This is a genomic window from Lysinibacillus sp. NPDC093210, assembly GCF_044753985.1.
Lineage (GTDB): Bacteria > Bacillota > Bacilli > Bacillales_A > Planococcaceae > Lysinibacillus.
The window spans coordinates 32,266-89,936 of the sequence record NZ_JBIVOE010000001.1; the positions used below are offsets into that span (position 1 = coordinate 32,266).

Below are 57,671 nucleotides of genomic sequence, written 5' to 3' on the forward strand. Positions count from 1 at the left end.
CTTCCGCGGAATTACTCCTCCCTTTCGCGGAATTCTACTTTCCTTCCGCGGAATTACTCCCTGCTTTCGCGGAATCTTTCCTTCCTTCCGCGGAATTACTCCCTGCTTTCGCGGAATCTTTCCTTCCTTCCGCGGAATTCTACCTCCCTTTCGCGGAATCTTTCCTTCCTTCCGCGGAATTACTCCTCCCTTTCGCGGAATTCTACTTTCCTTCCGCGGAATTACTCCCTGCTTTCGCGGAATCTTTCCTTCCTTCCGCGGAATTCTACCTTCCTTACGTAGATAATTAAATGCATACAATAATCTCATTTTTAACAGAATTTGGTGTATGATTTAGTTATCATTTATTGTCTATCTATCAATCTGATAAAATCGGAGGATGTCGTATGAAAAATAGGAAAAGCTGGTTTCGAATGTGGAAAATACTTTCCTTTGCGTTTTCCATGTTTCTTCAAGTTTATTGGTATCGTTTTCGAAAAAAATCAGATACACAATGGGAATTGTTATGGGAAAAGCTTGGTCGACAATTTCGCCAAACACTATTTGAGCTTGAAGGCGTGTTAATTAAAGTTGGGCAACTTTTAAGTATTCGCGAGGATTTACTGCCAAAAAGTTTTATCAGTCAAATACAGGATTTAGTTGATCAAGTACCTCCCTCTCCTTGGGAGGACATTCAATGTGTATTGGAAAAAGAATGGGGAAAACCGATAGATAATGTACTTCTTTCCATCGAAACAACAGCAGTAGCTTCAGCCTCAATTGGAGAGGTTTATCGTGGAAAGCTAAAAGACGGCACAAATGTTGCAATCAAAGTACAACGTCCATCCATCCCATCAATTATGCGAATTGATTTTCGTTCATTAGCTATTATTATTTGGTTTGCGCAATATTTTGCACCTATCCCAAAAGAGTTTATCAATTTTAGAATGCTCTTTAATGAACTCAAATCTGTTATAGGAAGAGAATTGGATTTCAAAAAAGAGTTAGCTACAATGAAGCATTTCAGAGAACGCTTTGAATCCATCCAAAAGCTTACGATTCCTACTGCTTATCCTGATATGAGCACTTCTCAAGTATTGGTAATGGAGTGGATAGATGGTGCTAGAATAACGGATAGCGTATTTTTATCAACAAATCAAATTGATAAAGAAGCTTTATCTAAGCGGTTAATGCACGTTTTCTTGCCTCAATGGTTAGAGGCAGGCATTTTTCATGCAGATCCTCATGCTGGAAATGTTTTGGTGAAGGCTGATGGTACGATTGTACTTCTTGATTTTGGTATGGTAGGGGAAATTTCAAGAAAGGATGCAGCTAATTTTCAAAATTTAATGCAAGCCATTTTTCTAAAAAATTATGCTCAAGCAGCAGAGACGTTAAAGAATTTAGGTTTTTTACTACCAGGAGCAGATTTGAAAATTATTGAAAACTTACTTAAGGAAGTACTACTACTGGATGTAAGTAAGATAAAAGAAATGGACTTATTTGCCGTCAAAAAAGAAATGAACGACATTATCAAACTTCTGCCAATACAAATACCTACTCGATTTATTTTTTTAGGACGCTCATTTGTGACAATTGAAGGTATTTTGCTAACCATTAATCCTGATAAAGAAATGTTAGATATTATTAAACCAGTATTTTCTGATTGGGTAAAACATGGAAGCTCAAATAATTGGAAGTCCATTTTACAATGGCTCAATGCGTTACCAATATTTAAAATTTTTCATTCTTTGCAAGATCTTGTAGAAACGCCACAACGTATATTAATCCAAAAGGAAACGTTACAGCACAGAGACTTTGTCTTTTCCATCTATGAAAATCAAAAAAGGCATATTTTTATTTTAAGCATACTTGCATTCGTTGGGATTTTTTGCGGATTATATTTACAATGGGCAATATTATATAAAACATCAGCTCTGTTATTGTCTCTATCTATTCTTTTTTATATTGTGAGCAGTTGGAAACAAAGAAATTGGTTAAAACGTATGAATAAAAATCGTATTTGAATAACGTCCGCCTCCTTTGATTTAGGGGGCATTTTTTTATTTCTGTGTATGCATTCTTAACGTATTCTCCCTGTATACCAATAGTTCTATATTCTTTCCATGTCTCATAAATTGACTAAAATACAGATTAAGGAGAACTGTGAATATGCATGTTGTTCATTTTTATGAAAATAAGTCTTCGATTTTAAATCAGTTATTAATTCGTATTCCTACAGTGGACGAAAACATCCAACTAAAAGGACGTAAGGCTAAGGTAATCGATGTTATTCAAATCGATGAGCGCCAGTATCATGTTAATGTGTTGTTTGAAAAAATTCCGAAAAAACAACCTTTAACAAGAGATTTAGGGAAGAAAAAAAGATAGTTTCTTCCCTATTTCCATGGGTGAATAAGTTTATTAACAGACAAAACGGGAAAATTATATTATCTATACCAATCACAGTGCGATTTATTCTCATTCAATATAATTTATTGAGCAGAAAGATTGACTTTATAATTGATAACAATTATCATTATCATATAGATTATTTCTTTTCTCTATTTTTGTTTATTTCAGAATCCCCCCTTATTTTTTGAAATAAACATGCATTAAACGGATATTCTTACATCAGACTAAGAATATCCGTTTTTTCATTACATAAATCGAAGGAGCTGTTCTAAATGGATTATCGTATCGAAAAAGACACTATGGGTGAAATCAAAGTACCTGCCAATAAAATATGGGGTGCGCAAACTCAACGCAGTAAGGAAAATTTCCAAATCGGCACTGAGCACATGCCTATTGAACTTATTCAAGCAATGGCTATTTTAAAGAAAAGTGCAGCACTTGCGAACAATAAATTAGGGAAACTTTCAGATATTAAAGCCAATGCTATTGTGCAAGCGGCAGATGAAATTTTAAACGGACAATGGGATGATCAGTTCCCACTTGTTGTATGGCAAACAGGTAGTGGTACACAATCCAATATGAATGTAAACGAAGTTATTGCGCATCGTGCAAATCAAATTTTACAGGATGCTGGTGAATCTGACCGCATTCATCCAAACGATGATGTCAATAAATCACAAAGCTCCAACGATACATTCCCGACAGCGTTGCATATTGCAGCAGTACTAAAAGTAGAAGATTATTTACTGCCTCGCCTTCGCTTATTAAAAGCTACGTTCGATGAAAAGGCTGAAAAATTTAAAGATATTATTAAAATCGGACGTACTCATTTACAAGATGCTACGCCGCTGACTTTAGGTCAAGAAATAAGTGGTTGGTCCGCAATGTTAGGCAAATCTGAGCAAATGATTAAACATAATGTAGAATACATGAAAGAACTTGCAATTGGTGGAACAGCTGTAGGTACTGGCATTAACGCACATCCCGAATTTGGCGACCGTGTAGCAGTTGAAATTAGCGAGCTAACTGGGAAACAATTCACATCTGCAGCTAACAAGTTTCATGCACTAACAAGTCATGACGAAGCTGTCGTGGCACATGGAGCATTAAAGGCACTCGCTGCGGACTTAATGAAAATCGCCAATGACGTTCGTTGGTTAGCAAGTGGGCCTCGTTCTGGTATCGGTGAAATTACTATTCCAGAAAACGAACCCGGCTCATCCATTATGCCAGGTAAAGTGAATCCAACTCAAAGTGAAGCGATGACAATGGTCGTGACGCAAGTCGTTGGAAATGATGCAACGATTGCATTTGCCGCTTCCCAAGGGAATTTTGAACTTAACGTCTTTAAACCAGTCATCATTTATAATTTCTTACAATCAACTCGCCTACTGGCTGATACGATGAAATCATTTAATGATAACTGTGCTATTGGTATCGAACCAAACATTGAAGTGCTTGATCATAACTTGCAAAACTCCTTAATGCTAGTAACTGCATTAAATCCTTATATTGGGTATGAAAATGCAGCTAAAATTGCGAAGAAAGCACATAAAGAAGGCACTACATTAAAAGAAGCTGCCATTGCTTCTGGCTTGTTAACAGAAGAACAATTTAATGAATATGTTGACCCAGCAACGATGATTTATCCAAACGCATAATGATATAAGTGCAGGGGAAATTTAAGCGAACTGCACATAAGAAAAAGCCTTGATATTACAATCAAGGCTTTTTCCTTTGTCTAAAAATCCTAATTAATCCTCTAACGTCGCTTTTTCAACTACATGGCTTTGAGGAACGAAAAATGTTCTATAAAGCTCTGGTTCTGCAGCAAACTTCACTGCGTAATAGTTGCCAATTTTAAAACCTGCACTTTTTAAAACAGTTCCTGCCTTCAATTGACCCGCAATTCTTTGATAGTAATCGTTATTATTAATGAGATACGGTTTAATATGCTGCACTGTATCCTTTGTAACAGTAAATAATGTATCCGTATTAACAGGTAGAGGTTCTATTAATTGAATGTCAGTTGGATCGATTTTTCTCTTTTCAATACCGCCACCTACAAAACTTAAATCATAAGTATTAACAAGTTCTCCTTGTTCAATTTTAAAATTTCCCCATATATTTAAATATGTGTAATAGGAATGTGCATGTGTTCCCAAACTATCACTCTCTATGTAGAATGAGTAAAACGGTTTATCTCTATTGATCCACATATAAGCGGGATGATTATAAAACTGTACACGCTGTTCAAATGGAATTGCCATAAAAACGGTTAAATCGGATGCTTGAACACGATAACCAGAGCTCATCCAATAATATGTTTGACGATTGTATTTTTCGATATTATATACGCGGAAGTAGTTTCCCTTTTTGACTAACATCGATTCAAACTGTCCATTCGCATTTTTCTTGTACACTTTCACATCTTTTGAAAACGTCATTTTCCCTGTTTGCCCTTTGACTATTTCTGCCCCATCAAACATTACTTTCGCTTCTGATTTCGTTGGATTTACTCCCGCTAATACAACTGCTGCTAATAACACGATAAAAAACTTTCTCACAATGTTCCTCCTATTCGACCTTATGTTAGAATACTATTTCCCTATTTATCATTCCAGGCAATTATAGAATGCACAATCATAAAAAGAAAAAGCCACATCTAAGTATGATGTGACTTGCTATGTAATTTTAAAAAGAATAATGGCTGTGTAAACACTATGCTTATCATAAAAAGTATACGTAGAAAATTTAATGTCTATAAAATCGCCTTCTGGTAAATCATATAAAAATCTATTAATCATGTTTTCAAGCGTATCTTTATCTCTCGCCTCAAGTATATTCGTTCTTAATCGTGCCATTTTTATCACCTCACTCCGTTCATCATACAATAGATGGATACATTTTCCAATGTTATAAATTTAATAGAAGTGGAAGGAAAGTAAAGAGTCTTCCTATTTTATTGTAGTCAGGCTCTTTACTCATCTAAACTATTGTTGCAACTCTATTTTTCGTTTTTGTTTAAGCGAATTCCAAATTTTTATGGATGCTGCGAATACTAAAATTAGTGATACTATGACAAACACAAGACCAACTGTGTAATTATGAAGACTACCTCCCATAAAACTATATAATATTCTTAATGGGGTACTCGCTATAATGATAGTAAAAATGTAGGTTGAAAATTTTATCCCTACGGATGCGGATAAAAAACAGATTATGTCCGCTGGTGCTATCGGACAAATAACGCCTATTGCTAGAAATTTGTAATTGTAGGTTTCTAATAAATCATTCAATTCGGGGTACCGATTTTCTAAATATTTATTGATTTTATTTCCAGCGTAACGTCTTGAGAATATATAAACGATTGTTTCACTCAATACAATGCCTACTGTAGATAACATTAAAGCTTCCATTGGCTGAAAACAAACGCCACCCAAAATCATTAAAGTTGTACCTGGGATAAAAAATATAAACCTGATTAGCCATAAACCAATAAACAATAAGTATGCATTATTTTTATTACCAGAAATAAAATCCTTTAGTGTATTCATATCGAGTGACAGTAAATCAAAATGCTTTAATATATAAGCGAATAAGATCCAAATAACGATTATGGTTAATTTCTTTCTCATTTCTTCCTCACCTCAACACTTCACTAAACACATAATAAGAAATAAAAATTAAGAAAAACACCTTGAAATCATTAAGGATTCTTAAGATGACCAATATAAATACTTATGTCAATGTATGATAAATAGCGTTGCACAGTGATTATTGAAAATGTTACAAAATAAAAAAGAGATGTATCGATACGCACATCTCTAGATTCTTCCATTAAATGATTATTTATATAAAGGCAGTTCAACAATAAACGTTATCCACCTCTCCTTGTATTCCGCACCTATATCCCCATTATGAAGCTCAATGATTCTTTTTGAAATGGAAAGTCCAAGACCAGTCCCTTGTGCGTCTATTCTTGCTTTATCCCCCCTAAAAAACCGGTCAAACATTTTATTTACATCGTCCATTGGAGGATTTTCCATTTTATTTGATACTTTTAAAACGGCGGTATTACTTTCCGCTTTAAGGGATACCTGTATCATAGAAGGTTTTTGGCTGTATTTTATCGCATTTATTAAAAGGTTTTCATATACACGAACGATTTTTTCAATATCGATTAAAACAGGTATGTCTTCCTCAGTTATCGAATTTTTGACACTCAATTGTTGTTCTTCAAATATTGGAATATACTCTCCAACGATTTGCTGCAGTAAGCTCGCTAAGTCAACGTTACTCATATTTAACATCGCATCCGTACCTGATAAACGGGTAAATTCAAACAGCTCATCAATTAAGTGTTTTAATCTTTGTGATTTTGAATAAATAGTTTCGAAGTATTCATGCAGTTGTCCTTCATTTTTATATTGACCTACTTTTATTAAATTCAAATAGCCAATAATTGATGTCAATGGTGTCCGTAAATCATGGGATATATTTGTAATAAGCTCGTTTTTTTCTTTTTCTAATTGTCTTTCATGTATAAATTTATTTTCTAACTCTTTAGACATATAATTAATGTTCTGTGCTAGCTGAGATAGTTCATCCTTACCTTTAATATCAATTGTTTGCCCTAGTTTTCCACTTGCAATATGTTGAACGGTATCGGAGATTAATTTCAAATACATAATTTTTTTCCGTACTAGCAATATGAAAATAACAACAAAAGTTATTATAGCTAGAGAAAACCAAAGAATAAAGGCCACACTTGCTTGCAAAATACTAAATTCATTAGGGTTAATTATCATGCTAATGAAACTAAGTATAGGGCGAGAGATAATGCTCATAAAAAAAATAGCACCAAATAAACTGATTACAATCATAACAAGGAGCTGGATAGATAGTTTATTGCTAAACTTGATATTTCTCATATTTTATATCCTACTCCCCAAATCGTCTTAATGTATATTGGATGCTTTGGGTCTTCCTCTATTTTGTCTCTAATTTTTGTAATGTGTACCATCACTGTATTATCTGATTTAAAAAAGTCATTCTTCCAAACAGCCTCATAAATTTTTGCAACACTTAAGACAATTCCTTTGTTTCGAGCTAGAAGTTCTAAAATATCAAACTCTTTTGGCGTTAATCTAATTTCTTTGCTTTGTACCCTAACCTGGCGTGTATCTGTATTAATCGTTAAATCCCCTATCTCAAGTACACTTTTTTCGAAAGTTGTATCAGGATTATATTTTTTATATCTTCTTAATTGAGATTTTACTCTAGCTATTAACTCTAATGGATTAAATGGTTTTGATAAATAATCATCGGCACCAGCAGCAAGACCTTTAATTTTATCCATATCCTCTGATTTTGCTGAAAGCATAATGATAGGCATACTTCGTTCTTCCCTAATCTTCAAGCATGCTTCTATACCATCCATTTTCGGCATCATAATATCTAAAATAATAAGATCAAACTCATTTTTTTCGAGCATTTTTAACGCTCCAACAGCATCTTCTGCCTTTTCTGTATGCATACCTTCATTTTCTAAATATACGGATATAAGATTTCTTATCGCTTTATCATCATCTACAATTAATATTCTTGACATCATCAAGTTCCTCCGTTTGTTTTTTTGGAACCGAACAGCTAAAAATGTAGGCAGGTGGCCAATTTCTATATTCTCTTGTTATATCTAATTTTGAAAAAAACTGTTTAATGAATGCCTTTTTTAATTTTGTATATTGGAATGTAATGAATACGCCATTATTTTTTATGATTTTTGTGGTGTTTAATAAAATCTCATATGATATCTTGTTAGACAAACTAGAAAAAGGGAGCCCAGATATAACATAATCGACACAAGGAATATTGAACTCCATCAAATATTGTTCAATATTTTCTGCTGATCCACATTGAATGTATATGTTATCTTTTCCTTTATATCGTTCTTTAAGCAAAGAACAAAATTTTATGTTATTTTCCACTAATAAAATAACGGTCTTAGAATTTCTTTTTTTAAGCAATTTTTCTGTAAACACGCCTGTACCTGGACCATATTCGACAATAAATCTCGCTTCTTTAAAATCAATTTTTTCAATCATTTTATCTCCAAGGAAACTTGAACTTGGAAAAATGGCTCCAATTTCTTTGGGATTCACGATAAATTGATATAAGAAAGAAAGGTTTTTCATACATATTCACCTCATTAGTTTGAATTGATAATGATACTTTAAAATTCAAACCTTAAGAGGACATGTTAAAAATTCTTAAGAATCCTTAAGTTATTTTAATTCAAATAAAAAAACAGATTTAGAAATCTCTTATCTTCTAAAACCGTTTTTTAGTGAAATTTGTTTACTTACTTTATCCAATTAATCGGTTTCCAATCTTCTTCTATCCATTTTGAATTTGGTACTTCGTATGGTGCTGTCGCTAATAACTTGTCCTGTTGCCATATGGCTGCTTTAGAGCGAATCATTTCATCAAGTAATAGCTGGACAAATTCCTTAGGTTCTAAACGGAAAGAGTGTACGGCAAAATCATGAAACCAGACACAGCCAAGTAGATACTGTGGAATTTCCTTGCTCGTTAATCCATTTTTCAGCATCAGTGTAAACGAAAAAATTCGCTTACATGCGTGCCAAGCCATTTTTTCAGGAGCTATCATCCACTTTTCAAGTCGTTCTCTTGCTTTGTCTATCATTAGTAATGGATCTTCAATTGCTCGTCCATGGCCAGGATAGGCTATTTTTATTGGCAATTTAGCAAGTCGCTCTAAACTTTCGTATGAACGTCTTATACTATTTGTACCTTCACGAAAAATATTCAACCAACCAACATCATTATATTGAAACAAATCACCACAAATTAATATCTGTTGCTGTTGTTCATATAAAGCTATATGCCCTAATGTATGTCCTGGTGTATGTAAAACCTTAAGAGCACTATTTCCTGTAATAATTTCTTGTTCATCTATTAGTGACATATTGTTCTACAGGTTGATCTAAATATTGGGAACCACACGACTCTAAATCACATTGATTCACCATTTCCCCCTCCCAAAGATGTGCAGCAATCGGTAGGTCATAACGCTGTTGAAAATAATGATTTCCCCCAACATGATCACTATGATAATGTGTATTAATGATACTATTTAATTGCTTTGGGAAAATCCCAGCATCGGATAAAATTTTCTCAGCTTGGAGTACATCACTGCCAAAGCCTGTATCAACTAAAAAGGTTTGATCATCTTGAATAACAATACTATTGGCACTTGGAAACGGACGTTCAAAAAACATAATATTTGCAGTTTTCATATGTTAGCCCCCACTTCTATATTTTTATAGAATAATGCCAGCAAAGCTCCCCTTTAATACCTCTTTGTTGAGTTGATTTATGCAAGAAAATGTTGCCCGAATCGCCTGGCGATTTTTTTCATCTAGTTCAAATTGTTCGATTATGACATCACACCGAATGGTATCACCACTAAAAACGGGACGTAAAAACTCGAAATTCATTGTACGGGCTAATACGTTAAAGTCACCACCTACTTTTGTTGGTAGCGTTGCTGTCAAAAGTCCCTGCACAACAAAACGACCTTGTTCATCTGGTGTAATATGATGAACCCCCTTATCTTTTGATACCTTTGTAAATAATTCAACATCCTCCATTGTAAACGTACGTTCAAATGTAATCTTTTCACCTACTTGAACTGTCATCATCTCCCCCCTCTATATAAACCAAATTGTAGACTGAATGTTAAAATAATTCAATTTTTCAAACTATTATTTTTAGAGTAATAATCAAGATAAGATCTTAGAGTGTTAACTTTTTACAATAAAAGCAGCCACCTTTTACCATTTGAAAGGGCAATTTGGTGGCTGAACGAAATTTTTTAATAAAATTTGAGAGTAGTCAGTTGTTATTTCTTGTTTTCTAAAAAAAATGAAATTCTTTCTTTCGTAATCCAATCATTCAAATGATCATCACTTCTTTTTACTAATCGATTGACGAGTACATCATGCCAAATATAATCTTCTAAAAAGTTAATATGAAAGGCATCATCAGTAAAAAAAGCTAAATCTTTGCGAAAAGGTGATGGGCCATAAATCATTTCATTTCCATCAACAGCGATAATAAACCAATGGGCAGTTGTTTGTGCTTTTATATAGTTTGTTGTTCGATGTTGGTCTACAGTAGCTATTGGGTTATCTACATTTATTGTAATGCCATGAATAGGCACTTTTTTCCCGATTTCCTCTAGGTCCTCGCGTAAAAAATTATAGACGTCATCCCACATTGAAATTAGTACTTTTTCTTTCGCTCGTTTTAACATCGCAGTACAAAAGCTAAGAATTGTTTCCTTATCTCGAATGATTAATATTTGATTATCTTCTTCTTTTTCTTTTTGTTCTAAAACTTTTAATTGATCCGTAATGGACGTAAAATTGGATTGCCATTGCTGCTCTGTTTTTTGTATAAAAATAGAAATTGGTATCGCTGAATAGGTTGTTTGGTCAGGTGTCTCTTCCTTCATAACTAGTCCTTTTTCCACCAATTGATTGAGCGTATCATATATACGTGCTCTTGGAACTTTAGAATCTTTACTCACTTGATATGCCGTCACATTATTATTTTGTACAAGCGCTATGTATGCTTTTGCTTCATATTCTGTATAACCTAATTGCTTCAATTGGGAAATTAACTCCATCATCCATTACCTCCATTTGTTTCATTATAGTAAATTTATTCATCTAATTGCGAATGAAAATAGTCTTTACTTATAAATTTATTTTAGTTACTATTACGGTAGTAACTAAAATGAAAAGAGTGACAATATGATATTTGATTTAGATCCACAAGTTTTAACTATCCTTATATTACTTGGCTTTCTAGCTGCATTTATTGATTCTGTTGTTGGAGGTGGAGGTTTAATAGCACTACCAGCTCTTTTATTTGTAGGTTTAAATCCAACAACTGCTGTTGCCACTAATAAACTCGCAGGAACGATGGGGTCATTAACTTCTGTTATTTCTTTTTATCGTTCTGGAAAGCTCGATTTCCGATCTGTCATAAAGTATTTCCCACTAGCATTTATTGGGTCTCTTATCGGAGCATGGACCGTTACATTAATTAGTCCAGATAAATTAAAACCTTTAATGCTCATAATGCTTGCTGCAGTGGGCATTTACACGATTTTTAAAAAGGATTGGGGTGGCAGCACTACAATAAAAAAAATGTCACCAGTTCGGATTTTCGGATTAATCTTTTTACTATTAGCGATTGGCTTTTATGATGGGTTTTTAGGTCCAGGTACAGGTTCCTTTTTTATTTTTACTTTTTTAATGCTTGGCTTAGATTTTTTAAAGGCGGCTGGAAATGCAAAGTTTTTAAATTTGGGCAGTAATATGGCGGCACTTCTTATGTTTGTCTATTTAGACGAAGTTCATTATATATATGGATTTATTATGGGGATTGCTCAAATTTTTGGCGCTATTGTGGGGACACAGTTTGCAATTAAAAAGGGCAGTACCTTTGTGCGGAAATTGTTCATAATTGTCACAATGACCCTTCTTTTAAAAAACACCTATGACTATTTTTTCAGTTAAAGTGCCAGTCACCAAAACAATTCTGAATGTTCATATAGTAAGAACCCCCTCCAAAAACATTGGAGGGGGTTTTGATATGTTATTGCATTAATTCTTCGAAAAATTCGACAGGTACATATGTTTTTGTTGGTTCTAATAAAGCAGGTGCTACCTCAAAGTGACGAAGTGCTTTATTGTAGCCATATGCTTTTTCACCACGTGTAATTGTATAAGATAATGCGCCTTTTGAAATAATTGCGCCAGTTCCTGTTGATTCTACTTTAAAGCCAAGTTCTTCAGCAATTAATCGTAAAGGTACCATAGTTGTACCATTAATATCATAGAAATCATTTTTAATAATTTCTTGAACTGCTGAATTAGAAGAAGCTTCCTCTCCTACTTCACCTTGTTCTTCAGCTGTAGCATCTAACACGATTACTTTTGTTGGCGGTGTTTGTGCTGGGATACTTCTTGTTGTAATTGTATAGAACACAAGTAAATGTTGTTCTGCTAAATCTTTAGCTGATACTTCTTTACCTGATTGGCTTTGGACTACTGTTTCTTCCCCAACGTTTAATTTTAGACTATTATCCGTATTCACTAGATCTTTATTGAAAAAGTCAACAGTCACACTGCCCATTTCCTTCGACTCTACAATGATAACTTCAGGGTTATATTGTGGTGGATAGATCATCAGCATTGGCTTATTTGCGTACGTATAAGCCGTTACTTTATCTCCTTTTTGAAGCTTTACTTCTTTCCCTGTATTATCAAAAATAAGTGTATCCTTATTTACAACAAATACGTTCGTATTTTCTCCATCTTTCGTTGTATAATAAGTCGCATTGTCACGTTCTTCCACATTCTCAATAGTTCCAGCTACTTTTATAAAAATCGGCTGCACTTGTGGGCTTTGTTCATCTTGTTGGGTAGCATTTGTCACAACTGCTTCTCCTCCGTTTGCTGATGCTGTTGGAGCGATTGCCACACTCCCTAGTAATAATGCTGTCATTGCAAATGGTACGACCTTAGTCATTTTCATAAAAAATACATCTCCTTCATTTCACGAATTCAATGAAGTAGTCGATTTCAAAAGAAAAAGGTTACATTATTGCCAAATTATTTTCACATTCCTCGAAAAGTAGAATATTTATGATATAACGAGCTAGAATACAAAGGACAATCTATTTAATATTCGTTGTAAAAAATATTGTTGCTCATTTTGCTTTGATCTTATTTCTAATGCCACATCGGGATGATCCGTAATTACACCCGAGACATTTTTCTCAATAAACTCTTGTAATGAACGATCTTTGTTTAATGTCCAAACAAATAGATCCATATGTTGTGCTTTTAGTTCAGAAATTAAATTCTCATTCACCCACGATTCTTCTAATGCAATAAAATCCACCTTTAAATCATCGATCGGTCCAATATTAAGCGCATAAACAATTCCTACCCGCAAATTTGGTGTTAAATTCTTTAACTGTGTCATCAATTGTGAATCTGAGGACTGTACATAGTACGTATCCAGCACCTTATAGGCTCGTAACTTTTCTACTAATCGAGGCAATAAGTCTTCCCTTTCTTTACCGTGTACCTTTAGTTCAATAAGCAATGTAACATCAAGGGCTTTTGCGATTTCTATAAAATCATCTAAAGATGAAATTTTATCGGTTAAACCATTTTCATAAATGGTGATTGTTTTTAAATCACTTAGTGTCATATTTGCGATAACTCCATTTTTACCAGCTAAGCGCCTTAATGTACGATCATGAAAAACGACAAATTCCCCATCTACTGTTTGCTGAATATCTAGTTCAATTATATCTGCACCTGCATTGGCCGCACTAACAAGTCCACTAATGGTGTTTTCTACGTTGCCTGCTGTGTATCCTCGATGTGCAATAATTTTTGTATCTGGTGCGTAAACACTTTTTTCTAACGAATCAATATTCATGATGCTTAAAATTGAAAAAACAACACAAAGCAGTAGTGGCAAAGTGTTATAGCGTTTGCTTTTACGAGAATATCTTGGCATTGCCAAATTACGGTTATTATAAGTAATAGCAACCATTACTTGCGAAAACATTGCTTGCAACAAACTAAATAACGCAACAAAGACCATTTCTAAAAACGCAAGTGTTAGCCCTGCCGTTACAAGCGCTGAACTCGGCACATTTCGCTCCAAGAAAAACAGAGGTAATGTACTGACAACTGTAATAGCTAATAAAAGAAATAAATGAACTGTTAAAATCATTGCCAGTAACACGAGTAACTCAATCAAACCTCGTCTGGAAAAACGCCAGCTTTGTAGAAATGACTGACGAATAGATATTTTCGGCTGTATTGTAAAAATTGGTAATGTCAACATACTTCGTATACCTACTATAACTAAGATACTGGCTATCACTGTATAAAGTACCCTTCCTAAACGTGTACTCATTATTTCATTTGTAATAAAGTGAGGTAATGTAATCCCTTGCGTTAATGTTAAAGGAAGCATAAATGAAGCTAAAGGCAACAATAGGGCAATATAAATGATTAAATAAATGACTTGCAGGCTAAAAAAATAGACAAGCTTACGATTTAATTGCTGCCACATTGTAAGAAATCGATAACGGATACCCCTTTGCTGATTAAAAGCCATGATAAATAAAAAACCCATCTCATAATAAATAAATAGCAAGACAACCAGTACTAAAAGAAGCATCATAGCTAGGACAAAGGGGTGCATAAGAAAGCTTTGAATATTTTGTTCAGTAATGTGGGTGTAGCCCGTTACATTTAGCATTAGCTTCAAAACGACGGTAGACACCGGTATTACTAATAAAAACTGAAATACACGAATCATAATGAAGACTCGGATATAGTCCATACGAAACGTATAAATGTTATAGATGGCTTGTCGCATAATTTGACGTGCTTTTTGCATTACCTCACCCCTGTCGCATACTAACCGTTACTAGCCGTTTCACGCTATTTCTTCTTATAACGTATGATAATTTTTGCATTTCAAGTTATCTTTCAAATAGAAAATGTTATCAATTACGCCTCGATATGGTTGCGTGCAGATTTTTTGAGCTGCTCGAAACGCTCATGTAAGTATTCATCCCACCTTATAGAAGTTGCGGAATTCTGCTTAGGCAAGTTAAACGCAAGAAATTGTCACGAATATGAGATAAATGTTAGAGGGGTACAGGTATTATTTTTTGAAACCTTTTGTTAGCCGATTCAGTAAATAAAGAATTACAACTAATTAGAAGGAGGAATTTAGATGCAGTTCTACATTGGCGATATTATTAGTACTATTTTTATTCTTGTCGTTTTGGGCGCTATGTTTTTCTTTCTGATAAAGATGATTAAGATTGGAAAGTCTACCCCTCTACCGCTTCCTCCAGAAACGCTTCAACAACAAATAAATGAACTTACGACACGCGTTAAACAATTGGAGAGACAAGTGCAAGATCTATCAGAAAGACGATAGATTAATCGCTTTTAGTCATTTGAAACATTTTGGTTACTAAAAAAATCGTTGTGAGGCTAAGCCTCACAACGATTTTTTGTATTTTCATATACGATACGACCATCCACAACTGTATAGGCAACTTGAATATGTGGTACTTTTTCTATATCTACCTCAAATATATCATCTTCGAATACGGTGAAATCAGCACTAAATCCTTCTTTTATCTTGCCTCTCGTATGCTGCTGAGCAATTATTTCAGCAGAGCCTACTGTATAGAGTCGCACAGCATCGAAGCGCGATATTTTCTCCTGTGGACCAAAACCATCGTGGCTTTCACCAAAATTTCGTCTTGTCACTGCAGCATAAATGCCATATAAAGGATTCGGTACTTCAATCGGTGCATCACTACCACCTGCTACAATTAGTCCGCGGTCTAGAAGTGATTTTAATGGATGTAGGCCTTGTGAGCGTTTCTCGCCTAACTTTACAAGCTCTGCTAAATACTCTCCTTGCACAAACTGTGGTTGCATATCTACAGCTATCGGTAATGCTGCTAACTTGTCTAAAATAGCCTCGTCAACTAAACTGCAATGAATTAATCGGTCTATTTGCCCCTCACGAGGTGGGAATGCTGCGAAAACATCTAAGATGATGTCAATTGCTAAATCACCAATTGCATGAACAGCAACTGTTTGTCCATAGCGACGTGCAAGTTGTACATACTGCTCTAATTGTGCAGTTGAATGAACAAGTATGCCATTATTGTTTGGGTCGTCACAATATGGTTCACGTAAAGCTGCCGTACGCCCGCCGAAAGCCCCATCGACAAATATTTTCATTGCGCCAAATTGTACATATGATGTTGCTTGCTCGTTTAACATAGCAACTTCCTCAAAAACTGTATGGTGTTGTAATAAGTGCACTTTAAATGATTTTTGAGTATCAACTATTTTTCGATAAGCATTTATCGGTTGACTAGGAGGTCCGAAATAGCTTAAATCTTCCGAATGACCTCCTACTAAGCCGTAAGATTGAAGCGATGCTACGGACTTTTGAAGAGCTTCTTCAATATATTCAGGCGTATAATACGGCATATGGTTAACAATTAAATATAATGCAGTATCTTTTAAAACACCTGTTAATTGACCATTTTTCTTATCAATAATGCCACCTTCTGGTGATGGTGTATCATTTGTAATTCCAGCAAATGCAAGTGCCTTAGAATTAGCTAAAATTAAATGATGGCAACTACGTTTAATGATCAGATGGGCTTCACCAAGTGCATCGAGCTCCGACAAAGTGGGGAAAATTGGCTCTGTATAGCCTGTTTCATTCATGCCAATAGCAACAACCCATTGCTCTGCAGAAGCGCCTTGCATACGGTCACGAATAATATTTAACAATTCTTCCTTACTAGTTACGTTCGAAACATCAATATGCATTAATTTTTCGCCATAGCCAATAATATGTAAATGACTATCAACAAATCCTGGGTACATCACATTTCCTTTTAAATCTCGGACCGTTGTAGCTTGAGGTAATAAGCTATCAGCGGAGCCAACCGCCAAAATTTGTCCATCTTTTTCAAGAACTGCTTCAACTGTTTCGCCCGCTCGTTCCATCGTATAAATTGTTCCACCTGTCCAAAGTGTTGCCATCAATTTTCTCCCCCTATGCTATTGCTTCGATTAAATGCGCACTTTCTAATCGTCGACGTACAATGACACCAAGCCAAGCAGCAAGGACTGCCTTCAATACGCCAACAACAATAAATGGAACAGCTCCCCCCATAAATGCTGAAGTCCATGTTAAATCAGCAACAACTTTTAACCAAACTGTACCAAACGCCAATGTCACTACCATACCGATAATGTTAGCGATGATTGCTTGTACAAAGGTAATGCCAAATTTATTTAAGTATAAACCCATTAACACAGCCGCCGCAAGGAAGCCTACAATATATCCCCCTGTTGGTCCTATGACGATACCATATCCTCCTGACATACCACTAAATACTGGAAGACCTGCTGTGCCAAGTAAAATATATACAAGTACAGATAATGTACCAAGTCTTGTACCTAAAATCGTGACAACTAAGCCAACTGCTAAAGTTTGACCTGTAATTGGAATGAGTGGTAGCGGAATCGTGACCTGTGCAAGAACTGCGATAATAGCCGCTCCGAACGCCGCTAACACATAATTGTAAGTACTACTTTTCTTCAAACGAAAATCCCCCTTTTGTTAACCTACTTTTAAAATAAGTTAACAAAAAGATAATGCAAATAAAAACAGTTGTCAATCGAATTTGACAAATTACTATAAAAAGAGACTTTTAATTTTACCAGAGGGGCTCATTAGTGGGATCTTCCTCTTGTAATTTTACTATATCAGGTAGTAATAAATAATGATAAATTACGCTACTTGCGATAAAAAATACGATACCGATAAAGAAATGATCAAATGCTTGGTTCAAAAAGACGATAAATGGTATTGGCAGATTAAGTATGGCAGATAATTGTACCGACTTTTTTGTACGATATTGCTTTTTTCTACAATGTGGACATTCCATTTGCCCATTTTTCCAATACAATTTTCGAACTTGCTTAGCAGTCCAAATTTCTCCACATTCAATACATACAGGCAAGCCATATCCTTTTTTATGCAAAATACGCTTAATAATTAATGCTATACTTACAAAAATGCTAATGAGGAGCAATCCTTTCACCCAATCAAGCTCTAATAACGTCCAAAGGCTCCATCTCTCTGTTTCTTGCTGTAAGGCTGCGCCTTGCAAAGGTCTAGTGCGTGGTTCTGTTTTTGGTGATACAAGTACACTAAAGCCAATAGCAAGCAGTGTAAACGTCGCCAGCACGATTCGATACTGCAGTTGGCTACTGCTTCTATGTTTACTTTTAGCTCTTACTTTTTGTGCAATCCGTTGCTTTTTTTCCTCCGAGAGCTTGACATGCTGTAGCTCATGTAACACGTTTTCTTTAAATTGATTCATAGCGTAGCACCTCCCAGTCATAGTCAGCGATTACTGTTGCTAGCTGCTTTCTTGCTCGTTGTAATCTCGTACGCACAGTTGCCTCAGGACAATGTACAAGCTTCGCAATGTCTACTGTTGTCATTTCCTCAAAATAATAAAGAATCAAAACCTCTCTATATTGTACGGACAAAGTAAATAAAGCTTCTACTAGCTCCTGTTTAGTCGATTTAGCGAGCATTTCTTTTTCTGGCGTAACGGTCGTTGAACGTCCAGATATTTTCTCAAACAGCGACAGCCGTTTACTTTTCCAACTACGTAAATAGTCGTGACTGCGATTGACCGTCATTTTGACCAAATATGTACGTAATGATGATTCTTGTCGAAACTGCTGTTGCTTTTGATAAAAGGCAATAAACACATCTTGGACAATATCCTCTGCTGTTGCTTCATTCTTTACATATAAGTAGGCAACCTTCAGTAGATAATCCCCGTGCTCTGCAATAATTTCTTCAATTTCCATTGCTGCCTCACCTTCTTTCTAAACTACTGACGTAAGCCAATTTATTTCCGATTCATTTTATATAAATTTTTTTCTAATACTTGCAAGCTAGTCCAACAACTACAAAAATCCGCTCCCTTTACACGAACAACACTATACCTTACGCTTGCTGGTGAGGTATTGCATTGTTCAATGTTCTACATAAAGGTCACGGATACTTACTTAATCATTTAAAGGACGTTCAATAAGTTACCTTTTTATTACTTTATTTACTATTTCCCACATTACAATATTGGTTATAGAGCGTAATTTGGTTACGTCCATTTCGTTTTGATGTATAAAGTGCACTATCAGCATAATGAATTAATTGCTCGACGCTTGTAATGTGAGCATCCTCATTCGTGCTAACACCTATACTAAATTCCAATTGCACAATATCATCATTTACAGTCAATACAAGTGAGGTTAATGTATTGTATAGATTTTGCGCTATTATGGAGATGGATTCTTCCTCTCTTAAATGGATGAGAACAATAAATTCATCACCACCAAAGCGAGCAACAATTGATTTGTACGGCTGAAAAAACTGTTGCAATGTGGTGGCTGTCATTGTTAACGCGTCATCTCCAAATAAATGACCATTTGAATCATTAATGGATTTAAAATGATCTAAATCAATCATGAGTAAAGCTAATTTCTGACCATTTGTTGCACTTTCCACCATTGCTTTTGCATGTTCATCAAAATAGCGACGATTATATATATTTGTAAGTGGGTCAATGTAGGAAGTTCTTTCAAGATGCTTCTTTTGATTGTTATATTCCATTTCGAATAATACTTGGGTATAATTCTCTCTTTGCATCTCTAATAATATATTAATATATTCCTTTTGAACGGCACTTAAAATAATTTTATTTCCTTGCTCTTCAATAAGCTTAACTAATGAATTGTAGATGGTTTGTAACAAAGATAAATCATTATTTTGCAATGCGTAGTGCTTCGATTTTTGGTACATATCAATCGCTTCGCCGATATATCCTTGTTTTTCAAATAGTAATGCTTGGGCATTGAACACCTCTAATTGCGCCTTATTATAGGGAGGGTCCTTAACCATCATTAGTAACTCCTTTATTAGAACATCCGCTTCATCATATTCCTTCAGCCAAATATGCGCAGTAGCTAAATTTGTCTTAGAGTGTATAATACTTTTATAGGGCTCATCATGTTTCGTTTCAAATTCATTGGCATAATACAAACTCTTTAATGCAAGTCTCTTTGCCTTTGCATATTTACCGAGTTCAATTTCTAAACCACTCAAATTATTATAGATTTTCCCCATGCTTTCTATATGTTGTATACGCTCTGCAATTTCTAGGCCTTTCATTAATAGCTCTTCCGCTTTTTTTAAATGTCCAAATGTTCCCCAGTAAATGGAGGCTAGAGAATAATATTGAATGATGTCAATATCATTACCATATAAAAAAGTCAGTTCTCGGTATTTATCTAATAAATTGATGGATATTTGGAGATCCCCTACTTGAAAATAGCTAATACAGCTGTAACGTAATAAATGCATTGCTTTATCATACAATGCAAGTGCATTGGCACTTTCAATAGCGGCACTACTTAACTCGATATATTCTAAATAGCGATTCGCACTATATAATTCATCTAGCGTAATCCATAGTTCTTCAAATTCTTGTAAATCCATACCGCACCCTCCTTTTTCAACCCCTACTCCCTTAATACTACATTCGCTTATAAAATATTACAATTCTTTATCCTTATTTATTTTCCAATTAATGAGTAATTTAACCTAAAGTATAGTAATATTTACGGTGAGAGCTATAACTTGATGCTGAAACCATCATGCGATGTAGCTTCAAAGCATCACAAAGGCTTCAAGAGGTACATTCTTAATGCCTATTTTTCTATTGTTTGAAGTGGAGGACAGCAACTAAGTGCCAGGCACTCAAACAATTTTGACTTTTTATCGTACTGCTAGAAGGGTTATCCGAAAAATCAAAATAAGCCGCAACAATACGCGCATGGCGATGGTTGCGGCTTACGGTTTACTGAGCGGAAAGCATAGAGGATTTTTACGTTTTTCATACTACCTACAAGTGCCAGGCACTCAAACAATTAACTGATGGTGCTTTAAAAGAGAAATGTTGCTATTCTTCAATTTTTAATAACGCTTTTAATTGGTCAGCTCTTTCTTGGCTAAGTTGTATTTCACCGTATTCTGGCGCTTGTAGCCAAAGTGAATGGCCATAGCCGTCCCAAATGTCCACTCGAACTTCATCTAAAACAAAGGAATATTTTGGTGGTCTCTCAATGTTTTTTTCTTTTACTCTCCAAGTTATTTGTTGAAGAAATTGTTTAACTTCATCCGTATTTTCAGGGCTAAGTTTTTTTGTAACAGTAGGCTCCATAATTTCTATTGCATCTACTAGGCCAAAACGTTTTACTGATCCACTCTCATCTGTCGAGCCTCCTCCTACTGACTGAACACCTACATAATCTCCTTTTTGCAAGGAAATATTACCGATGAGTGGGTACCATGTAGCGTTTTGATATTTTTCAACAATTTGTTCCTGCGTCAGATTGACAATATCCTCTGGAACAGCCCCTTCAACAAGTAAAAAGGCATTGTCTTGGATTGCAACTACAGTCCCAATATGATGAGAACCTTGACGAATATTTGAATAATATTTTAACCCTAATTCCTTCTGAAAGGCCTTTGCCTGTTCTGAAAAATGTGCATTAAAGTAGTTAAGCGCCTCTCGCGTAGCTATGTCCTTCACAATAAAACTAGGAAATGTAGGATACTTTTCCATGTAAAATGCTTTTAGCTTTTCCTCTGCTACCATCATTGGTAACATCGGCTCAATATACTTTGTAAAGTAGCCTTTTAATCCTTGTTTTTCAAAAAGCTTGGCATATTCAGGTGATTCCTGAAGCATTTGCAACTCCTCGAAGCGCTTTTTTCCTTCTGCCTCACGTTCCTCTTTTGTACTTTCGATACCAAGAGACTGCGCAAAATAATAGGAGGCTACACGTTTTTCATAGCGCTCATATGCCTCTTCCTTATTAGATTCTCTATCTGGATTAAAAGAAATGATTTTTAAAATATCTTCATAATAGGCGAGCTGGGTCTGATTAAATAATGGTGCCGACTGTTTTTTATCGCCATCTACAAGCTGTATGACGAATGCTACTAAACATAGCGTAACAATGGTAGCTATTGCTCTAAAGCGCATGGACTTTTTAGGTTTAACTTCTTGCCGCTGTAAAACACGTTGTTTAACACGTTCTTTACTCGGTAACATATCCCCTGCCATTTTAATCAGCTCTTTTTTTACGTCATTCATGTAGTAACACCTCCCATTCCTCCCCTAAATGTGGCTTTAATGCTTCACGTGCCCTTTTTAGTCTTGTTTTGACGGTATTTTCAGGTATCGCAAGCATTTGAGAAATTTCTGCAATCTTCATTTCTTCATAATAATAAAGTAGAATCGGTTCTCTATATGCTAGCGGAAGGTTTAGTATTGCGGCTCCAATTAGTGACCTTTCCTCCGCTTCAATTAATGCATCTCGCTGTCTTTTTGCTTGTGTTAGAAATAATTTTTCTTGTAAAATACATTTTTTATAATGCCAGCTTTTTAAATAATCTTTACATTTATTAATCGTCAGCGTCGATAAATAAGCACGGAGCTGTCCACGTTCCTCATATGCATGCTCTGAAAATTTGATAAACACTTCTTGTATAATATCTTCTGCTACATGTCGATTTTTAACGTAAAAATAAGCGAGACGAAGCAAGTGCTCTGCATGATCATCGATAATTCTTTCAAGAATGCCGTCCACCTCCTCCTCTTACACTATAAACGATTACCAATCGACGTCCGTTTCACATTATGTAATTTTTTTAAATTAATGCATAAAAAAAGAGAAAATCCACTTTATTTCAATAGTGGATTTTCTTATACTTAAATAAATCGTTTAACGAGCGTTTCGTATACCCCAACCATGAGCAAGCCGCCAAAGACAGGAATCAGTGAACTGAAGCTAAAATAAAATCCTTCAGCATCGTACTGTCCTAAAAATCGGAACGCAAGCCATGATATATTATATGTCTCACCAACTCCATATAAAAAACCAGTAGTAAATAAAAACAGGGCGAAGCATTTAATAAATTTTTCCTTATGCATACCGTTCACCTCACTGAACAATGGTCATTTCCTCCGCATATGCTAGTATTTCTTCCTTTGTCAATTCGGGATTTTCTGTAATGATGCTGTATTCGTAGCCATTCTCAGACCAACTAATAACAAAGAGTTCCCCTAAATCCATATATGTCCCTTTTTCTCCTCGTACTTGTATATCTTCTTCATTCGCAAGATTACCACCAAACGTTTCATAATTACTAACAACTTTAAAAACAGAGACTGAAAATGCAGGTTGCTCATCTTTTTCATATTCGAAAGAAAATTCTGGACGTTCTTCTACTTTCATATCTAGTATCGTTGATAGGGTCAACCCATTTTCTTCAGGTAGTAGTAAAAAATCACCAAGCTGTTTTTTCACCTCATCTAATGTCGTAGGTGCTGTCTGATCTAACGTATCAATTTGTTCGACTGTTGCACCCTTTGGAATTTCAAAGGCAAACAATGCATCATCTATTTTCTTATTAACTTCAAGCTTCGTATATTCTTGTTGCGTCACATTGCCTGCATTCGTCGTGATTGTTTTTAACGTCAACCATGTTTTTTTATCGATCCACACTTCAATGTCGCCTAGTAACGTATTCTTTTTTTTAGCTTTCGCCGTAATATGATAAGCATCTCTACCAGCAATTTTTTCTTCACCCGCTATTGAAATATCATGGGAGTCCTTTACAATGTTTAATAATACTTGGGCACTGTCTTTTGCCGATTTCCCCATTAATTCTTCTAGTTCTCCATTTTCAAATGTCATAATCGAAGCTTTATTTTCTTTTTTATTAAAAGTAGTAATCTGCTTACCATCATTGACTGCGATTACATGATCATCCTCGACTGTCATTTCAATTCGACGCTTACCATCCTTCATCCATTCTTTTACTGTAGCGACCCCAGCTTCATCTATATCCATAGTATATTCACCATAATAGCTTTCTAGCTCTTTTGTTTCCTGTAATGCTTGATCTATTATCTCCTGTGGCGAATAGGATGCTTCTGAATTGCAGCCAACTAAACTCATGGTCAGCAGTGCAATCATTCCTCCTACACATAATGTTTGTTTCAAGTTCATTGTTCATCTACTCCTTTGTATAGAGGTAGCCAGCAGAGCACTGCTGTACCAACACCTTGTTGTGATACCATATTTACAGTTCCACCGTGTTTTTCAATAATTTGTTTCGCTATGCTAAGACCAAGTCCTGTTCCTCGTTGTCCTGTCTTTGTTCTAGCGTTATCTGATTGATACAGTGGTTCAAATAATTGATTGATTTCTTGTTCACATACGCCAGCCCCACTGTTTTGCACAACTAAATACATTCCTTTCTTTTGGGTAAGCGCTGCATTGACAAAATCAAAACCCCAGTCAAGTTTACGATTACTAATGGCTGCTAAACCAATAGTAGTGCCCGATGTTCCAAAGTGTGTCGCATTGCTCATTAAGTTATCAATCACCCGTTGCATTTGTGAAGGATGGACAGCATATACTCCCTCTACTTCACATAACGTACGCAGCGAAAATCCTTTGCTTTGACAAAGTGGTTCATATTCCGAAAGCGCCATATCAAAAAACTCCTGCCCCTCTACTTGAACAAGTGATACATCATAGCTTGTAGATTGAAGCAATGTATACATAAGTAAATCCTCTAGCATTTCCTTCATATCCACTGCCTTAGATAAAATAACCGCACGATATTCCTCCTTCATCTGAGAAGAGAGTAAAGGGTTTTGTAAGCTTTCTGCATATGCTTGAATTGACGTTAATGGTGTTTTTAAATCATGTGAGATACTGGCAATCATCAGCTCCTTATGTTGCTGTTCTTCTTTTAAATGAGCACGTGCTGTTTCAATTTCACTTTGCATACTTAGGAAAGTGTTCGCAAGCTCCCCTATTTCATCTTTTCTTGTTGCAATAGCAGATTCTACATGTTTTCCTTTACCAAAGGCATGCATTTGTTGCATTAGCTTTTGTAATGGCCGATTCAATTTACGGTTAAGCAACAGAATTACAGTCGTATAAATTGCTAGAAATAATGTAATGATGCTAGCAATAACAAGCCATGAACGGCTCTCTACACCTTGAACCCAGTCCTTCCTCACTAATTGGATTTCATAAATCCCAACTAAATCCCCTTTTTGATAAATTGGTTCTTTGTATGTAAATGCATTATATTTTTGCTGTAATTCATACAAGTTTTTCATTATGATTTCTCTTGAAACAAACCCAGAGTTCAAAGGATTAGAAGAATAATAAACAAAACCAGATTTAGCGTACAGCGTAATAGCAAGTTGATCACTCGTCAGTACTTTCACCTGTTGCAAATCAGCATTTTTTGTATACAATGCTGGATCGTTAAGAACAGATTTTACACGATTTAGTTCAGTCCATTTTTCCATATACTCTGCAAAGCTTTTATCATGGTAATATGCATTAATCCACATGAATAAACCATATGCCCCGCCAATTGGTACAATCATGACAATGAAAAACATGATGAGAAGCCAAGATTTAATTTTCATAACGGATCTCCAATGAAGCGGTAGCCCTTGCCCCAAACTGTTTGAATATAACGTGGGGTTTTAACAGGATCCTGTAGTTTTTCTCGTAGTGCTTTAATATGGACTGTTACTGTATGTGTTTCATCAACGCTTGCTTGCTGCCAAATATGCTGATATAGTTCTTCTTTAGAAAATGTTTGACCAGGATTTTTTGCCAGTAGTTTTAACAGTGCAAACTCCTTATGTGTTAAGGTTAGTTCTTTATTTTGAAGTGTCGTTATTTCTTTTTGCCAATCAATTGTTAAACCAAAAGCAAATGTAGCAACATGTTCCGTAACTTCTATTTTCTTATAGCGTTGCCAACGACGAAGATGTGAGGCAACACGTGCCTTTAATTCTGCCAAACTAAAAGGTTTCGCTAAGTAATCATCAGCACCTTGTAAACCCTCAACCTTATCAGCTTCGTCTTTACGAGCGCTCATCATTAGTATTGGTACATCACTTTCCCAACGAATATTTTGGCAAACGGTAAGTCCGTCCATTTCAGGTAGCATCCAATCGACTAATACTAAATCAAATGGTTGTGCTTGAAAATCTGCTAGCCCCTCTAAACCTGTTGTAGCCCACGTGACTACATATCCTTCTTGTACTAGCGTATCTTTAACTATGCGTCCTATTGCGGGATCATCCTCAATTAGTAATAGCTTTTCACTCATCTGTTTTCCCCCTGTAGTTACCTTACTATGGATTCATTCATTTCCTCTGAACTTTATACTTTCTTTATAATTACGATAGTTGGACTTTCCTGTATTAACAAGGGCAAATCAAAAAGAAAACAAAAAAAGAATGCACATTAATTGTGCATTCCTGACTGTAGACAAACTCAAAGAGTTAAACTACTGCCATAGATTTCCTCTACGGGCAGCCCTTTCCGCGGTCGCACGTGTAAGCCGCAACCCTCGCTAACTCGCAGTTTGTTGTGTCTTTTCATTTTGTGCTGTTCAAAGCAGGATTCGCCGCTCTCTGCTCAAATCAACCGAACAAGTGAATAGAGTAATTCCATTATAATTCAAAAAAATGACAAAAGGCATCAAGTTCAACTTTTTGAGCCTTTTGTCAACATTATGGAAGCACGTAATTCGTACATTCCTTCAATCTATTTTAGAAAAATAAGCTTAAGATAAAGTATATTGTAGCAGCCATAACTGCTGAGATAGGCATTGTGATTACCCATGTCGTCACAATTTTACGTGCCATACCCCATTTAACTCCTTTAACACGATGTGCAGTACCTACACCCATAATGGAAGATGAAATAACGTGTGTTGTCGATACAGGTAAATGGATTAACGTCGCACCGAAAATAATCGAAGCAGATGCTAAGTCCGCTGCTACACCATTGACTGGGCGGATTTTCATAATTTTACCACCCACCGTTTTAATAATTTTGTAACCACCTACCGATGTCCCAAGACCCATCGCACATGCAGCTGCAAAACGTACCCAGAATGGAATATCATCCCCTTGGTGCAAGCCACCCGCGATTAATGCAAGTGTAATAATCCCCATTGCCTTTTGCGCATCGTTCGTACCATGCGTAAATGACTGTAATGCCGCTGTACCGATTTGTACTGTACGGAATCCTTTATTTGTACGATATAAATTCATATCTTTAAAGATTACTTTAAATAGTGACATCATTAAAAAACCAGCAGCAAATGCTAGTAAAGGTGAGAAAATAAGTGCTTGAAGTATTTTAATGAAACCTTCGTAATTTAGGATATCAAAGCCTGCTGCTGCAATTGCTGCTCCAGCTACCGAACCTATTAATGTATGAGAGGAACTAGATGGTATTCCGAAATACCAGGTTAATAAATTCCATGTAATCGCTGAAAGTAATGCCGCTAAAATAACAACTGAGCCAGTAATATCACCGTCATAAGTATTTAAGGTGAAAGGGTCAACAATATCTTTCGTTAACGCCTTCGCAACGCCAACAAACGTAATTGCTCCGACAAAGTTCATTACCGCAGCCATGTAAACGGCCGTGCGAGGCTTTAATGCACGTGTTGATACAGATGTTGCAATCGCATTGGCTGTATCATGGAAGCCGTTAATAAAGTCGAATATAAGAGCGAACATAACGACTAATATTGTTATCAGTAATATCGTATCCATTAATTAGTACACTCCATCTTACGCATTTCGCATGATTATTGTTTCAATTGTATTTGCTACTGTTTGGCAGCAATCCGCAATATCTTCAAATTGTTCGTAAATATCTTTGAATACGATGATGCGCATTGGATCTTTTTCTTGAATAAATAATTGCTTCATAGAAGAACGGAAAATTTCATCACATTCACGCTCATAATCTTTAATTTGAATTGCATGTTTACGCATTTCAACAAGCTTTTTACTATTTAACAATTCCATTGCTTGTACCATTTCATCTGTACTTTTCGCAATGTAAGTAAGGAATTGACGCATCGGCTCTGTTACTTCTGTTAAGTTATACATATTAAAATGAGCAATACAGCCTTCCATCCCATCAATTACATCATCTAATTTATTTGCTAGTGCTAAAATATCTTCACGTTCAATCGGTGTCATAAATGATTTATTAAGCATTACAATTAGCTCATGAATTAATTTGTCACCGCTTGTTTCATATTCTTTCATTGTATCGGCAATTTCTTTCAATGCATCAATATTATCTTGAATACGCGCATTATGAGCGTAGTAAATGCCTTCTTTCACATTTTGAGAGATTTTTAATAATGCTTGGAAAAATGGATCTTGCTTACTTGAGTTGAACATTATGTTCCTCCTGTTGATTAAATATTGTCGATTGCTGCAACTATCATAACAAAACCTTTACATAATTCTACATAACTTTAAAGATAAATAAATTGAATTTACAATAATGTAATATAAAAATCGCCACATTTCATTTCAGCATACTTTAATAAGTTACAAACGTTGGAAATCTTCTAACAAAAACACAGTTTTTGCTGTGAAATGTAACATTTTTTCTTTTGTTTTTATAAAAATACTTGAAAAAATTTTTTTCTTTCTATTTTTTAATGTAAAGGAATTGTAAAGGCTTTTTTCACTAAAATAACAAACACCATTGTTATTTTTAGCCATTCACAGTACGCTTATAAGAAAGCGACGATTTATAAAAGGATGTGTATTACTTTATATGGATATTGATTTACTCTCACTCGGAACATTATTAGTTTTTGGTTTTATTGCATCCTTTTTGAATGCTATTGTTGGTGGTGGCGGATTAATTTCTTTACCAGCGTTAATGGCAGTTGGCTTACCTCCAAGCACAGCAATTGCAACAAACAAACTTGCGAATACCATAAGTAATGGAACAAGCATGCTCACATTTTTGAGAGCAGGTAAAGTAGATTTTAAAAAGATCGGAAAAACCTTGCCCTTTATTTTTATTGGCTCACTAATTGGCGCTTATACCGTGCACCTCGTGTCTCCCTCAATTTTAAAGCCACTTATGCTTGTTATGCTCGTACTTGTAGCAACTTATACAATTTTTAAAAAAGATTGGGGACAAAAACCTACTCAACGCATTTTAAGTACTGCAAAGAAACTTGGGTTTCTTTGTGCTTTTGCGGTAATCGGCTTTTATGACGGATTTTTTGGTCCAGGAACTGGCTCTTTTTTCATATTCATATTATTAATGATGGGTAATGACTTCTTACAAGCAGCAGGCAATGCAAAAGCATTTAATTTCACATCGAATTTAGCAGCCCTTGCAATGTTTTTAGTATTAGGACAGGTTAATTTTTTGTACGGTTTACCAATGGGCTTCGTGATGATTTTCGGGGCCATTTTAGGTTCAAAATTTGCGTTAACACGCGGTACGAAAATAATGCGTATTATTTTTGTTATGATGACTTGTATCTTAATTGTGAAAAATGCATGGGATTATTTCGGCTCTCATTAATTAGAAGGTAGCGATATTGATCGCTACCTTTTTAGTTGATTGAATTTTCAATCAATTGACAATAATCGTTAGCGTGCTATAATACTTTTGGGCTTCACCGCATTGAAGCGCAAAAGTAATGTTTAGGAGGATTCATATGTTTCGAATTGAAGCAAAAAGTAACCCTCGATTTATTGAGGCTTGCTTCATTACACTTTTAATTATTGCCACAATGGCAATTAGTATCGGCTATTTAAAGGCAACGCCCCATATTCCTATTGTTCTAGTCATTTCGATTTTAATTGCCTATGGACTGATTAAAAAAGTACCGTTTCGTGAGCTTGAATCTGGGATGATTGCAGGTGCTAGTGCTGGTTTAGGCGCTGTTTTTATTTTCTTCTTTATCGGTATTTTAATTTCCAGTTGGATTATGGGTGGTACCATCCCAACACTCATCTACTACGGCTTTTTAACGGTTTCACCTAGCTTTTTCTTTGCAATTGTTTTTCTAATTTGTAGCATCGTCGGTGTATCTGTTGGTAGTTCACTAACAACAGTCGCAACAGTTGGTGTTGCCTTTATGGGAATCGCTGGTGCAATGGATATTTCATTAGCAATAACTGCTGGTGCAATCGTTTCGGGTGCCTTTTTTGGCGATAAAATGTCACCACTCTCCGATACGACTAATCTAGCATCTGGTACGGTAGGTGTAGATCTATTTGAGCATATTAAAAATATGGGTTGGACGACAATTCCCGCCTTTATCATCTCATTTGTACTGTATGCCTTGTTATCTCCATCTAGCGCCAATACTTCTTTTGAAACGGTCGAACAATTTAAAGTAGGGTTACTATCAACGGGCCTTATTCATTGGTATACATTGCTACCAATCGTTGTACTTGTCATCATGACATTATATAAGGCTCCTGCACTTATTACACTTGCAGTTGTTTCGATCGTTGGTGTTGGACTTGCTTACATTCAAGAACCACTTGCACTTTCCCATGTATTCGAAATGCTTTTTAATGGTTATGTATCCAATACTGGAAATGAGGAAGTAGATGCCCTGCTGACGCGTGGTGGCATGAATAGTATGCTATTTACGATTGCGCTCGTTTTACTAGCATTAACAATGGGTGGACTTCTATTTACGCTCGGGATTATTCAAAGTATTTTAGCAAAAGTAGAAAGTTTATTTACAAGTGCAGGCTCAGTTATTACTGGTGCTGCGCTTACTGGGATTGGTGTCAACACATTAATCGGCGAGCAATATTTATCTATTTTGCTTACAGGAGAGGCTTTTAAAGCTCAGTTTGCAAAGGTCGGACTTGCACCCAAAAATTTATCACGTGTGATGGAGGATGCTGGTACTGTTGTTAATCCGCTTGTGCCTTGGAGCGTGTGCGGAATTTTTATCGCAAGTGTACTAGATATATCAACGACAACTTACCTTCCATTCACCTTCTTCTGTTTACTTGGTCCAATTTTAACAGTACTATTTGGCTGGAGTGGCAAAACGTTAACAAAGCTTGAAAAACTAGATTAGCATAAAAAATCTGCTAGCAGTCTACGTAATTACATCGTAGATTACTTGCAGATTTTTTCTATTTCTATGATTCCAAAGTGGAATCAAAACAGTGAATTTTTTGCATTTCCTCACAATAAATAGCTTTGTTATGCTAATGCAAAGGAGTTGGAATAACAATGACAATAAAATGGAATGCAAATCTATACGATCAAAAGCATGACTTTGTTTCAAAATTGGGGGAAAGCTTAGTGAACTTACTTGCACCCCAAAAACATGAACGTATTTTAGATGTTGGCTGTGGAACTGGCGATTTAGCAAATGAAATTGCTCAATTTAATGCGGTCGTTTTAGGAATTGATGCCTCAAATGAAATGATTCAAAGCGCACAACAAAAATTCCCGGCACTTTCGTTCGAAATAAAGGATGCTGCTTTGATGGACTACACATATCAGTTTGACGCAGTATTTTCCAATGCTGCTCTGCATTGGATGAAACAACAAGACAAGGTCATCGAAAACATTTACCGTGCACTGAAACCACATGGACGTTTCGTTGCAGAAATGGGCGGTAAAGAGAATATTGCTTCAATTGTGGGGGCACTTCGAAAAAGTATGGAGGAGCTTCAGCTTCCTTTTGAGGAGCAATATTTCCCTTGGTATTTTCCTACTGCTGAGGAATATCGAACTATGCTAGAAAATGCGGGATTTACAGTTCAAATGATTACTTTATATGAACGTCCGACCCCTCTTCAAGGCGACGATGGTCTACGCAATTGGTTAGTCATGTTTAGCAATAACGTTCTTCAGCAGTTAAGTGCAGATGAAAAGGAGCTAGTTTACACTAAATGTGAAGAATTGTTAAAGCCAAGCCAATATCAAGACAAGCAATGGATTGCCGATTATTGGCGATTACGTTTTTTTGTGACAAAGGGCTAAAAGATATCAAAAAAGTGTTAGAATAACTGCAGTCATTCTAACACTTTTTCTCATTGTCTCCGCCTCTTATTACGAACGAGGCCATAACATGACCATGACCCCTACTATACAAATGCCAGCACCGATTAAATCTAACATATCTGGCTTTTGCTTATCTATTCCCCAGCCCCACAATACGGAAAGCACAATAAAGACGCCTCCATACGCTGCATAGACTCTACCGAAAGTTGGGAATGATTGAAAGGTTGCAACAACGCCATATAATGCTAATGCAATCCCTCCAAAAATACCCCAATAAAATGGTTTACCTTCCCTTAACCAAAGCCAAATTAAATAACCCCCTCCAATTTCACCAATTCCTGCTACGATAAATAATATAATAGCGTAAATCATGTTTTCCCACTTTCTTCTTATTCTTATTTAAATTACTGCTATGCTGCTTATGCTTGTCCCTACATTCAACTTTCCTTCCTCATATATTAAAGCCCCAATATGTAATCGTATCCGTTACACCTATGATAATTAAAATTATACCTGCTACGATTTGTATCCCTCTTCCCATTTTCATGCTTTTTTTCATAATAAGACTTTTTGTATCAAACACAAGGATAAGTGTCAGCATTAAGATTAATGGAACTGAGGTCGCAATGCCGAAAATCGCTGGCAAAATAAAGCCATACGAAGTTGTAACGACTGTCGGCATAAGCCAAACGAAAAATAGCACAAACATCGTTGGACAGAAAGCAATGGCAAAACAAGCACCCATTATAAAGGAACCAAACTTTCCTTCTTTCAATATAAGTGGGATACGTGTTGACAGTTGATGCAGCCATTTTAATTTTAAGATGCCAATTAGGACAAAACCGGTCAACAACATGATTGGCCCTTGCGCCTTTCTGAAGATTGGAAAATAGCTAGTCATTGTCGTTTCAAATGATTGACCAAATAGCCAAGCCAATAATCCGATTAGACTATACACAACGACTTTACCGATAATAAAAAATATTACTTCCCCAAAATTATTTTTCACTTGAATGGAGCGATTACCATAGAAAGTAATAGCACTCATATTGCCAGTTAATTGACAAGGTGCAAGGGCGCCAACTAACCCTAAAAGTAATGCTATAATTAGTGGGGAATGTTCATAGGAGTTTAAAAATAAAGTAATTGGACCGCTAACGAAGCGACTAATTTCTGACATCAAACTATACATGTTTCTATCACCTTCAATCCTAGTAATGGACCGCTGAACTATTTGTTTTTATAAATGTCATAACAAACAGCCAAAAAAGCTTCAATATCTGCAGTTACATATTTACATAAAAAATAAGTATTTGAAACAATATGTGAAAACTCTTTTACTGAATAACTATGAAGTAATTGCTCCTGATAGGTAGCTTCAATTACACTTTTCGGTAAAAAAGCAATACCTAAGCCTTGCTTCACAAAGTTTTTTATGACTTCGGTTTGATTAACCTGCATACTTTTATAGCTCGGTAATTGTTGTAGTACTTGCTGGACCTCTTGCCAATATGGCGCATATTCGTGGATTAAAATCGTTTCTTGCTGTAAAAGTGTCATTGGGTCGGTAAATTTTTTGCCTATCGGTACGATCAGTTGGAGTGGCTCTTCGGCAAGCATTTCCATATGGATAGCTCGTGTGGACGTCAATTTCGAGATACCTATATCGACAGCTCCTGCATATACCGCTTCTCCGATTTCATTGGATTTTAACAGTTCTATTGAGAGCTGAATTGTAGGTTTTTGCTTGTGAAAATAATCAATTATGGCTGGTAATGTAGAATTCGCAATTTGCGGCGCTACGCCAATTGTTAATTTTGAAGTAAAACCACTTTTCAAAGATTGTGTACTATGTAATGCCTCATCAACGGTTGCCACTATTTTTTGGGCTTGCTGTAAAAAGTGTGCCCCGATGTAATTTAATTTTACATGTTTTGTTTGCCGTTCAAAAAGCGGTGTTTGTAATTCCTTTTCTAAATGCTGAATATGTTTCGATACTGTCGATTGTGTAATAAAACATCTTTCTGCCGTCTCACGAAAATTTTCGGTTTTCGCTGCCACGATAAACGTCCGTAACCATTCTGTTTCCATAGACAAAGCCTCTTTTAGTTTTTCATTCATTATAACGAAATTATAGTATAACTTGAAACCTTTCAATCTATATAGGTTATTATTGCGACTAAAAAGGACAAAGGAGCACCTTAACATGTAAGGCACTCTCCTTTTGAATTCGATTATATGCAATTATTTTAAAAAGTGCTTCAATGCATCGATTTGTTGCATAGCTTGCTCGTAGCCCATGTCGTAATTTTTACGCATTTGCTCCATATCTTTCTCAAAGCTGTTGAGTGCTTGTGTTGGGCGGAATATAAACGCTTTTCCTTGAGCCTCCAACTTTTCACAATACTCAAGAGAAGCATTATAATGATCTGCACGTTTTTGCATGCTTTTCACCAAATTAGGATAACGTTTTGCTAGTAGTTTCATAGCCCACTTGCTTTGGCGATCCATTTGTTTACGGTAGCCTTTAGGTCTTGTTAACACAAGTACATGCTTTTTAAATCCATTTTCGACACCGTGCATTATTGGAATTGGCTCCGCTAAACCGCCATCGTAATAGGGTGTATTATTTAGTTTGATTTCCGGGAATAGAATAGGTATAGCACAAGTTGCACGCAACATCATACATTGACGATCCATTTCTCCTGCATCCATATATTCAACTTGCCCTGTTGCTGCATTCGTTACGCCAAAAAGTAATTTCCCGTCATATTGCTTGTACGTATCCCAGTCAAAAATATCTAGCTCATTTGGAATAACATTATAAGCAAAGTCTAAGCCAAACAAGCTCTTTTCCTTAAGGAAATTTTTCCAGCCCATATAACGCTTATCATGACGGTAATCCATTAATACACGTAAAGATCGTTCCTTTTGCTGTGACACATAGGAGCAAGCATTGATTGCGCCTGCTGATATGGCTACAACATAAGGCATCATAATGTCATGCTCTAAAAAAGCATCCAATACACCGGATGTAAACAATGTACGAAACGTTCCACCCTCTAATATTAAACTTGAATCCTCCACATTTACTTGTAGCATGCCATCACTCTTTCACTCTATATTCTCTTTTAGTTTACCGTAATCAATGCTAACTTTCTTAATTTTTTTCATCAATTATAAAGTTATGATTTTTTATCGAAATAATATGCGGTGTGCCCGCTCTTTGATAACCGAGCTTTTCAAGTGTTATTTCTAGTCCATGCAAATTAGTAAATATTACAGGTGTAATGATTGAAGGAACTTGATCTTTAATATGTGGTAGATCTACCTTTAATAATACCTCGCCACGTTGTATCCTTTGACCTTCTGTCACACGAATGTCAAATCCTTCTCCTTCTAGTTTTACCGTGTCTAATCCAACATGAATTAATAGTTCCACACCCGTGTCGGATAATAAGCCGATAGCATGCTTTGCCATAGAAACCATCACTACCTGACCGTCAACTGGCGCATAAACTGTACCATCTTTCGGGTAAATCCCAAATCCTGAACCCATAATGCCAGTTGAAAATGCTTTATCTGGTACTTCAGCTAATGGTATTAATTCTCCGGATATGGGCATATCAAAATCGTTTAGTAAAATGAATGGATTATTATCTGTCGACTCAGCTATTGGTTCTGCTTTTCGAATGCTTTCGTTTGTTGGGGTAGGATTATCCTTCTTCAGTTGTTCCTTCATTGCCTCAGCTAGAAACTCTACAGATGGCCCGATTATCACTTGGACATTTGTATTGCTTATACATAAAACACCCCGAGCACCTCTTTGCTTGAGCTTTTTTTCATCCACCTTATTTATATTATCCACTAATAGACGAAGACGCGTTGTGCAGTAATCAATCTGTTTAATATTTTCTTTTCCACCTAATGCTTCTATAGTCTGGAAAGCGCGTAAATCTAAATCATCGGTTATAGTAGAGTTCCCTGTTATTTCATCTTCATCATTATCTTCACGTCCAGGTGTTTGCAAGTCGAATTTTTTTATTATGAAATAGAATATTGCGAAGTAGAAAGTCCCAAAACCTAATCCGAGTGGAATTAACAATAACGGTTTATCTGCTAAACCAAAGTTTAATAAATAATCGATTAAGCCTGCTGAGAAACCGAAGCCATCACGAAAGCCAACAATGTAGGAAATGGCAAGTGAGAGCCCTGTTAATACAGCGTGGATTGCGTAGAGTATTGGGGATAAAAACATAAATGAAAATTCAATTGGCTCTGTAACGCCAGTTAAAAATGCTGTTAAAGCGATCGATAAAAGCATACCGCCAACAGCTGCACGCTTTTCTTTTTTGGCTGCAAAGTACATTGCAAGGCAAACCGCTGGTAAACCAAACATCATAATGGGGAAGAAACCCGCTTGGAAATGTCCAGCTGATGGATCACCCGCTAAAAAGCGATGGATATCTCCTTTTACTAACTCGCCTGCGGTATTAGTAAATTCACCAAAATCAAACCATATCACGGTATTCACTACATGGTGTAAGCCAACTGGAATTAATAGTCGATTTAAGAAACCATACATACCTACTCCAAGCGAACCTGCGCCGATAAGCCAATTCCCTACTGCATCAATACCACCTTGAATTGGCCCCCATACTATCGCTAATATACTAGCTACAACCGCCATAGTCATTGATGTTACGATAGGGACAAATCGCCGCCCCCCGAAGAACGATAACCATTCTGGAAACTTAACATTATAAAATCTATTATAAAGTAAACCTGCTGTTATACCTGCAATAATACCACCAAATACTCCCATGTTTAATGCCTCATTTAGAGCCGCTAATACAGCAACGAGTACAAGATGGGCAATGGCGCCAGCTAATGCAGCACCTCCACTACTATCATGTGCAAAGCCCATCGCAATACCGATTGCAAAAATAATAGGTAAGTTGCCCAAAATTGCATTACCCGATGCAGCCATTATGATAGCAATATATTGTAGAACTTCATGTTGCACTGCTCCAAGCATATCTCCAGAGCCTAAACGTAAAAGTAATGCAGCAGCTGGTAAAGTAGCAATTGGAAACATTAATGACTTACCTATTTTTTGTAAAAAAGCAAACATAATTTAGCCTCCTTTGGTATAGTTGTCTAGACCATTAAAAATTTGAGTAAGTTACAATAATTATATTTCCATGCTAATAAAAAATAAATATTTCATCGACAAAAATTGATCTTTTACGACGATATTTTATTTAACTAGTAGCATAATTGCAACGCTTTCTATTTATAAAAAGAAGGAAAGGCTCTTCACTATGTCGCTAAAAGGCACCAAGGCTCTTGATGCCTTCCAAGTGTCAGGCACTTTTTTTGAAATTTAGAGAGGTGCTTTTAATTAATGATAAATATCGAATGGAATATGTTTACATAAAGCGGTATTATGAAGGGAAAGAAGTGGATAAGTATAGGGAAGCCAAAAGGAGTTTTCGAAAATCTTCTGGAGACATCGGAATATAGGAAACTAAATAATAAATATTAGACACAAGGAGTTAAAGAATGGAAAGTAAAATTAAATTTTATGAAAGTGAATTTCAGAAATTCCAACCGTCAAAACACTTTATTTCACGAATTCAAGAAATGGAAAATAAGAGTAGTTATGGCGCTAAACTTGCCTTGAAATGGACGGAGATTTTAAATCAAATACTAATCAATGAAACTTACCCAGTAGTGCATCCGATTGGTCAAGAGACATTTTCATTATACGCAGAGTTCCCAACAGGGGTGTTTGAATATGCTTTAGATATAGATGGTGCTTGTACCCTCATAAAAGAAAACAATTTGAAACCAGTCAAGGTTATTCCATCGAGCATTATTCATTCCGTTGACTACGGTAACATAAATAAAGATCCAAACAAAATAAAGCCAAATCATAAAAATCCTGTAATGATACTTCAAAGTCAATATTTAACTGATAATAAACCTTATTGTATCAATGGCAACCATCGCTTATTTGAAGCTTATCGAAATAACGATAAACAACTAGAAATTTTTGTATTTAAAGATTTAGAATTTTCTCCTTTCTTTTATGATAATCTAAGCAAAGCTACTTATTTTATTGAGATTGATTATACAAATGTAGTTAGTAATAAAAGAGATTTTATACACAATAAGAATGGTGCTTTCGCATATGAATTATAGATAATATTGTTTGTAGTTATTCAATAACCGAATGCGATAATTGAAAACGCAGAGGATACTAAAACCTCTGCGTTTTCTTGTGCAATTTACTCTGAAAATAGGACATTCAAATTGCTATTTTACTTGTGAATTAACATTTTCTACTTCATAACCGAACCACTTACTAGTAAATGGCTCTTCCTTGTTATTTATGCCATTTTGCCGACAACTTTTACTTTTAATCTTGTTGCGTTTTCTGGATGATAAGCAAGTGGCGTTTCTTCCACTTCTACTAATTCAATTGTCTCAGCAAGAGCTCCGGCTAATACCGCTTGCTTCACTGCTTTATTTTGTGCATCTTGCAATGATTCTTCACGTGGTTCTTTAGCATAAATATAAATCTGTTCATATTGCCCACTAATTTGAGCAATTGATGCACCAATTGCATTGGCAACACTACCATGTTCATTTTTAATAATTTTAGCTACCCCTCGTAACGATTCAGGTACAATAATACTACCCCCGCCAACTAAAACAAGTTGGACATCTTCTGATGAAGTTTTCATTTTATCAATGGCTTGCTCAAGTAACGACGCCATTTCTTTTTGTACGTCTTTGGCAAATGCTTCATCAAGATGAGCTACTAAACTACAATCTCCTACATCTGCAAGACCTAAACGAACAGCAATATCTGTTGTTGTCAATGTGTCGCCTCCAAAGACCAGTGCCTCTTGGCTAATTTTATAGCCTACACTATCAGGGCCAACCGTAATCTTGCCATCATTGACACGAACGATACTACCTCCGCCTAGTCCAACTGAAATAATATCTGGCATTCTAAAGTTCGTACGAATGTCCCCTACTTCTACAGCGACAGACGATTCTCTTGGGAAACCATCTTGTAGGACACCAATATCAGAAGTTGTTCCGCCAACATCCAACACCATCGTATTTTTAATTTGTGACAAATATGATGCACCACGAATACTGTTCGTCGGTCCACAAGCAATTGTTAAAATTGGGAACTGTTTTGCATAATCAATTGACATCAACGTTCCATCATTTTGACATAAATACACTTCCGCATTAAAAATCCCTTCTGTTTGCAATGCATGAACGAAGCCTTGTGTCGTTGTTTCAATTACTTTGCAAAGTGCTGCATTTAAAATTGTTGCATTTTCACGTTCAATTAACCCAACTGACCCAATCAATGAAGAACAAGAAATTGGAAACTCTTCACCGTAAACTTGTTGAATAATATCACGGACTTTCAATTCTTGATCATTTTTGATAGAAGAGAAGACCCCAACGATGGCTATTGACTCTACTTGGTGTCGCCAGCCCTCTAATAGCGATTGAATTTCATCTTCGTCAAGCTGTCCTAATACTTGCCCATCATATTCGTAACCACCATGCACTAAAGCATAATTGCCTGATAGGTTTTCAACCATATCTTTCGGCCAAGCAGTGTATGGCAATACTGATGCAGTTGCAGGATAGCCAAGGCGAATGACCCCTACTTTAGCGAGTTTTTTACGCTCTACAATAGCGTTCGTACATTGTGTTGTACCTAACATCGCATGGCTAATTTGTGTTTTATCGATTGCTAAGTCTTGCAGTAAATGTCGTAAAGACGTTTCAATCCCTGTTTTAATATCTAAGCTTGTTGGTGATTTTACACTATGAATAAGCTTATTATTGTTATCTAAAAGGATGGCATCTGTATTTGTTCCACCTACGTCAATTCCGATTTTATACATGCTCAGCTACCTCCTTTTTCATGATTTCTTCGATAGGCTCATAATCATAATCATAGCCAAAGTATTTTGGACCAGCTGTTTCTATCCCTTTTGCCGTACGCCATTTTTCATTAGCAGGCAGGCCAATAACACGTACACGCTTACCATATTTTAAACTTTCTGTTGTCACAGGTAATAGTGTTTCATAATCTACTAAACAAATTAAATCTGGAGTCATCGCAACGACTTGCTCATTTTTTTCTGCTAGTAGATTTTCATTTTGGAAATGGACTTTCATCTGTTCATCTTTATTGGCATCAATGCCTTCAAGATTCATTTTCCCAAGGTTAAAGCCACCCTTCGTTTCTCGAATGACATCAACAATTTTACCTTGGAATAATTCGAAGCCTGAAACGAGGTTTAGCAATTCTTGTAGCTTGTCATTTACTTCTTTATTTTTGGACGCAATGATTTCCCCAATTTTTTCAGAAAGTGTGATGATGTGATGCACGCCACTTTTCTTCATTTGTGCACCAGTTGTAGGATATAAGCTTACTAAAGCACTTGCGCCCATTTCTACTGTCGCTGTACGAGCTAAACGCTCTGTCCATTTATTATCAATTGTTTCAAAAATACCAATATTTCCTTTTTCATCGGTAATCGCCATTGGTGTTGCTGAAATACCATCTAAATGGAATGTCACCATCTGCAATTCTGGGAAGGCACGACCCATGCCATCACAATCAATAAGGGGTAAACCAAGTTGTGCAGCTACTACAATCGGAATCATCGAGTTTACACCACCGGCTTCCATTGGATACGTACCTGCAATTTGCTCCTTTCCTAAATACTGAGCAAGCTTTTGGAAAACTTTCACAAATTCATCGCCACGTGGGAACTTCTCGACTAAAACAGAAGGTGCTCCCATCATTGCAGCGGGAATAAAAAAGTCCTCATCTGCTATTTCATCTACTGAATACAATTTGACAGGCCCGTTTTTTTCAATAGCAGAAAGAGCCATAAGCTTTCCAATGTACGGATCTCCGCCTCCGCCAGTGCCTAAAAATGCTGCGCCAATCGCAATGTTTTCAATTGCTTCTTTATCTAAATATCTCATCTATTTTCCTCCAATATTATCGATTTTTGGACAGTTATCCGATGCCCTATATAATAAATAACAAATGAAATGACAATCCCGATTAAAGGCTGGTTAGGTATTTGAGGTAATTCAGGGAATAAGGATAAAACAACAGGAGCACTGGCAATAATTGCACCAGCTAGCCATGAAAATACACCTAAACGATTGACCCCTTCTACCTCATGCCAACTATTTTTATCACCTTTATTCATAAACCAATATGAAGCAATCATTACGCCAGCAACTGGAGGAATCATTGCTGATAATATTGACATAATCGGTGTAAAGTAATTGAGTATCCCTACTACAGCCAATAATGTCCCAACTGTTCCAGCAATACCTATTGCCACTTTTTCTTTTTCCTTAGAAACGTTAAAGACATTAATAAGAGCGATTCCTCCTGAAATGGCATTGACCAAATTCGTTTTCCATGTCGCTAAAATTAACGCCACACCACCAATAAATGGTGTTGCAATATTTAAAAAGACAGCCGTAATATCACTTGTTTGATAAGCGATTGTTAACACAGCCCCTACGCCAATCATTAAAATACCAGCAGGGATGATGCCGAAGGTAGCTGCTTTAAAAACATCTGCTCGTTTTTTTGAAAATTGCGAATAGTCCCCTGCTATTACTGCTCCTAAAGCAAACGAGCCAATCGTTACAGCTAATCCATCCATAAAGCTCATCGTTTGTTTCGGTTTGTAGTCCAAAATGATTTGTAGATGATCTCCCGTCAATGTTTGTACTAAACCAAATACACAAATTACAACTAATAAAGGTACTGCAATATAACTTAATACACGTAGTACTTTCATTCCATAAATCGCTGAAATCACCATGACCAACCCACTAAGGAAAGAAGCGAATGGCGTTGGTACATTCACATTAAAATGCGCTAATAAATTTGCTAACGCTACCCCACAAACATTGGCCTGAATACCAAACCAGCCCAAGCAAGCGATGGCTAATATAATAGACAAAATCGTGCGAGATCCTGTTTTACCAAATACATGTCCTGCGATATGGACGGTCGGCTTACCTAAGTCACTGCTTTGCATACCTTGCAAAACCATGATAATAACAACAATCGTATAGCCAACTAGTGCTACGGCAAGTGCCATTGGTAAACTCATACTCGAAATAAGCGCGTTCCCTACTAGTAAACTCGGGATACAAATCATCGCACCAGCCCAAATAATACCTAAACTATACCAGGACTGTTCATTGCCTTCGTTTCTCATAATACTCCCTCCTTATACTTCCTTGTTTCTTGAATGAATCTAATTATAAGAGAGTAGGTAATGGTACGTCTTTTTCATAAATAAAAAAAATAATCTGAAATTTTGTCAATTCGAACAAAATTCCAGATTATTTTAATAATTAATTAAACGATAGAGCATACATGCCATATAAACATCGTAAAATTCTGAGTAGATTGTAACATCACTGCCAATCAATTCACTAATTTTTTTTATGCGATATTTTACAGTATTTTTATGAATGAATAAAATCTTACTACAGTCATCAAAATTACCATTTGCGTCTAAGAGAAACGTCATTAAAGTTTTTAACGACTCCTCATCATTCAAAATAGGTTCAATCGCTGACAAATATTCTTCAATCATCTCTTCCCCATGTTTACTTAAATCAATCGCCCGCTTTATGGATCTTATTTCAGCTGCAGTATACAATTGGCGCAATGGGAAAATGGCATGGACCTTTTCGCCGACTTGATTCACTAACTGATACATTTGTCTTACTGCTTTCGTATTTTTCATTTTCGGTGAATATACAATTTCAGCAATTTGAGCGTCGAAATTTGTCGTTTGAATAAACTCACTAGCAATTTCAAATTCGTTATATTTATATAAACAATTTCCTAAGAGAACTATGATGCAATGATCAATACATTGAATCACTCTTGTTTTGTAATATTTTGAAAGTTGTTCATCCAATTCATCTCGAATACTTTTTTCTTTCGTTAAATCATTAATCGTAACTAACCACATCATCTGCACAGCAGAGACATCAATATGAAGTACATTCGCCAATCTGCGCATTTTATCACTTTCATCATTAATAATTGCTTTGACCAACGCATACTCACTTACATCATCATGTTTATCTCCCCATAGATTAATTGCAACTTGTACCACTTCACTAATTTTTTCAATTGTCTTTGAGGGCAATTTCGTATTCTCTTTAATAAGAAATAAATACAGCAGCTCGCCATTTTTTTGGTGAACGCTTTTATAGTCAATAACGCAAGTGATATCATTATTTAAAAGCTCAAGCTCCACCTTGTCCTGATTGACTAAACTTTCGGAAAATTCTCCGATGACTTTGGACACATCTAAGGAAGAATTTCTAGGCCACATTACTTGATTGACAATATCAAAATTCGTATTCGTCAGCACAATATTCGCTTTCAGGCGATCCGATAACATTTTCAGCGTAATTTCTACACTGCGTAAATGCTCTGGTAGCAACGAAACTTTTTCTAATGTTTCTTTAACGAAATGATCATTGACCGCTTGGTTACTAATGATTGTCTCCATCACTTCATAAATGACTTCATTATACCTTAGTGAATAATCATTTTTAGGCATACAAATAATAATAAAATCTTGTGAATCTGCTAATTTTAGAACTTCCTTTGGGATTTCTGGCAAAACGATACCGACATAATATAATATTAAACCCAATTCTCCTAGGTCATGTAAATATTGAATGGTACTACATTGTTTTTCCACACTATCTCGAATGGAAAAAAAAGAGCTAATCACTAGTTCTTCCGCATACCACTCTTCTTGCACTGTTTGGACAATCTTCGAACAAAAATCTCCATCTGAAACTTCTAAAACAGATAGAGAGGAAACAGTTCGATTAAGATTATTTCGACCCGTTAATACTTCCGCTCCTCTAAATGATGGTAATTGCAGCAAATCGTTTACTGTTACCCCCATATTTCTTCACCACTACTTTGTTAAAAATTTGCATTCTATTCAATATTACTGGTATCACAAAAGTCGATACCCTATGAAAAAGAGTATCACATTCGACACAATGTTTCAAAAATAGACATTTTTCAAGTAATTTACTTGCTGTCAGCCTGCTCAACTTTTGTATGCGTTTATTAATCACTTAATGCGACATAAAAAAATATCCATTAAAAGTTATTTAATGGTAAAATTATAAGTGAATTTAAAATATAAGTGAGGAAAAGACTATGTCAGAAGTACTAAAGATCGGTAATTCTATTGGAAATGATTTACGGAAGAGCATGCAAGCAGATTGTCGAAACTGTTTTGGCTTATGCTGTACCGCGCTAAATATTGTAGCATCGAGCGATTTTGCTATTCATAAACCAGCTGGTACACCATGTCCAAATTTGCAATCTAACTTTAGCTGCCAAATTCATAGTGAACTTAGAAACAAAGGCTTTAAAGGATGCACCGTATACGATTGTTTAGGGGCAGGGCAATGGGTTTCGCAATCGACGTTTCGTGGACAAGATCGGCGCAATAATTCTGAAATTGGTAATAAAATGTTTCAGGTATTCCCGATTATGGAACAGTTATACGAAATGATTGCCTATGTAGCAGAAGCAATGTCTTATGCAATCTCACAGCGCTTATACGATAAATTACATGAACAGTTAGAGAACTTGCAACACCTAACTAAATTAGACGTAGAAGCACTGTTAGCAATTGATATCCCTCATATTCGACTCCCTATAAATAGCTTACTGTTAAAGACAAGTGAACTAATTCGCAATGAGCTTGTAGTAAACACTTTTGGGAAACATAATAGTCGAAAAACTAATTATCGAGGGGCCAATTGGATGGGGAAAAATTTAAAAGGCAAAGATTTAAGAGCAACCGATCTGCGAGGTGCATTGTTAATTGCGACAAACTTGCAACATGCGGATTTAAGAGGGGTTGATTTTATCGGCGCGGATTTACGGGATGCCAATGTATGCGGGGCAAATCTTTCTACTGCGATGTTTTTAACGCAAATGCAAATCAATTCAGCAGTTGGTAATTACGAAACAAAACTTCCCTTTTATTTAAGCATGCCGACACATTGGCATAATTCCATACAAAAATAAGGGACAGATTAGAAGAATCTTTCTCTTCAATCTGTCCCTTTTTGTTACTTCACTTGTTTCTTTTTATAAAGAACAGTCGCTATAACGAGCACAAGTAAAATAGCTTGCCCAATGATTGTTTCAACAGTTGGGTAGAAGCCAATAAAGCTAATTACTGGTAGACCATCAACGATTGTCGTTGGCACACTATCTCGAAGTTGCAATGTATGCAAGCTGACACCAATAATTTTAAACGCTAACACATAAATTAACACCGTTGCCACGGCAAAAAGCTTATGAATGGCTATTTTGCCACTTGCTTTAAATAATACAACGGCTATTACTGCTAGAATGATAAGTGCTAGGATAATACCAAGTATAAATTGAGATGTCGCCATTTTTGGGGCAATCCCGGCATAGAAAACAAGTGTTTCTGCCCCTTCACGGAACACCGATAAGAAGCTAACAGATGCCATTGCAAATACCGATCCACTTGAAATGGCGTTGCCCATTTGTTTTGAAATGTAACGGTTCCAGCTTGCGACACTTGATTTACTATGAAGCCAAATACCGACACCTATCATCATCGCAGCAGCAACAAGACCTACATAACCTTCCATCATTTCTCGGTTCGTATCCACCGTTGCTGAGTTGAAAATCGTAGACATTAATACTGCGGCTACCGCTGATACTAATATTCCAGCTAATGCTCCTACATAAATCCATTTACGCAACGATTTTTGCCCAGATTTATTTAAAAATGACACTAATGCCAAAATTATTAATAATGCCTCTAAGCCTTCACGCAGTAAAATTAGTGCTGAATCCCAAATAGTATAATCTGAATTTCCTTGAATTAATTCAATTTCAGTTCGGAATTGATCAAGCTTACTTTTAATGCCTTTGACATCTACCTGAGACTTTAATAAGTCACTTACTAGTATCGGCATATCACTTTCAATCTTTGTATAAAGACTACCATTACGAGTTGAAATATCGATTTCTACGCTCGGCCATATTTTGATGAATTCTCGGATTTTATCGGATGCCGCTTTGTAGTTGCCTTCATCAATTAAATCGTTGGCATCATCAATATAGGCAATTAATGTTGATAAAGAATAATCGCCTTCTACTACTTGCGCAGTATCATGACCTGCTACGAAATCCTCAATTGTTTGCTTTAAGTCAGCGTATTGTGATTGCATTAACGCTACTTCAGGCTCTTCTGAAGCAAGTGTTATTCGTATAAAAGCCATTTGCGTTTCAATTTGACCGTACATCCCTATGCTTTGCTCACGTACTGGACGTTCAATTTTTTTCCATTTCGCATTAAAATCTTTATAAGCATCGTTAATTGAAGCTACATCACCGCTTGCCAAAGCATCTTCAAATGCTTTCATAATAGGTTTAAACTTTTGTCCAAATTCTGCTCGCTGTGCCGCTTCATCCACAGGGTTTTCAAGCTTTTCTAAAGCACGCAAAGCATTTGATAGTGCAGACAATGCCGTTAAACGTTCTTCTTTCGAAGATGCCTTTACTGCTTGGTCGAGTATTTTATCGACTTCCTTTTTCGCTTCAGTTTGGTCCGATGATACAGAAGACCAATCTGTTGCGAATTGTTCAAGTGCATCTTTTGCTTCTGCTTCCTTGTCTTGCTTTGTATTCATTAGCGCATCACTTATCGAGATGTATAAGTGACTGTAAGATTGAGCTGCTTGTACGGGTACTGCAAGTGTCAGTAATAAGCATACAATAATGCTACAGCGCGTTAAAAAGTGCTTCACCTAAGTAACTCCCCTTTTGTACTCCAGGGAAGCAAGCAAACACCGCACTGCCTCGATGGGTAATATATTCATTCATTTTATCCATTCGGCCTAAACTGTTTTGGATCGTTGTAAATTGTGCTGGATCTTTTTGGAAAGAGATAAATATTAGTCCTGCATCGTGCGCACCCGTATTCGACATTACACCTGATGCATATGAATAAGATCGACGTAATATGCGGGCACCTGATTTACGTGCTAAATGCACATGCGATGTATCAGGCATAATATACTGGCCCTTGCTATCTTTTGCTTCGATATCGAAATCATCAAATTCCTTCGTTTTACCTAATGGGGCACCACTATCGCGATAGCGCCCAAACGTTGCTTCCTGATCCTTCAAAGATGTACGATCCCATGTTTCAAGATGCATTTGAACTTTTCGAGCAACTAAATAGGAGCCACCCTTTAACCAGCCTTTATCGACCCACACGACTTTATTTAAGTCTTGTTCATCCGTAATTGAAGGATTGACTGTGCCATCTTTGAATGCGAATAAATTGCGAGGCGTGCCTCCCTCTGCTGGGAATGAATTAAAGCCCGCTTGCGACCATTTAATTTCCACTTTTCCGGAAGCAGCGCGCACTAAATTACGGACAGCATGGAACGCCACTTGCGGATCGTCTGCACACGCTTGAATACATAGATCCCCGCCTGTATATTCCTTTTGTAGCTGATCTTTTGGAAAATGTGGCAAATCAGCTAATTCAGCAGGCTTTAAATGGGACATTCCAAGCTTATCAAATAAAGAAGGACCTACACCTACAGTAATCGATAAATTAGAAGCATTTAAACCTTCTGCTTCTCCTGTATCACCTGTCGGCACTCGTATATTTGTTGTTAAATCTACCATTAATTCACCATTCATTAAACGGACAACAAGAGGTGTCCATTTTTTGAACAACTCTTGTAGCTCTTCTTTTGATGACACGAGGACAGTCAAAGAAGCAAAATAAATATTTTTTTGAACGGGTGTAGTAATGCCTGACTGATGTTTTCCATAAAAATTAACTTTGTTTTTTGCTGTTGAGCTATCTGCGACAGGCTCGAAAACATCATAGCCCATCGCTTTCATCACACCACCAAAGCCAGAAGCACCAATAGCAATACCCGCCACGCCCATGCTTGTTAGCTTTAACATTTCACGGCGCGATATTTTTTTATCGATCCATTTATCATCTTTTGACGATGTCATTATTTATCACTCCAAAATAATTCCCATTTGACTTAATGGTTCACCTAACTGGTTCACCGCAGCTGCAAGTGCTTTTGTATTTTCTTCTGTTAATTCTTCATAAGAAATATAGCCCCCATCAGCTGTTGCATGTTGAGCCAATAAATCATCTACCGCTTTGAATTTTTCATCTAACGTTGCTACTAGATCTTTGTCTTTTGCTTCTAATTTTGGACGAAGAATTTCAAAGATTTTTTCTGCACCTTCAATATTCGCTTTAAAGTCATATAGGTCTGTATGTGAATAAATTTCTTCTTCTCCAGTAATTTTTGAAGTAGATACCTCGTTCAATAAATCAACTGCACCTGTAATCATTACATCTGGTGTCACTTCTACTGTTTGAACGAGTGCATGTAATTCTTTCGCGTCAGCAAGCAGTTGGTCTGCCACTGCCTCATAGCCTTCAGTTTTATTTTCTACCCAAAGTGCATACTCAAGCTTATGGTAGCCTGTCCATTCTTCTTTGCCTTTACCTTCTTCTTCGATATCCGCTAAACGGCCATCGATACGTGGGTCAAGATCACCGAAGCTCTCTGCAATTGGTTCAGATCGCTCAAAATACATACGTGCAGGCGCATACGCTGCTTTCGCGCCTTCAATATCACCTGCCTTGAACAGGTTCACAAACTTTTCTGTATTTAGCAAGAATTGGTCCATTTGTTCTAATGCAAATTGTTGATAGGCTGATAGTTCAGTAGATAAATCTACCGCTATCGTTTGATCTGCTTGCTCTGTTGCTGGTTTCTCATCTTTTTTTACTTCCTCTGTATTACCGCAGCCTGCCATAAGGATGCCACCTGCTACTAATACTGACAATAATGATTTATTTTTCATGCTTAATACCTACTTCCGAATTAGTCTCTAACGTGAATGATAATCATTATCATATTTGATTGCAAGAAGTATTTTTAAATTAAGAAAAAAACGTCATTTTGCAGTTGAATTTTATTTCCAACTAGCAAAAAGACGTTTTTTCTACAATATAATGATTCTAAACTACTAAATATTGACTTGTTTTATCTTTTCATTTTTTCCATATAAGAAATAATAAAGTACGATTGAAATAAAAATAACGGCTACCATCGCTAAAAATATGGCACTATATCCCATTGTCGGTACAAAAAATCCTAAGAAATAAGGTCCTATACCTAATCCTAAATCATATAAAATGAAGTACGTAGAAGTTGCAAGCCCTAAACGTTCATTTGGTGTAACCTTAATAGCTATTGCTTGTGCTACCGAGTTGAAATTACCATAACCAATTCCAATAAAAGCTGCAGCTATTAAAAATACACCAGTGCTTGTTGCTGAGCTAAAAGCATACATACCTATTGCAAATAACACAAGACAAGGATAAATAATAATATTTGCTCCTCTTGAGTCGAGTAATTTTCCGGTAAATGGCCGAGTAGCTAAAATTACGATTGCATAAACGATAAAGAAATAACTACCTGCTGTTACCAAATTAAGCTCTTTAGCATAGAACGTCATAAATGACATAACACCTGAATAAGCAAAGCCAATAACAAGCGCTACAAAGGCAATCGGTAATGCACGCATTTCGATAAAGTTAGATAGCTTGAAGCCCGTTTTCTCTGCAGATGCCTTCGCATTTTTAGGTGCCCCTGGAACTTTCACAATAAAATACATCATAAAGCAAATAATTGCTAATACTGAATCTACCGCAAAAATCATTCGATAATCTTCAAATAACTGCGTTAATAATATGCCGATAAATGGACCAATTGCCGTTGCTAAAATAGCACTTAAGCTGTAATAGCCAATCCCTTCACCACGTCGTTCTGGGGGTAAAATTTGTGCAATAATCGTACCTGTTGCTGTACTTGCTATACCTAACGCTATCCCTTGCACTAAACGATTCAGCATAAGGAACGGTAAATTTAAGGCGATAAAATAAGACATCGTAGATAACATAAATAATAATAATCCACAAAATAATGTTTTTTTACTGCCCCAATCACCGATAATACGTCCTGTGCCAAGTCGTCCAAATAACGTCCCGATAATAAAAATACTCGACACTAGCCCTGCAGTACTTGTTGAAGCGTCAAATTTCTCCACCGCATAGCCAGCTATTGTGACCATCAATAGATAAAAAATTAACGTAATCGTAAAATTGATAAGTGAAACGATTAAAAAGTCTTTTGTCCATAATTTCTGTCTAGTTACTTCCACTTGTTTCCTCTCCTACTGATGAATGTTTTTACTTATGTTTGCTAAAACCCGAGAAGCAATTTCAATATCCTGTTGTGATACACCAGCTAATGCTTTTTCTAAAAAAGGTTTTATATGCTCCTGGATTTCGTCCACGTTTTTTTCACCATATGGTGTTAATTGTACAACTTTTGCTCGCTTATCTTTACCAGCCACCGTCTCAACATAACCAAGATCTACTAGCTTTTGTACAAGCCTCGTTACGCTAGGCTTTTCAATAGACATAAAGTTCGCGATTTCAACTAGTGAATGCGGACCTTTATCAATTAAGAAGCGTAAAACTGCCCACTGAGAGCTATATAGTTGATATTGTTCCAACTGCTTGTTGAGTTGATTCGTAAACGGGCGGTACATTAAGCGAAACTCATTAAAAAATTGCTGTTCAATCGTCAAAAAAATCCCTCCTTAATTAGTTAGCCTAGCTAACTATATATTAAATTACACCGTTTGTCTAGGTTGAAGTTTGCTACACTTCTATTTTTGCCCAATCTTTCTAAACAAAAAACGACTGAACAGCGCAAGCCATTCAGTCGTTTTTTCTTAATAAATATAAAAAATAAGGTGCACCGATACATGCTACAACAATGCCTGCAGGCACAGTGGCAGTTGAAATGGCCACGCGCCCTATTGTATCAGCTAGCATTAATAAACAAGCACCAATACATAATGTTATTGGTAAAAAGAATTGATAGCGTGGTCCAACAAGCTGCTTTGCAATATGTGGTGCCATTAAGCCGATAAATGCAATGCCACCTGTGACAGATACAGCAGCGGCAGCAAGGGCAACAGCCACCATTAATAATTGTAGTCGCTCTTTAGCAATATTTACGCCTAACCCAATTGCTGATTGCTCAGTCATTGCTAGCACATTTAAAACATTTGCTTTATAAAAAATAAACGGAATACATATGACTAGCCATGGTATTAATGCCCATAGGAATGGCCAATCAGTTCCCCACACACTTCCTGCAAGCCATTGTGCAATAAACTGGACATCTGAGCGCTCAGCAGAGGAAATTAACAGCATCATCACACCCGATAATGCCGATGCCACGCCTACCCCGATTAAAATTAGTTTTACAGGTTGGACGCCTTGATTGCGCTTATATGAAAAAAAGTAAATACTAAGAGCCGTTACTATAGCACTGAAAAATCCTACTACTGGCAATATATACGCAAAGTTTGGTAAATCACCATTAACACATAAATAAAAAATGGTGATTCCCACTCCTGCACCAGCATTAATACCAATAATACCAGGGTCCGCTAAATCATTACGTGTTACCCCCTGTAATACAGCTCCTGCCAATGCTAAAGCCATACCTGCTGCTGCGAGGATAAATAGCCTTGGTAGACGGACAGAAAATAAGACAAAGGATTCTTTAAAAGTACCATCACCTAGCAGGATAGGAAGAATACGGTCAATGGACACCGAAGCAGCACCCAGTGAAATGCCCATTACAAAAATAAGGAGTGTTAGCACTAGCCAAATAAGAAGCCAAGTTCGTTGTTTTTTTTGTGCAATTTTAAGCAAATTGACGACCTCCCTTACGTACAAGTAATAAGAAGAATGGAAGGCCGATAATTGAAATAATGGCTACTACAGGCGTTTCGTAAGGTGCATTCACTATACGAGCTAACAAATCTGCAGCTACCATCAACAAGCCACCTATTAGCGCACTCATCGGCAACACGAAACGATAATCTGTACCAACTAAAGAACGTACAATATGTGGCACCATTAAACCAACAAATGCTAGATTCCCTACAAGCGCTACAGCAGAGCCCGCAAGTATAACAACTACGAACATCATGATTCCTTTAATCACTGTTGTTTTCTGACCTAAACCGACAGCTACCTCTTCATTTAAACTTAAAATCGTTAGCTGACGGCTGAATATAAACGCAATAACTAATCCGATTACAATAACAGGTACGATGATTAAAGCGTGCCACGTTGTGCCAATTAAACCACCACTTGTCCACATCGATACATCTTTTGCAATTTTAAATAATATACCCGTACCATCAGCCACCGCTTGTAAAAGAGCCGATACCGCTGCACCAGCTAAAACTAGCTTCAATGGAGAAAAGCCACCTTTTGTTGATGCACCGATACTATAAACAATAATCATCCCGATTCCTGCACCAATAAAGCATGCAAAAATTAGTATATAATACGAGGAATTCGGGAGTAATGCCATCGTTAAGGCTAAAGCAGCATTTGCACCTGCTGTAAGTCCAAGAAGCCCTGGATCTGCTAAAGCATTTCTTGTGACGCCCTGCATAATAGCGCCAGCAACTGCAAGTGCACTACCAACAAAAATAGCTGCAATTATACGTGGAAATCGAATTTCACGTAAAATCGCATAATGCTTGCCGCCCTCTTGTCCGACAATTGCTTGATAAACATCTTGAATACTCGTATTCGCAGCGCCAATACATAACGAAATCGTTACTATCACTACTAGCACTAGCAGTGATAATAACACTTGAAGCCAAAACGGGAAATGCCGAAACTTTGTCATTTGCCTTCGCTACTCTCTACCGAAATTATTGTAAAAACTTCTCTTTAAAGAATTTTAGTTGATATTCTAATGTGATAGGATCGTTAAAGTAAAATGCGTTACCATTTACTTTAAATAAATGACCATTCTTCACAGCATCTAAATCTTTATACCAACCTGCATTTTCAATAGAAGTCTCTTCGCCATTAAACGTACTAAAAATTACATAGTCCCCAGCGTATTCATTTAAAACTTCTGTAGAAATAGCGAAATAACCTGGTTTTAGCGCATCCTCTTTCACTTTTTCAGCCATGTTTAAGCCCATTTCTTGATATAAAATTTCTGTTCCACGACCCCAATTATCGCCATAGACATACATTTGTTTGTTAAACATTTCTGCTACTGTAACTGTTGCATCTTCACCGATTTTTGCTTTAATTTCTGACCCTGCTTTAGCAGCGCGTTCTTTAAAATCTGCTACCCATTTCGTTGCTTCATCTTCTTTATTTACGACTTTACCGATTTCAATAAATTGCTGTAAATAATCGACTTTACCATACGTAAATAAGACAGTTGGTGCAATTTCAGCTAACTTATCGGCATTTTCAATCCCATTTAAACCAATAATTAAATCTGGATCTAGTTCAATAATTTTTTCAATGTCTGTATTTTCAACTACTACTGCATCTTTAATAGCATCTTTAAAGTTTGGATTATCTGCAGCCCATGAATCTATCCCTACAACATTTACGCCAAGTTGCAATAAATCCCCAACAAATGATGATAACACGACTACACGTTTAGGATTCGCTGGTACTTCAATAGGACCTGTTTCAGATTGATAAGTAATTGTATCCGCTGATGATGACTCATTTGCGCCTTCATCTTCTTTCTTCGAATTGTCTTCTTTGTTGCCGCAAGCTGCAAGTACAAGCACGACAATCATAAACATTGGTAAAAGCCACTTTTTCATTTATATATCCCCTTTAAGTTGTTTGTAATAAGTTGTATGTAATGCACATTGGTTTGTCTGTTCGTGGATCTTTTCCAATGACTGCATCTATATGAAACACTTTTTGTAATACTTCAGGTACAATGACTTCCTCTGCTGTACCAAATTTCACGAGCTCTCCTTGTGAAAGCGCTACAATATAATCAGAAAAACGGGCTGCTTGATTTAAATCATGGAGCACCATAACAATTGTGCGACCTTCATCTTCGTTTAGCTTGCTTAATAATTCTAAAACCTCTAATTGATGTGCCATATCTAAATAAGTCGTTGGCTCATCTAAAAAAATGATATCGGTTTCCTGTGCTAATGCCATCGCAATCCATACACGCTGACGTTGTCCACCAGACAATGCGTCTACTGCATGCTGACGAAAAGCATCTGTTTTTGTTACCTTGAGGGACCAATCAATGACATCTTTATCTTTTTGAGATAAATTGCCGAAGCCCTTTTGATATGGAAATCGACCGTAGGACACAAGCTCTTCTACCGTTAAACCGTGCGCACTTTCAGGACTTTGTGGCAAAATAGCTAGCTCTTTTGCCAAATCTTTTGTATGCATTTTGGAAATATTTTGACCGTCTAAAATGACATGCCCACTTTCATGCTTAAGTATTCTTGTAATTGCCTTTAAAAGCGTAGATTTGCCACAACCATTGGAACCAATAATTGTTGTTATTTTTCCATCTGGAATTTGTAATGATAAGTCATGCACAATGGTTTTGTTCTCATAGCCAACACGGATCGATTCAATTTGTAAACGCAAAATATGCCCTCTCTTTCTTTTTACTAATACACATGATATGATAACATCGAATGCGATACTGATAATCATTATCACTAAAGCTAGTCTAGTTTTCCACTAAGGATTTGTCAAATACTTTTTTAATATTTTTCAAGGATGTGACGATATAAGTGCAAGATTTATACGATGTAACGATTATAGGTGGTGGGCCTGCGGGCTTATATAGTGCTTTTTATAGCGGGTTAAGAGGCCTAAAAACAAAATTGATAGAGAGCCAGGAACAGTTAGGTGGTAAAGTGTTACTTTATCCAGAAAAGTTAATTTGGGATATTGGTGGGCACCCTCCTATTTTAGGTGGACAGTTTGTTAAACAATTAATTGCGCAGGCTAAAACATTCGATCCAACAATACTAACGGACACTAAGGTTGACTTTATCGAACGTCTAGGTGAAATGTTTGTTTTACATACAGCACAAGGAGAAAAACATTATTCAAAAACGATTCTTTTAGCTGTTGGTGGGGGCATTATTAATCCACAAAAACTGACGCTAGAAGGTGCTGAAAAATACGAAATGTCTAATTTGCACTATACTGTCCAGTCATATAAGCGTTTTGTCGATAAGGACATTATTATTTCTGGAGGCGGTAATGCTGCAATTGACTGGGCAGTGGAGCTTAGCCCTATCGCTAAAAACGTAACTGTTGTATATCGTAAGGACACACTCTCTGCACATGAAGCGACGATCCAGGAAGCGCTAGATGCTGGCGTTCAAATTGAATGTAACACGACAATTACAAAGTTAACGGCAAATACAGATAAAACAGCGATTGAATTTGTTACATGCGAAAATTCTCAGACAAAACAAAGCTACACACGCCAAGTGGATGAAGTCATTGTAAGTCATGGCTATAACCGTGAAGCATCTCTTACATTTGACGAAGCCATCTCGATTCCTAAAAAAGACGACTATTATTTTGAAGGAAAAGCAACTGGTGAAACAGCCCAACCAGGTATTTTCGCAGCAGGTGATATTTTATCTTTCGAAGGGAAAATTCATCTTCTACTAGGAACATTCCAAGATGCTGCCAATGCTGTCAACTCAATCAAAACGTATTTAGAACCGACTGCTAATCGTAATGCAGTCGTATCTTCTCATAATGAAATCTTTAAAGAAAAAAATCGCTCCATAATTGAAAATAGCTTGTCGAGATAAAACAATGGATTGGTAAAGTAATGCAATCATCCAAAAGAAGCTAAAAAAGAAAAAGCGTTAGATTGACTGCATTCAATCTAACACTTTTTTGTCGTGAACATGGATATCTGCAATGATAGGTTATTTCAAAATGTTTAGCGGCAATTCGCGAGCTTCTACTGGTAATTTCACTATCTTACCAGCGATTCATGGGCTTTTGAAAGCAAATAAAAATGTTTACGTTATATCTCAGCCTTTTTATTTGAGCTAAAGTAATTCCATGTTAATCATTCAAACCTTTACCATCGAGAATTTGCTGTGTATATTTTTCAATCCTCGACACGCGAGTTTTGGCTTGCTTAGCCTGAGAAAAATAATACATGTATGCTCTTTGACGGCCAGGTGTTAATGCTTCAAATGCTAGTTTTAAAGCAGGGAGTTCATTGAATTTAGCTTGTAGTTCTTCCGGAATATCGAAATCGGTATTCTTTTTAAACTCCACTTCCAACCCTGCTTTTTCAACTTCTATGGCTTGTATAATATAGGCTTTTAAGTCGCTTTCCATTTCCATGATTTGTTGGACATTTGTAAAGCGAATTTGGCGTGCCGCTTGTACATTTTCTGTTTGTTGAATCAGAATTCCTTTCGTATCCTTTAACAACGCACCTTTATGGAACAACAATGCACAATATTCTTTAAATCCATGTATTAATACGATGTTCTTGTTCTCTAAAGTATAACAAGGGTGCATCCACTTAAATTCTTCGGTCAGTCCACTATCAAGAACAATATTTCTCAATGCTTCATATTCTGCTTTCCACGTTTTAGCTTTATTTAAAAACTCATCAACTTTAGGATTTGTTTTCATTTTTGTCATCAACGACACCCCTCTTTAATTTTTAACTATGAAAATCATTTTGTTCAATTACCAATTGATTAATAATAAGACATTCGTTGAGATCCTGTCCAGTTGATGTGCAAAATCACCCATGGCTATTTCCTATATTTCCAAGCAAACATGTAAAGCTATCTATTGTTTTAAATAAAAAAAGAGAATATACGCTACTAAAGTAAACGTCATATCCTCTTTATTTGTGTAATACATTGCAATCTGCCCTTTACTGAATCCCATATCTACATATAACTATCTAAATAGACTTAATAATGACCCCATTTGCCTAAGCATATTAACCCCACTCGAAATAGTGTCTGCGTGGCCCTTCATTGCGCTGAAATTCTCTGCTAAATTTCCAAACCGAGAAATTCGAGGTTGTTGATTATTAAACGAGTTGGGCTGTGGACGCATACTTTGAACCATAGGATTATAACTTTGTCTATATCTCCGTGGTACTGGCCTCCTTCTAGGATTCGGCGAATAATATGGCATCAATTCACCTCCTATACAAAAACGTTTATATATTATACGTCTGGATTTTTTTTACGTTTAGACTTTTGAAGATGTTTATAAAAATTAATAGTATAAATGAGTGCTACGTAAACATATTGAAATAATTAATTGCTACGTTGTATTTTGCTTTTTATCATATAGTCCGTCCTATCTCCTTCTAGGAACCATACTATTTTTATTTTCATATTATACAAATAAGAACAATAAAGAAGGTGTTAGAAATTCATAAATCTAAATATCTAGATTTTTTGTCCAAATTTGG

General features: G+C 36.2%; 55 protein-coding genes. 11 read left to right on the plus strand and 44 right to left on the minus strand.

Features of this window, described 5'->3' with window-relative positions; genetic code table 11:
* Positions 1-386 precede the first annotated feature (386 nt).
* The 3 genes from ACIP9C_RS00160 to fumC all read left to right on the plus strand — a co-directional run bounded on the left by ACIP9C_RS00160 (position 387) and on the right by fumC (position 4,055).
* Positions 387-2,006 (plus strand): ABC1 kinase family protein, encoded by a 1,620-nt coding sequence (locus ACIP9C_RS00160; protein ID WP_401007456.1) that lies wholly within the window; start codon positions 387-389, stop codon positions 2,004-2,006.
* 145 nt (positions 2,007-2,151) lie between these two features.
* Positions 2,152-2,370, plus strand: a complete 219-nt coding sequence (locus ACIP9C_RS00165; protein ID WP_401007458.1) for a hypothetical protein — start codon at positions 2,152-2,154, stop codon at positions 2,368-2,370.
* A gap of 296 nt (positions 2,371-2,666) precedes the next feature.
* On the plus strand, positions 2,667-4,055 hold the full coding sequence (fumC, locus tag ACIP9C_RS00170) for a class II fumarate hydratase (protein ID WP_401007460.1): 1,389 nt from the start codon (positions 2,667-2,669) through the stop codon (positions 4,053-4,055).
* 93 nt (positions 4,056-4,148) lie between these two features.
* On the opposite strand, the gene ACIP9C_RS00175 is transcribed toward fumC, so the two are convergent.
* The 10 genes from ACIP9C_RS00175 to ACIP9C_RS00220 form a co-directional block, all read right to left on the minus strand.
* Positions 4,149-4,961 carry a hypothetical protein gene (locus ACIP9C_RS00175; protein ID WP_401007462.1) on the minus strand — a complete coding sequence of 271 codons (813 nt, stop codon included), beginning with the start codon at positions 4,959-4,961 and terminating at the stop codon, positions 4,149-4,151.
* A 117-nt stretch (positions 4,962-5,078) separates the two neighbouring features.
* Positions 5,079-5,258: a sporulation protein Cse60 gene (locus ACIP9C_RS00180; RefSeq protein ID WP_401007464.1), complete on the minus strand. Its 180-nt coding sequence runs from the start codon at positions 5,256-5,258 to the stop codon at positions 5,079-5,081.
* Positions 5,259-5,387: 129 nt separating this feature from the next.
* Positions 5,388-6,032 carry a TVP38/TMEM64 family protein gene (locus ACIP9C_RS00185; RefSeq protein ID WP_401007467.1) on the minus strand — a complete coding sequence of 215 codons (645 nt, stop codon included), beginning with the start codon at positions 6,030-6,032 and terminating at the stop codon, positions 5,388-5,390.
* A gap of 210 nt (positions 6,033-6,242) precedes the next feature.
* Positions 6,243-7,328: a sensor histidine kinase gene (locus ACIP9C_RS00190; protein WP_401007469.1), complete on the minus strand. Its 1,086-nt coding sequence runs from the start codon at positions 7,326-7,328 to the stop codon at positions 6,243-6,245.
* Positions 7,325-8,011, minus strand: coding sequence for a response regulator transcription factor (locus tag ACIP9C_RS00195; RefSeq protein WP_401007472.1), 687 nt, complete (start codon positions 8,009-8,011; stop codon positions 7,325-7,327). The genes ACIP9C_RS00190 and ACIP9C_RS00195 overlap by 4 nt, the downstream gene beginning before the upstream one ends.
* A complete protein-coding gene (locus tag ACIP9C_RS00200; protein ID WP_401007473.1) occupies positions 7,983-8,591 on the minus strand; it encodes a class I SAM-dependent methyltransferase in 609 nt (202 codons plus the stop codon). The genes ACIP9C_RS00195 and ACIP9C_RS00200 overlap by 29 nt, the downstream gene beginning before the upstream one ends.
* 167 nt (positions 8,592-8,758) lie before the next feature.
* On the minus strand, positions 8,759-9,385 hold the full coding sequence (locus tag ACIP9C_RS00205; RefSeq protein WP_401007476.1) for an MBL fold metallo-hydrolase: 627 nt from the start codon (positions 9,383-9,385) through the stop codon (positions 8,759-8,761).
* Positions 9,369-9,716: an MBL fold metallo-hydrolase gene (locus ACIP9C_RS00210; RefSeq protein ID WP_401007479.1), complete on the minus strand. Its 348-nt coding sequence runs from the start codon at positions 9,714-9,716 to the stop codon at positions 9,369-9,371. The genes ACIP9C_RS00205 and ACIP9C_RS00210 overlap by 17 nt, the downstream gene beginning before the upstream one ends.
* Positions 9,717-9,740: 24 nt before the next feature.
* Entirely contained in the window at positions 9,741-10,118 is a 378-nt protein-coding gene (locus ACIP9C_RS00215) for a hotdog family protein (RefSeq protein ID WP_401007482.1), read from the minus strand.
* A gap of 203 nt (positions 10,119-10,321) precedes the next feature.
* The gene (locus tag ACIP9C_RS00220; protein ID WP_401007485.1) at positions 10,322-11,113 is read right to left on the minus strand and encodes a TrmB family transcriptional regulator; all 792 of its coding nucleotides are present in this window, start codon (positions 11,111-11,113) and stop codon (positions 10,322-10,324) included.
* Between the two features lie 124 nt (positions 11,114-11,237).
* On the opposite strand from ACIP9C_RS00220, the gene ACIP9C_RS00225 reads away from it, so the two are divergent.
* Positions 11,238-12,008: a TSUP family transporter gene (locus ACIP9C_RS00225; RefSeq protein ID WP_401007488.1), complete on the plus strand. Its 771-nt coding sequence runs from the start codon at positions 11,238-11,240 to the stop codon at positions 12,006-12,008.
* 79 nt (positions 12,009-12,087) lie between these two features.
* Here ACIP9C_RS00225 and ACIP9C_RS00230 read toward each other — a convergent pair whose 3' ends face one another.
* The gene (locus ACIP9C_RS00230) at positions 12,088-13,029 is read right to left on the minus strand and encodes a stalk domain-containing protein (RefSeq protein WP_401007491.1); all 942 of its coding nucleotides are present in this window, start codon (positions 13,027-13,029) and stop codon (positions 12,088-12,090) included.
* Between the two features lie 123 nt (positions 13,030-13,152).
* The gene (locus tag ACIP9C_RS00235) at positions 13,153-14,922 is read right to left on the minus strand and encodes a glycerophosphoryl diester phosphodiesterase membrane domain-containing protein (RefSeq protein WP_401007493.1); all 1,770 of its coding nucleotides are present in this window, start codon (positions 14,920-14,922) and stop codon (positions 13,153-13,155) included.
* Positions 14,923-15,264: 342 nt separating this feature from the next.
* Between ACIP9C_RS00235 and ACIP9C_RS00240 the strand changes: the two genes are divergently transcribed.
* A complete protein-coding gene (locus ACIP9C_RS00240; protein ID WP_401007495.1) occupies positions 15,265-15,474 on the plus strand; it encodes a restriction endonuclease subunit S domain-containing protein in 210 nt (69 codons plus the stop codon).
* A 56-nt stretch (positions 15,475-15,530) separates the two neighbouring features.
* Here the strand turns inward: ACIP9C_RS00240 and ACIP9C_RS00245 are convergent, their stop codons facing one another.
* The 13 genes from ACIP9C_RS00245 to ACIP9C_RS00305 all read right to left on the minus strand — a co-directional run bounded on the left by ACIP9C_RS00245 (position 15,531) and on the right by ACIP9C_RS00305 (position 28,483).
* Positions 15,531-17,114 carry an amidohydrolase gene (locus tag ACIP9C_RS00245; protein WP_401007497.1) on the minus strand — a complete coding sequence of 528 codons (1,584 nt, stop codon included), beginning with the start codon at positions 17,112-17,114 and terminating at the stop codon, positions 15,531-15,533.
* Between the two features lie 13 nt (positions 17,115-17,127).
* Positions 17,128-17,679 carry a biotin transporter BioY gene (locus ACIP9C_RS00250; protein WP_401007499.1) on the minus strand — a complete coding sequence of 184 codons (552 nt, stop codon included), beginning with the start codon at positions 17,677-17,679 and terminating at the stop codon, positions 17,128-17,130.
* A 115-nt stretch (positions 17,680-17,794) separates the two neighbouring features.
* On the minus strand, positions 17,795-18,463 hold the full coding sequence (locus ACIP9C_RS00255; RefSeq protein WP_401007501.1) for a TIGR04104 family putative zinc finger protein: 669 nt from the start codon (positions 18,461-18,463) through the stop codon (positions 17,795-17,797).
* Complete coding sequence (locus ACIP9C_RS00260) at positions 18,450-18,965, minus strand: RNA polymerase sigma factor (RefSeq protein ID WP_401007503.1); 516 nt, start codon at positions 18,963-18,965, stop codon at positions 18,450-18,452. Before ACIP9C_RS00260 ends, ACIP9C_RS00255 begins: the two co-directional genes overlap by 14 nt.
* 244 nt (positions 18,966-19,209) lie before the next feature.
* The gene (locus tag ACIP9C_RS00265; RefSeq protein WP_401007504.1) at positions 19,210-20,655 is read right to left on the minus strand and encodes a tetratricopeptide repeat-containing diguanylate cyclase; all 1,446 of its coding nucleotides are present in this window, start codon (positions 20,653-20,655) and stop codon (positions 19,210-19,212) included.
* A gap of 463 nt (positions 20,656-21,118) precedes the next feature.
* Positions 21,119-22,318, minus strand: coding sequence for a hypothetical protein (locus ACIP9C_RS00270; RefSeq protein ID WP_401007506.1), 1,200 nt, complete (start codon positions 22,316-22,318; stop codon positions 21,119-21,121).
* Entirely contained in the window at positions 22,311-22,814 is a 504-nt protein-coding gene (locus ACIP9C_RS00275) for a sigma-70 family RNA polymerase sigma factor (protein ID WP_401007508.1), read from the minus strand. Before ACIP9C_RS00275 ends, ACIP9C_RS00270 begins: the two co-directional genes overlap by 8 nt.
* A 122-nt stretch (positions 22,815-22,936) precedes the next feature.
* Positions 22,937-23,158: a hypothetical protein gene (locus ACIP9C_RS00280; protein WP_401007510.1), complete on the minus strand. Its 222-nt coding sequence runs from the start codon at positions 23,156-23,158 to the stop codon at positions 22,937-22,939.
* 10 nt (positions 23,159-23,168) lie between these two features.
* Positions 23,169-24,239: a LolA family protein gene (locus ACIP9C_RS00285; protein ID WP_401007511.1), complete on the minus strand. Its 1,071-nt coding sequence runs from the start codon at positions 24,237-24,239 to the stop codon at positions 23,169-23,171.
* Complete coding sequence (locus ACIP9C_RS00290; protein ID WP_401007513.1) at positions 24,236-25,684, minus strand: HAMP domain-containing sensor histidine kinase; 1,449 nt, start codon at positions 25,682-25,684, stop codon at positions 24,236-24,238. The genes ACIP9C_RS00285 and ACIP9C_RS00290 overlap by 4 nt, the downstream gene beginning before the upstream one ends.
* Positions 25,681-26,379: a response regulator transcription factor gene (locus tag ACIP9C_RS00295; RefSeq protein ID WP_401007516.1), complete on the minus strand. Its 699-nt coding sequence runs from the start codon at positions 26,377-26,379 to the stop codon at positions 25,681-25,683. Before ACIP9C_RS00295 ends, ACIP9C_RS00290 begins: the two co-directional genes overlap by 4 nt.
* Before the next feature lie 445 nt (positions 26,380-26,824).
* Positions 26,825-27,841 carry an inorganic phosphate transporter gene (locus tag ACIP9C_RS00300; protein ID WP_401007518.1) on the minus strand — a complete coding sequence of 339 codons (1,017 nt, stop codon included), beginning with the start codon at positions 27,839-27,841 and terminating at the stop codon, positions 26,825-26,827.
* 18 nt (positions 27,842-27,859) lie between these two features.
* Positions 27,860-28,483 (minus strand): DUF47 domain-containing protein, encoded by a 624-nt coding sequence (locus tag ACIP9C_RS00305; RefSeq protein WP_401007521.1) that lies wholly within the window; start codon positions 28,481-28,483, stop codon positions 27,860-27,862.
* Positions 28,484-28,868: 385 nt separating this feature from the next.
* Between ACIP9C_RS00305 and ACIP9C_RS00310 the strand changes: the two genes are divergently transcribed.
* The 3 genes from ACIP9C_RS00310 to ACIP9C_RS00320 all read left to right on the plus strand — a co-directional run bounded on the left by ACIP9C_RS00310 (position 28,869) and on the right by ACIP9C_RS00320 (position 32,078).
* A complete protein-coding gene (locus ACIP9C_RS00310; protein ID WP_401007523.1) occupies positions 28,869-29,636 on the plus strand; it encodes a sulfite exporter TauE/SafE family protein in 768 nt (255 codons plus the stop codon).
* 136 nt (positions 29,637-29,772) lie between these two features.
* Positions 29,773-31,161 (plus strand): Na+/H+ antiporter NhaC, encoded by a 1,389-nt coding sequence (gene nhaC / locus ACIP9C_RS00315; protein WP_401007526.1) that lies wholly within the window; start codon positions 29,773-29,775, stop codon positions 31,159-31,161.
* Between the two features lie 158 nt (positions 31,162-31,319).
* Positions 31,320-32,078, plus strand: a complete 759-nt coding sequence (locus ACIP9C_RS00320) for a class I SAM-dependent methyltransferase (protein ID WP_401007527.1) — start codon at positions 31,320-31,322, stop codon at positions 32,076-32,078.
* A gap of 69 nt (positions 32,079-32,147) precedes the next feature.
* Here the strand turns inward: ACIP9C_RS00320 and ACIP9C_RS00325 are convergent, their stop codons facing one another.
* From ACIP9C_RS00325 to nagE, 5 genes are all read right to left on the minus strand, one after another.
* Positions 32,148-32,471, minus strand: coding sequence for a YnfA family protein (locus tag ACIP9C_RS00325; protein WP_172771240.1), 324 nt, complete (start codon positions 32,469-32,471; stop codon positions 32,148-32,150).
* Between the two features lie 79 nt (positions 32,472-32,550).
* Entirely contained in the window at positions 32,551-33,291 is a 741-nt protein-coding gene (locus tag ACIP9C_RS00330) for an urease accessory protein UreH domain-containing protein (RefSeq protein WP_401007530.1), read from the minus strand.
* A gap of 38 nt (positions 33,292-33,329) precedes the next feature.
* A complete protein-coding gene (locus ACIP9C_RS00335; protein ID WP_401007532.1) occupies positions 33,330-34,190 on the minus strand; it encodes a LysR family transcriptional regulator in 861 nt (286 codons plus the stop codon).
* 153 nt (positions 34,191-34,343) lie between these two features.
* Complete coding sequence (locus tag ACIP9C_RS00340) at positions 34,344-35,201, minus strand: patatin-like phospholipase family protein (protein WP_401007534.1); 858 nt, start codon at positions 35,199-35,201, stop codon at positions 34,344-34,346.
* A 58-nt stretch (positions 35,202-35,259) separates the two neighbouring features.
* Complete coding sequence (gene nagE, locus ACIP9C_RS00345; RefSeq protein ID WP_401007536.1) at positions 35,260-37,233, minus strand: N-acetylglucosamine-specific PTS transporter subunit IIBC; 1,974 nt, start codon at positions 37,231-37,233, stop codon at positions 35,260-35,262.
* 431 nt (positions 37,234-37,664) lie between these two features.
* On the opposite strand from nagE, the gene ACIP9C_RS00350 reads away from it, so the two are divergent.
* The gene (locus ACIP9C_RS00350; RefSeq protein ID WP_401007539.1) at positions 37,665-38,306 is read left to right on the plus strand and encodes a hypothetical protein; all 642 of its coding nucleotides are present in this window, start codon (positions 37,665-37,667) and stop codon (positions 38,304-38,306) included.
* 188 nt (positions 38,307-38,494) lie between these two features.
* Here the strand turns inward: ACIP9C_RS00350 and ACIP9C_RS00355 are convergent, their stop codons facing one another.
* The 4 genes from ACIP9C_RS00355 to ACIP9C_RS00370 form a co-directional block, all read right to left on the minus strand.
* Positions 38,495-40,045 carry a hydantoinase/oxoprolinase N-terminal domain-containing protein gene (locus tag ACIP9C_RS00355; protein WP_401007542.1) on the minus strand — a complete coding sequence of 517 codons (1,551 nt, stop codon included), beginning with the start codon at positions 40,043-40,045 and terminating at the stop codon, positions 38,495-38,497.
* Positions 40,038-41,141 carry an S-methyl thiohydantoin desulfurase family protein gene (locus ACIP9C_RS00360; protein WP_401007544.1) on the minus strand — a complete coding sequence of 368 codons (1,104 nt, stop codon included), beginning with the start codon at positions 41,139-41,141 and terminating at the stop codon, positions 40,038-40,040. Before ACIP9C_RS00360 ends, ACIP9C_RS00355 begins: the two co-directional genes overlap by 8 nt.
* Positions 41,138-42,406 carry a cytosine permease gene (locus ACIP9C_RS00365; RefSeq protein WP_401007547.1) on the minus strand — a complete coding sequence of 423 codons (1,269 nt, stop codon included), beginning with the start codon at positions 42,404-42,406 and terminating at the stop codon, positions 41,138-41,140. The genes ACIP9C_RS00360 and ACIP9C_RS00365 overlap by 4 nt, the downstream gene beginning before the upstream one ends.
* 132 nt (positions 42,407-42,538) lie before the next feature.
* Complete coding sequence (locus ACIP9C_RS00370) at positions 42,539-44,131, minus strand: PucR family transcriptional regulator (protein WP_401007549.1); 1,593 nt, start codon at positions 44,129-44,131, stop codon at positions 42,539-42,541.
* 263 nt (positions 44,132-44,394) lie between these two features.
* Here ACIP9C_RS00370 and ACIP9C_RS00375 point away from each other — a divergent pair, with 263 nt between their 5' ends.
* The gene (locus tag ACIP9C_RS00375) at positions 44,395-45,276 is read left to right on the plus strand and encodes a pentapeptide repeat-containing protein (protein ID WP_401007552.1); all 882 of its coding nucleotides are present in this window, start codon (positions 44,395-44,397) and stop codon (positions 45,274-45,276) included.
* Between the two features lie 44 nt (positions 45,277-45,320).
* Here the strand turns inward: ACIP9C_RS00375 and ACIP9C_RS00380 are convergent, their stop codons facing one another.
* The 9 genes from ACIP9C_RS00380 to ACIP9C_RS00420 all read right to left on the minus strand — a co-directional run bounded on the left by ACIP9C_RS00380 (position 45,321) and on the right by ACIP9C_RS00420 (position 54,832).
* Entirely contained in the window at positions 45,321-47,039 is a 1,719-nt protein-coding gene (locus ACIP9C_RS00380) for an FTR1 family iron permease (RefSeq protein WP_401007554.1), read from the minus strand.
* Positions 47,014-48,273, minus strand: coding sequence for an iron uptake transporter deferrochelatase/peroxidase subunit (efeB, locus tag ACIP9C_RS00385; protein ID WP_401007555.1), 1,260 nt, complete (start codon positions 48,271-48,273; stop codon positions 47,014-47,016). Before efeB ends, ACIP9C_RS00380 begins: the two co-directional genes overlap by 26 nt.
* Before the next feature lie 6 nt (positions 48,274-48,279).
* A complete protein-coding gene (gene efeO, locus ACIP9C_RS00390) occupies positions 48,280-49,146 on the minus strand; it encodes an iron uptake system protein EfeO (RefSeq protein WP_401007558.1) in 867 nt (288 codons plus the stop codon).
* A gap of 165 nt (positions 49,147-49,311) precedes the next feature.
* Entirely contained in the window at positions 49,312-50,508 is a 1,197-nt protein-coding gene (locus tag ACIP9C_RS00395) for an MFS transporter (RefSeq protein WP_401007560.1), read from the minus strand.
* A 12-nt stretch (positions 50,509-50,520) separates the two neighbouring features.
* The gene (locus tag ACIP9C_RS00400; protein ID WP_401007562.1) at positions 50,521-50,940 is read right to left on the minus strand and encodes a MarR family winged helix-turn-helix transcriptional regulator; all 420 of its coding nucleotides are present in this window, start codon (positions 50,938-50,940) and stop codon (positions 50,521-50,523) included.
* Positions 50,941-51,073: 133 nt separating this feature from the next.
* Entirely contained in the window at positions 51,074-52,081 is a 1,008-nt protein-coding gene (locus ACIP9C_RS00405; RefSeq protein WP_401007565.1) for a FecCD family ABC transporter permease, read from the minus strand.
* Positions 52,074-53,075, minus strand: a complete 1,002-nt coding sequence (locus tag ACIP9C_RS00410) for a FecCD family ABC transporter permease (protein ID WP_401007567.1) — start codon at positions 53,073-53,075, stop codon at positions 52,074-52,076. Before ACIP9C_RS00410 ends, ACIP9C_RS00405 begins: the two co-directional genes overlap by 8 nt.
* Positions 53,076-53,100: 25 nt before the next feature.
* The gene (locus ACIP9C_RS00415; RefSeq protein ID WP_401007569.1) at positions 53,101-54,027 is read right to left on the minus strand and encodes an iron-hydroxamate ABC transporter substrate-binding protein; all 927 of its coding nucleotides are present in this window, start codon (positions 54,025-54,027) and stop codon (positions 53,101-53,103) included.
* A 13-nt stretch (positions 54,028-54,040) separates the two neighbouring features.
* The gene (locus ACIP9C_RS00420; RefSeq protein WP_401009156.1) at positions 54,041-54,832 is read right to left on the minus strand and encodes an ABC transporter ATP-binding protein; all 792 of its coding nucleotides are present in this window, start codon (positions 54,830-54,832) and stop codon (positions 54,041-54,043) included.
* Positions 54,833-54,978: 146 nt separating this feature from the next.
* Here ACIP9C_RS00420 and ACIP9C_RS00425 point away from each other — a divergent pair, with 146 nt between their 5' ends.
* Complete coding sequence (locus ACIP9C_RS00425) at positions 54,979-56,022, plus strand: NAD(P)/FAD-dependent oxidoreductase (RefSeq protein ID WP_401007571.1); 1,044 nt, start codon at positions 54,979-54,981, stop codon at positions 56,020-56,022.
* Positions 56,023-56,284: 262 nt separating this feature from the next.
* Here the strand turns inward: ACIP9C_RS00425 and ACIP9C_RS00430 are convergent, their stop codons facing one another.
* Positions 56,285-56,878, minus strand: a complete 594-nt coding sequence (locus ACIP9C_RS00430; protein ID WP_401007573.1) for a YdeI/OmpD-associated family protein — start codon at positions 56,876-56,878, stop codon at positions 56,285-56,287.
* Positions 56,879-57,671: the final 793 nt, after the last annotated feature.

What these genes read in the sequence shown, in the direction of transcription:
- ACIP9C_RS00160 (WP_401007456.1), top strand. Translation starts at nt 387, where the DNA reads ATGAAAAATAGGAAAAGCTGGTTTCGAATGTGGAAAATACTTTCCTTT.
- ACIP9C_RS00165 (WP_401007458.1), top strand. Translation starts at nt 2,152, where the DNA reads ATGCATGTTGTTCATTTTTATGAAAATAAGTCTTCGATTTTAAATCAG.
- fumC (WP_401007460.1), top strand. Translation starts at nt 2,667, where the DNA reads ATGGATTATCGTATCGAAAAAGACACTATGGGTGAAATCAAAGTACCT.
- ACIP9C_RS00180 (WP_401007464.1), bottom strand. Translation starts at nt 5,258, where the DNA reads ATGGCACGATTAAGAACGAATATACTTGAGGCGAGAGATAAAGATACG.
- ACIP9C_RS00185 (WP_401007467.1), bottom strand. Translation starts at nt 6,032, where the DNA reads ATGAGAAAGAAATTAACCATAATCGTTATTTGGATCTTATTCGCTTAT.
- ACIP9C_RS00190 (WP_401007469.1), bottom strand. Translation starts at nt 7,328, where the DNA reads ATGAGAAATATCAAGTTTAGCAATAAACTATCTATCCAGCTCCTTGTT.
- ACIP9C_RS00195 (WP_401007472.1), bottom strand. Translation starts at nt 8,011, where the DNA reads ATGATGTCAAGAATATTAATTGTAGATGATGATAAAGCGATAAGAAAT.
- ACIP9C_RS00200 (WP_401007473.1), bottom strand. Translation starts at nt 8,591, where the DNA reads ATGAAAAACCTTTCTTTCTTATATCAATTTATCGTGAATCCCAAAGAA.
- ACIP9C_RS00205 (WP_401007476.1), bottom strand. Translation starts at nt 9,385, where the DNA reads ATGTCACTAATAGATGAACAAGAAATTATTACAGGAAATAGTGCTCTT.
- ACIP9C_RS00210 (WP_401007479.1), bottom strand. Translation starts at nt 9,716, where the DNA reads ATGAAAACTGCAAATATTATGTTTTTTGAACGTCCGTTTCCAAGTGCC.
- ACIP9C_RS00215 (WP_401007482.1), bottom strand. Translation starts at nt 10,118, where the DNA reads ATGACAGTTCAAGTAGGTGAAAAGATTACATTTGAACGTACGTTTACA.
- ACIP9C_RS00220 (WP_401007485.1), bottom strand. Translation starts at nt 11,113, where the DNA reads ATGATGGAGTTAATTTCCCAATTGAAGCAATTAGGTTATACAGAATAT.
- ACIP9C_RS00225 (WP_401007488.1), top strand. Translation starts at nt 11,238, where the DNA reads ATGATATTTGATTTAGATCCACAAGTTTTAACTATCCTTATATTACTT.
- ACIP9C_RS00230 (WP_401007491.1), bottom strand. Translation starts at nt 13,029, where the DNA reads ATGAAAATGACTAAGGTCGTACCATTTGCAATGACAGCATTATTACTA.
- ACIP9C_RS00235 (WP_401007493.1), bottom strand. Translation starts at nt 14,922, where the DNA reads ATGCAAAAAGCACGTCAAATTATGCGACAAGCCATCTATAACATTTAT.
- ACIP9C_RS00240 (WP_401007495.1), top strand. Translation starts at nt 15,265, where the DNA reads ATGCAGTTCTACATTGGCGATATTATTAGTACTATTTTTATTCTTGTC.
- ACIP9C_RS00245 (WP_401007497.1), bottom strand. Translation starts at nt 17,114, where the DNA reads ATGGCAACACTTTGGACAGGTGGAACAATTTATACGATGGAACGAGCG.
- ACIP9C_RS00255 (WP_401007501.1), bottom strand. Translation starts at nt 18,463, where the DNA reads ATGAATCAATTTAAAGAAAACGTGTTACATGAGCTACAGCATGTCAAG.
- ACIP9C_RS00260 (WP_401007503.1), bottom strand. Translation starts at nt 18,965, where the DNA reads ATGGAAATTGAAGAAATTATTGCAGAGCACGGGGATTATCTACTGAAG.
- ACIP9C_RS00265 (WP_401007504.1), bottom strand. Translation starts at nt 20,655, where the DNA reads ATGGATTTACAAGAATTTGAAGAACTATGGATTACGCTAGATGAATTA.
- ACIP9C_RS00270 (WP_401007506.1), bottom strand. Translation starts at nt 22,318, where the DNA reads ATGAATGACGTAAAAAAAGAGCTGATTAAAATGGCAGGGGATATGTTA.
- ACIP9C_RS00280 (WP_401007510.1), bottom strand. Translation starts at nt 23,158, where the DNA reads ATGCATAAGGAAAAATTTATTAAATGCTTCGCCCTGTTTTTATTTACT.
- ACIP9C_RS00285 (WP_401007511.1), bottom strand. Translation starts at nt 24,239, where the DNA reads ATGAACTTGAAACAAACATTATGTGTAGGAGGAATGATTGCACTGCTG.
- ACIP9C_RS00290 (WP_401007513.1), bottom strand. Translation starts at nt 25,684, where the DNA reads ATGAAAATTAAATCTTGGCTTCTCATCATGTTTTTCATTGTCATGATT.
- ACIP9C_RS00295 (WP_401007516.1), bottom strand. Translation starts at nt 26,379, where the DNA reads ATGAGTGAAAAGCTATTACTAATTGAGGATGATCCCGCAATAGGACGC.
- ACIP9C_RS00300 (WP_401007518.1), bottom strand. Translation starts at nt 27,841, where the DNA reads ATGGATACGATATTACTGATAACAATATTAGTCGTTATGTTCGCTCTT.
- ACIP9C_RS00305 (WP_401007521.1), bottom strand. Translation starts at nt 28,483, where the DNA reads ATGTTCAACTCAAGTAAGCAAGATCCATTTTTCCAAGCATTATTAAAA.
- ACIP9C_RS00310 (WP_401007523.1), top strand. Translation starts at nt 28,869, where the DNA reads ATGGATATTGATTTACTCTCACTCGGAACATTATTAGTTTTTGGTTTT.
- nhaC (WP_401007526.1), top strand. Translation starts at nt 29,773, where the DNA reads ATGTTTCGAATTGAAGCAAAAAGTAACCCTCGATTTATTGAGGCTTGC.
- ACIP9C_RS00320 (WP_401007527.1), top strand. Translation starts at nt 31,320, where the DNA reads ATGACAATAAAATGGAATGCAAATCTATACGATCAAAAGCATGACTTT.
- ACIP9C_RS00325 (WP_172771240.1), bottom strand. Translation starts at nt 32,471, where the DNA reads ATGATTTACGCTATTATATTATTTATCGTAGCAGGAATTGGTGAAATT.
- ACIP9C_RS00330 (WP_401007530.1), bottom strand. Translation starts at nt 33,291, where the DNA reads ATGTATAGTTTGATGTCAGAAATTAGTCGCTTCGTTAGCGGTCCAATT.
- ACIP9C_RS00335 (WP_401007532.1), bottom strand. Translation starts at nt 34,190, where the DNA reads ATGGAAACAGAATGGTTACGGACGTTTATCGTGGCAGCGAAAACCGAA.
- ACIP9C_RS00340 (WP_401007534.1), bottom strand. Translation starts at nt 35,201, where the DNA reads ATGCTACAAGTAAATGTGGAGGATTCAAGTTTAATATTAGAGGGTGGA.
- nagE (WP_401007536.1), bottom strand. Translation starts at nt 37,233, where the DNA reads ATGTTTGCTTTTTTACAAAAAATAGGTAAGTCATTAATGTTTCCAATT.
- ACIP9C_RS00350 (WP_401007539.1), top strand. Translation starts at nt 37,665, where the DNA reads ATGGAAAGTAAAATTAAATTTTATGAAAGTGAATTTCAGAAATTCCAA.
- ACIP9C_RS00355 (WP_401007542.1), bottom strand. Translation starts at nt 40,045, where the DNA reads ATGTATAAAATCGGAATTGACGTAGGTGGAACAAATACAGATGCCATC.
- ACIP9C_RS00360 (WP_401007544.1), bottom strand. Translation starts at nt 41,141, where the DNA reads ATGAGATATTTAGATAAAGAAGCAATTGAAAACATTGCGATTGGCGCA.
- ACIP9C_RS00365 (WP_401007547.1), bottom strand. Translation starts at nt 42,406, where the DNA reads ATGAGAAACGAAGGCAATGAACAGTCCTGGTATAGTTTAGGTATTATT.
- ACIP9C_RS00370 (WP_401007549.1), bottom strand. Translation starts at nt 44,131, where the DNA reads ATGGGGGTAACAGTAAACGATTTGCTGCAATTACCATCATTTAGAGGA.
- ACIP9C_RS00375 (WP_401007552.1), top strand. Translation starts at nt 44,395, where the DNA reads ATGTCAGAAGTACTAAAGATCGGTAATTCTATTGGAAATGATTTACGG.
- efeB (WP_401007555.1), bottom strand. Translation starts at nt 48,273, where the DNA reads ATGACATCGTCAAAAGATGATAAATGGATCGATAAAAAAATATCGCGC.
- efeO (WP_401007558.1), bottom strand. Translation starts at nt 49,146, where the DNA reads ATGAAAAATAAATCATTATTGTCAGTATTAGTAGCAGGTGGCATCCTT.
- ACIP9C_RS00410 (WP_401007567.1), bottom strand. Translation starts at nt 53,075, where the DNA reads ATGACAAAGTTTCGGCATTTCCCGTTTTGGCTTCAAGTGTTATTATCA.
- ACIP9C_RS00415 (WP_401007569.1), bottom strand. Translation starts at nt 54,027, where the DNA reads ATGAAAAAGTGGCTTTTACCAATGTTTATGATTGTCGTGCTTGTACTT.
- ACIP9C_RS00430 (WP_401007573.1), bottom strand. Translation starts at nt 56,878, where the DNA reads ATGACAAAAATGAAAACAAATCCTAAAGTTGATGAGTTTTTAAATAAA.